The sequence below is a fragment of the Amycolatopsis sp. cmx-11-51 genome, from assembly GCF_047608665.1.
Taxonomy (GTDB): Bacteria; Actinomycetota; Actinomycetes; order Mycobacteriales; family Pseudonocardiaceae; genus Amycolatopsis.
Map to the genome: position 1 here is coordinate 281,698 of NZ_JADNQO010000005.1, position 56,518 is coordinate 338,215.

Annotated in this window: 51 protein-coding genes and 1 pseudogene (2 of these 52 running past the window's edge); 23 read left to right on the plus strand and 29 right to left on the minus strand. The window is 68.1% G+C overall.

The features are described 5' to 3' along the window. On the plus strand, positions 1-262 hold the 3' portion of the coding sequence (gene pqqB / locus ACM6LU_RS20925; RefSeq protein WP_414939400.1) for a pyrroloquinoline quinone biosynthesis protein PqqB. Its footprint begins 602 nt before the window's first position; the window shows 262 of its 864 coding nt (coding positions 603-864); its start codon lies beyond the left edge, outside the window; it ends in the stop codon at positions 260-262. On the opposite strand, the gene ACM6LU_RS20930 is transcribed toward pqqB, so the two are convergent. Next, the gene (locus ACM6LU_RS20930; protein WP_414939559.1) at positions 252-671 is read right to left on the minus strand and encodes an aldo/keto reductase; all 420 of its coding nucleotides are present in this window, start codon (positions 669-671) and stop codon (positions 252-254) included. The genes pqqB and ACM6LU_RS20930 overlap by 11 nt on opposite strands. Further along, complete coding sequence (locus ACM6LU_RS20935; protein WP_414939401.1) at positions 569-1,132, minus strand: aldo/keto reductase; 564 nt, start codon at positions 1,130-1,132, stop codon at positions 569-571. Before ACM6LU_RS20935 ends, ACM6LU_RS20930 begins: the two co-directional genes overlap by 103 nt. Positions 1,133-1,200: 68 nt before the next feature. Here ACM6LU_RS20935 and ACM6LU_RS20940 point away from each other — a divergent pair, with 68 nt between their 5' ends. Together ACM6LU_RS20940 and ACM6LU_RS20945 are read left to right on the plus strand one after the other, a co-directional pair. Beyond that, complete coding sequence (locus ACM6LU_RS20940) at positions 1,201-1,719, plus strand: helix-turn-helix domain-containing protein (protein ID WP_414939402.1); 519 nt, start codon at positions 1,201-1,203, stop codon at positions 1,717-1,719. Next, complete coding sequence (locus ACM6LU_RS20945) at positions 1,716-2,936, plus strand: MFS transporter (RefSeq protein ID WP_414939403.1); 1,221 nt, start codon at positions 1,716-1,718, stop codon at positions 2,934-2,936. The genes ACM6LU_RS20940 and ACM6LU_RS20945 overlap by 4 nt, the downstream gene beginning before the upstream one ends. A gap of 61 nt (positions 2,937-2,997) precedes the next feature. On the opposite strand, the gene ACM6LU_RS20950 is transcribed toward ACM6LU_RS20945, so the two are convergent. Together ACM6LU_RS20950 and ACM6LU_RS20955 are read right to left on the minus strand one after the other, a co-directional pair. Continuing rightward, a complete protein-coding gene (locus ACM6LU_RS20950; RefSeq protein WP_414939404.1) occupies positions 2,998-4,374 on the minus strand; it encodes an amidase in 1,377 nt (458 codons plus the stop codon). A gap of 7 nt (positions 4,375-4,381) precedes the next feature. After that, a complete protein-coding gene (locus ACM6LU_RS20955; protein WP_414939405.1) occupies positions 4,382-5,371 on the minus strand; it encodes a D-2-hydroxyacid dehydrogenase in 990 nt (329 codons plus the stop codon). Between the two features lie 100 nt (positions 5,372-5,471). Here ACM6LU_RS20955 and ACM6LU_RS20960 point away from each other — a divergent pair, with 100 nt between their 5' ends. Genes ACM6LU_RS20960 through ACM6LU_RS20970 form a run of 3 tightly spaced genes read left to right on the plus strand, consistent with a single transcriptional unit; the run spans position 5,472 to position 7,723 of the window. Beyond that, on the plus strand, positions 5,472-6,212 hold the full coding sequence (locus tag ACM6LU_RS20960) for an Asp/Glu/hydantoin racemase (protein WP_414939406.1): 741 nt from the start codon (positions 5,472-5,474) through the stop codon (positions 6,210-6,212). A gap of 44 nt (positions 6,213-6,256) precedes the next feature. After that, positions 6,257-7,027 (plus strand): maleate cis-trans isomerase, encoded by a 771-nt coding sequence (locus ACM6LU_RS20965; protein WP_414939407.1) that lies wholly within the window; start codon positions 6,257-6,259, stop codon positions 7,025-7,027. A 3-nt stretch (positions 7,028-7,030) separates the two neighbouring features. Continuing rightward, positions 7,031-7,723 carry a GntR family transcriptional regulator gene (locus ACM6LU_RS20970; protein WP_414939408.1) on the plus strand — a complete coding sequence of 231 codons (693 nt, stop codon included), beginning with the start codon at positions 7,031-7,033 and terminating at the stop codon, positions 7,721-7,723. A 4-nt stretch (positions 7,724-7,727) separates the two neighbouring features. Here the strand turns inward: ACM6LU_RS20970 and ACM6LU_RS20975 are convergent, their stop codons facing one another. From ACM6LU_RS20975 to ACM6LU_RS20985, 3 genes are all read right to left on the minus strand, one after another. Next, entirely contained in the window at positions 7,728-8,204 is a 477-nt protein-coding gene (locus ACM6LU_RS20975; protein WP_414939409.1) for a DUF4262 domain-containing protein, read from the minus strand. 898 nt (positions 8,205-9,102) lie between these two features. Further along, the gene (locus ACM6LU_RS20980) at positions 9,103-10,176 is read right to left on the minus strand and encodes a tartrate dehydrogenase (RefSeq protein WP_414939410.1); all 1,074 of its coding nucleotides are present in this window, start codon (positions 10,174-10,176) and stop codon (positions 9,103-9,105) included. 41 nt (positions 10,177-10,217) lie between these two features. Then, positions 10,218-11,681, minus strand: coding sequence for an NAD-dependent succinate-semialdehyde dehydrogenase (locus ACM6LU_RS20985; protein ID WP_414939411.1), 1,464 nt, complete (start codon positions 11,679-11,681; stop codon positions 10,218-10,220). 88 nt (positions 11,682-11,769) lie between these two features. Between ACM6LU_RS20985 and ACM6LU_RS20990 the strand changes: the two genes are divergently transcribed. Both ACM6LU_RS20990 and ACM6LU_RS20995 read left to right on the plus strand, forming a co-directional pair. Beyond that, positions 11,770-13,020 (plus strand): aspartate aminotransferase family protein, encoded by a 1,251-nt coding sequence (locus tag ACM6LU_RS20990; protein ID WP_414939412.1) that lies wholly within the window; start codon positions 11,770-11,772, stop codon positions 13,018-13,020. Further along, positions 13,020-13,517, plus strand: coding sequence for a DUF3830 family protein (locus ACM6LU_RS20995; protein WP_414939413.1), 498 nt, complete (start codon positions 13,020-13,022; stop codon positions 13,515-13,517). The genes ACM6LU_RS20990 and ACM6LU_RS20995 overlap by 1 nt, the downstream gene beginning before the upstream one ends. 61 nt (positions 13,518-13,578) lie before the next feature. On the opposite strand, the gene ACM6LU_RS21000 is transcribed toward ACM6LU_RS20995, so the two are convergent. Beyond that, positions 13,579-14,562 (minus strand): hypothetical protein, encoded by a 984-nt coding sequence (locus tag ACM6LU_RS21000; RefSeq protein WP_414939414.1) that lies wholly within the window; start codon positions 14,560-14,562, stop codon positions 13,579-13,581. 173 nt (positions 14,563-14,735) lie between these two features. Between ACM6LU_RS21000 and ACM6LU_RS21005 the strand changes: the two genes are divergently transcribed. Further along, complete coding sequence (locus ACM6LU_RS21005; RefSeq protein WP_414939560.1) at positions 14,736-17,699, plus strand: BTAD domain-containing putative transcriptional regulator; 2,964 nt, start codon at positions 14,736-14,738, stop codon at positions 17,697-17,699. Here ACM6LU_RS21005 and ACM6LU_RS21010 read toward each other — a convergent pair. Further along, on the minus strand, positions 17,683-18,471 hold the full coding sequence (locus tag ACM6LU_RS21010; RefSeq protein ID WP_414939415.1) for a Calx-beta domain-containing protein: 789 nt from the start codon (positions 18,469-18,471) through the stop codon (positions 17,683-17,685). The two genes, ACM6LU_RS21005 and ACM6LU_RS21010, sit on opposite strands and share 17 nt — an antisense overlap. A 198-nt stretch (positions 18,472-18,669) precedes the next feature. On the opposite strand from ACM6LU_RS21010, the gene ACM6LU_RS21015 reads away from it, so the two are divergent. Then, the gene (locus ACM6LU_RS21015; RefSeq protein WP_414939416.1) at positions 18,670-20,052 is read left to right on the plus strand and encodes an FAD-binding oxidoreductase; all 1,383 of its coding nucleotides are present in this window, start codon (positions 18,670-18,672) and stop codon (positions 20,050-20,052) included. A gap of 11 nt (positions 20,053-20,063) precedes the next feature. Further along, entirely contained in the window at positions 20,064-21,617 is a 1,554-nt protein-coding gene (locus ACM6LU_RS21020) for an acetolactate synthase large subunit (protein ID WP_414939561.1), read from the plus strand. A 65-nt stretch (positions 21,618-21,682) separates the two neighbouring features. On the opposite strand, the gene ACM6LU_RS21025 is transcribed toward ACM6LU_RS21020, so the two are convergent. From ACM6LU_RS21025 to ACM6LU_RS21045, 5 genes are all read right to left on the minus strand, one after another. Beyond that, positions 21,683-23,104 carry an MFS transporter gene (locus tag ACM6LU_RS21025; RefSeq protein ID WP_414939418.1) on the minus strand — a complete coding sequence of 474 codons (1,422 nt, stop codon included), beginning with the start codon at positions 23,102-23,104 and terminating at the stop codon, positions 21,683-21,685. A gap of 63 nt (positions 23,105-23,167) precedes the next feature. Then, positions 23,168-23,656, minus strand: coding sequence for a DUF3761 domain-containing protein (locus ACM6LU_RS21030; protein WP_414939419.1), 489 nt, complete (start codon positions 23,654-23,656; stop codon positions 23,168-23,170). A 250-nt stretch (positions 23,657-23,906) separates the two neighbouring features. Further along, on the minus strand, positions 23,907-24,659 hold the full coding sequence (locus ACM6LU_RS21035; protein WP_414939420.1) for an SDR family NAD(P)-dependent oxidoreductase: 753 nt from the start codon (positions 24,657-24,659) through the stop codon (positions 23,907-23,909). Between the two features lie 9 nt (positions 24,660-24,668). Continuing rightward, complete coding sequence (locus ACM6LU_RS21040; protein ID WP_414939421.1) at positions 24,669-25,556, minus strand: SRPBCC domain-containing protein; 888 nt, start codon at positions 25,554-25,556, stop codon at positions 24,669-24,671. Next, positions 25,549-26,106 carry an ArsR/SmtB family transcription factor gene (locus tag ACM6LU_RS21045; RefSeq protein WP_414939562.1) on the minus strand — a complete coding sequence of 186 codons (558 nt, stop codon included), beginning with the start codon at positions 26,104-26,106 and terminating at the stop codon, positions 25,549-25,551. The genes ACM6LU_RS21040 and ACM6LU_RS21045 overlap by 8 nt, the downstream gene beginning before the upstream one ends. Before the next feature lie 66 nt (positions 26,107-26,172). Between ACM6LU_RS21045 and ACM6LU_RS21050 the strand changes: the two are divergent. Further along, positions 26,173-27,563 (plus strand): annotated as a pseudogene (locus ACM6LU_RS21050) (MMPL family transporter); the annotation flags it as partial. A gap of 68 nt (positions 27,564-27,631) precedes the next feature. Here ACM6LU_RS21050 and ACM6LU_RS21055 read toward each other — a convergent pair. Both ACM6LU_RS21055 and ACM6LU_RS21060 read right to left on the minus strand, forming a co-directional pair. Next, complete coding sequence (locus tag ACM6LU_RS21055) at positions 27,632-29,803, minus strand: 3-hydroxyacyl-CoA dehydrogenase NAD-binding domain-containing protein (protein WP_414939422.1); 2,172 nt, start codon at positions 29,801-29,803, stop codon at positions 27,632-27,634. A gap of 10 nt (positions 29,804-29,813) precedes the next feature. After that, positions 29,814-31,025, minus strand: a complete 1,212-nt coding sequence (locus ACM6LU_RS21060) for an acetyl-CoA C-acetyltransferase (protein WP_414939423.1) — start codon at positions 31,023-31,025, stop codon at positions 29,814-29,816. Between the two features lie 156 nt (positions 31,026-31,181). On the opposite strand from ACM6LU_RS21060, the gene ACM6LU_RS21065 reads away from it, so the two are divergent. The 4 genes from ACM6LU_RS21065 to ACM6LU_RS21080 all read left to right on the plus strand — a co-directional run bounded on the left by ACM6LU_RS21065 (position 31,182) and on the right by ACM6LU_RS21080 (position 36,558). After that, positions 31,182-32,366 carry a TetR/AcrR family transcriptional regulator gene (locus tag ACM6LU_RS21065; RefSeq protein ID WP_414939424.1) on the plus strand — a complete coding sequence of 395 codons (1,185 nt, stop codon included), beginning with the start codon at positions 31,182-31,184 and terminating at the stop codon, positions 32,364-32,366. Positions 32,367-32,818: 452 nt separating this feature from the next. Then, positions 32,819-34,114 carry an acyl-CoA dehydrogenase family protein gene (locus tag ACM6LU_RS21070; RefSeq protein ID WP_414939563.1) on the plus strand — a complete coding sequence of 432 codons (1,296 nt, stop codon included), beginning with the start codon at positions 32,819-32,821 and terminating at the stop codon, positions 34,112-34,114. An 82-nt stretch (positions 34,115-34,196) separates the two neighbouring features. Beyond that, positions 34,197-35,405: an acyl-CoA dehydrogenase family protein gene (locus ACM6LU_RS21075; protein WP_414939425.1), complete on the plus strand. Its 1,209-nt coding sequence runs from the start codon at positions 34,197-34,199 to the stop codon at positions 35,403-35,405. Between the two features lie 160 nt (positions 35,406-35,565). Beyond that, positions 35,566-36,558 carry an MASE1 domain-containing protein gene (locus ACM6LU_RS21080; RefSeq protein ID WP_414939426.1) on the plus strand — a complete coding sequence of 331 codons (993 nt, stop codon included), beginning with the start codon at positions 35,566-35,568 and terminating at the stop codon, positions 36,556-36,558. Positions 36,559-36,561: 3 nt separating this feature from the next. Here the strand turns inward: ACM6LU_RS21080 and ACM6LU_RS21085 are convergent, their stop codons facing one another. The 8 genes from ACM6LU_RS21085 to ACM6LU_RS21120 all read right to left on the minus strand — a co-directional run bounded on the left by ACM6LU_RS21085 (position 36,562) and on the right by ACM6LU_RS21120 (position 45,738). After that, complete coding sequence (locus tag ACM6LU_RS21085) at positions 36,562-37,617, minus strand: alpha/beta fold hydrolase (RefSeq protein WP_414939427.1); 1,056 nt, start codon at positions 37,615-37,617, stop codon at positions 36,562-36,564. A gap of 117 nt (positions 37,618-37,734) precedes the next feature. After that, positions 37,735-38,601, minus strand: a complete 867-nt coding sequence (locus ACM6LU_RS21090) for an SDR family oxidoreductase (protein ID WP_414939428.1) — start codon at positions 38,599-38,601, stop codon at positions 37,735-37,737. An 86-nt stretch (positions 38,602-38,687) separates the two neighbouring features. Further along, a complete protein-coding gene (locus ACM6LU_RS21095; protein WP_414939429.1) occupies positions 38,688-39,194 on the minus strand; it encodes a GNAT family N-acetyltransferase in 507 nt (168 codons plus the stop codon). Positions 39,195-39,203: 9 nt separating this feature from the next. Continuing rightward, the gene (gene map / locus ACM6LU_RS21100) at positions 39,204-39,971 is read right to left on the minus strand and encodes a type I methionyl aminopeptidase (RefSeq protein WP_414939430.1); all 768 of its coding nucleotides are present in this window, start codon (positions 39,969-39,971) and stop codon (positions 39,204-39,206) included. 53 nt (positions 39,972-40,024) lie between these two features. Next, positions 40,025-41,179, minus strand: a complete 1,155-nt coding sequence (locus ACM6LU_RS21105; RefSeq protein WP_414939431.1) for an acyl-CoA dehydrogenase family protein — start codon at positions 41,177-41,179, stop codon at positions 40,025-40,027. After that, the gene (locus ACM6LU_RS21110) at positions 41,176-43,161 is read right to left on the minus strand and encodes a biotin carboxylase N-terminal domain-containing protein (RefSeq protein ID WP_414939432.1); all 1,986 of its coding nucleotides are present in this window, start codon (positions 43,159-43,161) and stop codon (positions 41,176-41,178) included. The genes ACM6LU_RS21105 and ACM6LU_RS21110 overlap by 4 nt, the downstream gene beginning before the upstream one ends. 2 nt (positions 43,162-43,163) lie before the next feature. After that, entirely contained in the window at positions 43,164-44,777 is a 1,614-nt protein-coding gene (locus tag ACM6LU_RS21115) for a carboxyl transferase domain-containing protein (protein WP_414939433.1), read from the minus strand. Between the two features lie 151 nt (positions 44,778-44,928). Continuing rightward, on the minus strand, positions 44,929-45,738 hold the full coding sequence (locus tag ACM6LU_RS21120; protein WP_414939434.1) for an SGNH/GDSL hydrolase family protein: 810 nt from the start codon (positions 45,736-45,738) through the stop codon (positions 44,929-44,931). Between the two features lie 151 nt (positions 45,739-45,889). On the opposite strand from ACM6LU_RS21120, the gene ACM6LU_RS21125 reads away from it, so the two are divergent. Beyond that, a complete protein-coding gene (locus ACM6LU_RS21125; RefSeq protein WP_414939435.1) occupies positions 45,890-46,480 on the plus strand; it encodes a TetR/AcrR family transcriptional regulator in 591 nt (196 codons plus the stop codon). Positions 46,481-46,537: 57 nt separating this feature from the next. After that, positions 46,538-47,035 carry a hypothetical protein gene (locus ACM6LU_RS21130; protein WP_414939436.1) on the plus strand — a complete coding sequence of 166 codons (498 nt, stop codon included), beginning with the start codon at positions 46,538-46,540 and terminating at the stop codon, positions 47,033-47,035. 255 nt (positions 47,036-47,290) lie between these two features. Here the strand turns inward: ACM6LU_RS21130 and metX are convergent, their stop codons facing one another. The 3 genes from metX to ACM6LU_RS21145 all read right to left on the minus strand — a co-directional run bounded on the left by metX (position 47,291) and on the right by ACM6LU_RS21145 (position 50,187). Beyond that, entirely contained in the window at positions 47,291-48,412 is a 1,122-nt protein-coding gene (metX, locus tag ACM6LU_RS21135; RefSeq protein ID WP_414939437.1) for a homoserine O-acetyltransferase MetX, read from the minus strand. Beyond that, entirely contained in the window at positions 48,409-49,710 is a 1,302-nt protein-coding gene (locus ACM6LU_RS21140) for a bifunctional o-acetylhomoserine/o-acetylserine sulfhydrylase (protein ID WP_414939438.1), read from the minus strand. The genes metX and ACM6LU_RS21140 overlap by 4 nt, the downstream gene beginning before the upstream one ends. Before the next feature lie 78 nt (positions 49,711-49,788). Beyond that, complete coding sequence (locus ACM6LU_RS21145) at positions 49,789-50,187, minus strand: VOC family protein (protein WP_414939439.1); 399 nt, start codon at positions 50,185-50,187, stop codon at positions 49,789-49,791. A gap of 57 nt (positions 50,188-50,244) precedes the next feature. Here ACM6LU_RS21145 and ACM6LU_RS21150 point away from each other — a divergent pair, with 57 nt between their 5' ends. From ACM6LU_RS21150 to ACM6LU_RS21160, 3 genes are all read left to right on the plus strand, one after another. Next, on the plus strand, positions 50,245-50,604 hold the full coding sequence (locus ACM6LU_RS21150) for a PadR family transcriptional regulator (protein ID WP_414939440.1): 360 nt from the start codon (positions 50,245-50,247) through the stop codon (positions 50,602-50,604). After that, on the plus strand, positions 50,601-51,038 hold the full coding sequence (locus ACM6LU_RS21155) for a VOC family protein (RefSeq protein WP_414939441.1): 438 nt from the start codon (positions 50,601-50,603) through the stop codon (positions 51,036-51,038). Before ACM6LU_RS21150 ends, ACM6LU_RS21155 begins: the two co-directional genes overlap by 4 nt. Before the next feature lie 191 nt (positions 51,039-51,229). Continuing rightward, the gene (locus tag ACM6LU_RS21160) at positions 51,230-52,783 is read left to right on the plus strand and encodes a PucR family transcriptional regulator (RefSeq protein WP_414939442.1); all 1,554 of its coding nucleotides are present in this window, start codon (positions 51,230-51,232) and stop codon (positions 52,781-52,783) included. 143 nt (positions 52,784-52,926) lie between these two features. Here ACM6LU_RS21160 and ACM6LU_RS21165 read toward each other — a convergent pair whose 3' ends face one another. Further along, on the minus strand, positions 52,927-53,154 hold the full coding sequence (locus ACM6LU_RS21165) for a hypothetical protein (RefSeq protein WP_007033850.1): 228 nt from the start codon (positions 53,152-53,154) through the stop codon (positions 52,927-52,929). 213 nt (positions 53,155-53,367) lie between these two features. After that, on the minus strand, positions 53,368-54,309 hold the full coding sequence (locus ACM6LU_RS21170; protein WP_414939443.1) for a zinc-binding dehydrogenase: 942 nt from the start codon (positions 54,307-54,309) through the stop codon (positions 53,368-53,370). A 164-nt stretch (positions 54,310-54,473) separates the two neighbouring features. Between ACM6LU_RS21170 and ald the strand changes: the two genes are divergently transcribed. Then, positions 54,474-55,589 carry an alanine dehydrogenase gene (gene ald / locus ACM6LU_RS21175; RefSeq protein WP_414939444.1) on the plus strand — a complete coding sequence of 372 codons (1,116 nt, stop codon included), beginning with the start codon at positions 54,474-54,476 and terminating at the stop codon, positions 55,587-55,589. A 730-nt stretch (positions 55,590-56,319) separates the two neighbouring features. Next, positions 56,320-56,518 carry the beginning of an ABC transporter ATP-binding protein gene (locus ACM6LU_RS21180; protein ID WP_414939445.1) on the plus strand. Its footprint extends 995 nt past the window's final position, so 199 of the gene's 1,194 nt are visible here — the first part of the coding sequence; the start codon lies at positions 56,320-56,322; its stop codon lies off the right edge, out of view.

A 56,518-nucleotide genomic window follows, 5' to 3' on the forward strand; every position in this document is an offset into this window, starting at 1 on the left:
TCTGGTACTGCTGGATGGAACCTTCTACGCGCCGGACGAGATGTCAGGCGCCACCGCGGCCGAGGTCGGCGACGGCGCCCAGCTGGCGATGGGGCATCTGCCGATCACCGGCAGTCTTGCGAAGCTCCGGCCTGGCCCGCGTTGGGCCTACACGCATCTGAACAACACGAACCCTGTCGTAGACCCGTCCTCGCCGGAGCACGCCGCAGTGCTGGACGGTGGCGCCTCGCTTCCCTCGGACGGTACTGAATTCAAGCTCTAGCGATGCCTTCGGGGCTCGCACCCGACACGGGAACGGCGTCGGCGGTGAGGCGATCGATCTCCGCGAAATCGTCCGTGGTCAGGTCGACATCGGCCGTGGGCGCGCCCACGATCGCGACGTGCACACCCGGCTGGGCGAGTGTCCACGCGATCGCGAGCCGACTGACCGAGGTTCCCTCGTCCGCGGCGAAATCCTCGTGCTTGTCGACGATGGCGAGGTTGTGCCGGAAGGTCTCTCCCGTGAACCCCGACGAGCGCGAGCGCCAGTCGGTCTTCTCGAACGTCGTCTCCGGTATGAAAGAACCGGTCAGCAGGCCACTGCCCAGTGGGCTGTACACGAGCACAACGATGTCGTTCTCCCGTGCGTACGGCAGGGGATCGGTTTCGATGTCGCGACGGAACAGGGTGATACGGCGGCTGGAGGGTTTCCACCGGACGGGTCTTGTCGAAGTCGGCCAGTCGCGCGGCGTCGTAGTTCGAAACGCCGATGTGCCGGATCTTCCCGGGCGTCGACGAACTCCTGCGGGATCCCCGCGGTCTCTTCGGCCGGGGCGTCGGAATCGGGCCGGTGGACTTGGTAGAGGTCGATGTGGTCGACGTCGAGGAAGCGGAGACTGTTTTCGATTCCTTGCGTCAGCCACTCGCGCCGGGAGTCGCGCGGCCGTTCGGAACGCGGTTCGATGCCGCCCTTCGTCGCGACGACGAGGTTGTCGCGGTCACGCTTGAGTTCCTCGCGCAACGCCTTCCCGAGCATCGCCTCGGCAGCCCCCGCCGAGCTGCCAGGTGCCGAAGGCGATCCTCGAGACCGCTCCTGCCCAATGTCGTCGTACGCGTACCTCAGCAGAACACACATCGGATCATTGCACCGCATCGCCCGACCAACGAAACCCCCAAATAACTGTTTGACGGTCGACGTCCCGGCAGTCGATACTCGGCCCCGTGACCGAGTCCTCCAGCCTTGACGAGTTGCGTGCCCTCGCCCATCCCGTGCGACTGCGCATTCTGTCTCTTTTGACCGGTGCCGCGATGAGTGCGGCCGAAGCCGCGCGCGAACTCGGTGAGACACAAGCGAATGTCAGCTATCATCTCCGACGGCTGCACGAAGCGGGACTACTCGACGTCGCCGAGGAGGTCCGGATCCGGGGCGGTCTGGCGAAGCGTTACCGGCACGACCCGGAGTCCGGCGGGCGGTTCACCGCGGCGAATCCGCAGGAGGAGCAGCTTCTCATCGCGGCGATGACTGAAGAACTGAAGCGCCGCAGCGAATTCCGTGTCCCCGGCGAGCGGGGCGCGACGACCGACGCGGAGATGTGGGTCGACCGCGAGACCTGGGAACAGGCGCTCGAACACGCCCGCGAACTGGGCAGGATCCTGCACTCGGCAGCCCGGCCGCCACGCACCCGGGGCACGATCCCGGTCAGCGCGACGGTTTCGCTGTTCGAAATGACACGATCGTGACGTCACTGCGCGAACCCCTGCGCCACCACAACTTCCGCTGGCTGATCGGCGGCCGCACGTTCGGGGAGTTCGGCAATGCCGTCGCCCCGCTCGCGCTGGCGTTCGCGGTGATCGACCTGACCGGTTCGGCCGTCGACATCGGCATCGTCGTGGGTGCGCGGTCGGTGGCGAGCGTGGTGTTGCTGCTGTTCGGCGGGGTACTGGCGGATCGGCTGCCCCGCTCGGTGATCCTGCAGGGCACCGAAATCGCCGCGACACTGACCCAGGCGACCATCGCGGCGAGCGTCCTTTGTGGATTCTCGTCGATCCCCCTGCTGGTCGGGCTGAGCGTGGTCAACGGGGCGGTGACCGCGATCTCCGCGCCCGCCTCGGCGTCACTCACCCCGCTGACGGTGCCCGCCGCCCTGCTGGCGCAGGCCAACGCGCTGGGCCGATTGCTCTCGAATTCCGGCCGGATCGGCGGCGCCGGGCTGGGCGGCATCCTGGTCACCGCGGCCGGTCCCGGCTGGGCGCTCGGCGGGAACGCGCTGTTGTTCCTGGGCTCCGCCCTGTCCTATCGGCGCCTCCGCCTCAGCCGCCGGGAACGAATCCCCGGCAGCCGCCCGCTGGCGGAACTCGCCGAAGGCTGGCGCGAGTTCCGGTCACGGACCTGGGTGTGGGTCGTGGTCGTGCAGTTCATGGTGGTGAACGCCGTCATCGCGGGCGGGATCGCCGTGCTGGGACCCGTCGTCGCCGACAGCACCTTCGGCCGCTCCGGCTGGGGATTCGCCCTCGCGGCGCAGACGGTCGGCTCACTCGTCGGCGGGGTCCTCGTGGCTCGGTGGCAGCCGCGGCGCGCGTTGTTCATCGGGGTCGCGGTGATCCTTTTCGAAGCACCACCGTTGATCCTGCTCGGCCAGGCGCCTTTGCTGCCCCTGCTGCTGGCGGTCATGTTCCTCTCGGGCGTGGCGCTCGAGCAGTTCGTGGTGGCGTGGGACGTCTCGCTGCAGGAGAACGTGCCCGAGGAAAAGCTCGCACGCGTCTACTCCTACGACATGCTCGGCTCCTACATCGCCCTGCCGCTCGGCCAGATGGCGGCGGGGCCGGCCGCACAGCACTTCGGGACCGACACGACCTTGCTCGCGTGCGCCGGGCTGGTCGTGGTCGCCACCTTTTTCGCCCTGTGCAGCGGCCAGGTGCGCGGCCTGGTCAGGAAGACCCACGCCGCCCGATCCTGACCTCCCGGACCTCGCGACCCCGCCGGGCGATAGCAAAGGTCCCTTGCTCCCTTTCCCCGGGTCACGGCCAGGGACGGACCTCCTCGAGGAGTTTCGCGACCGCGAGCACCAGGTCGTCGGAGTGCCGAGGACCGACGATCTGCAGGCCGACCGGGAGGCCGCTGGAGGTGCGGCCCGCCGGGACGCTGATGGCGGGTTGCTGGGTCATGTTGAACGGGTAGGTGAACGGCGTCCAGTCCGGCCAGCCGCTCAGCCCGCTGCCCGGTGGCACCTCGTGCCCGGCTTCGAAGGCGGGGATCGGGAGGGTCGGCGTGATCAGCACGTCGTAGCGCGTGTGGAACTCCCCCATCAGGATGCCCAGCGCGGCCCGCTCGGCGTTGGCGCCGAGGTATTCGCTCGCCGAGAAGGTCTTGCCGAATTCCCACACCTTCCGAAGGCCGGGATCGACCTTGGTATCCGATCCGGCGGGAAAGGTGTCCAGCCACTTGGCCGCACCCGTCGACCACAGGATGTCGAAGGCGGGCTTGGGGTCGGCGAAGCCGGGATCGGTCTCTTCGATGTGCAGGCCCGCGTCGCCCAGCGACTGGACCGCCGATTTGACGATCGCCGCGACTTCCGGATCGACATCGACGTAGCCGAGTGTCGGCGAGTAGGCGGCGATCAGCCCGCGTACGTCCCTGCGGACGGCTTCGCGGAAGGTCGAGACAGGCGGAGCGAGCGCGGCCGGGTCACGGTAGTCGGGCATCGCGAGGACGTCGAGGAGCAGTGCCGTGTCGTCCACCGAACGCGCCATCGGTCCGGCATGCGAAAGCGGGCCGAACGGACTCGCCGGGAACAGCGGGATCCGGCCGTGTGTCGGCTTGAGACCGACGATTCCACAGAACGAAGCCGGAATCCGGATCGAGCCACCGCCGTCGGTGCCGACGGAAAGCTCGCCCATCCCGGCCGCGACGGCCGCGGCGCTCCCACCGCTGGATCCTCCCGCCGTCGTCGACGGGTCGTGCGGGTTACGGGTGACCCCGGTCAGTGTGTTGTCCGTGACGCCCTTCCACGCGAGTTCCGGCGTCGTGGTCTTTCCCAGCAGCACCAAGCCGTTTTCGCGTAGGCGGGCGGTGACGGGACTGTCGACGTCCCACGGCTGGTCGGGGTCGATGCACCGCGAACCGCGCAGCGTCGGCCAGCCCTGCGTCAGGAACATGTCCTTGATCGAGGCGGGGACACCGTCGAGCCAGCCGATCGGATTACCGTCGCGCCAGCGGATCTCGGACGCTTTCGCCTGTTCGAGTGCGCCATCGGCGTCGACCAGGCAGTAGGCGTTGGTCTCGCCGTCGCGTTCTTCGATGACGCGTAAAGCGTTCTGGGTGGCCTCGACCGGTGACAGTTCTCCGGTGGCATACGCGGCGACCAGCTCGCTCGCGGTCAACTTGGTGTCGTTCATCCGGCCCCTAACCTTGGCGAAGCGTCTCCGACGGCACGTATCCGAGTTGCTTGTCCACGACGTTGCGCAGCGGCTCCCCCGCGCGCCAGCGACGGAAGTTGTCCGCGAACACCTCTACCAGAGTATTCCGCCAGCCGACGAAGTCACCCGACATATGCGGCGAGATCAGCACGTTTTCCATGGTCCACAAAGGACTCTCGGACGGGAGCGGCTCGGTGTCGAAGACGTCGAGCGCCGCCCCTCCGAGAGGCCCGTCCCGGAGGGCGCCGACCAGGTCGGAGGGGACGACAAGCTCACCGCGGCCGACGTTGACGAACCGCGCGCCGGGTTTCATCGCGGCGAAGGTCCGGGCGTCGAACATTCCCTTCGTCTGCTCCGTCAGTGGCGCGACCGCGACGACGTAGTCCGCCTCGGGGAGATGGCGTGTCAGCTCCGCGGACACGTGCACGTCCCCGAAGTCGGGATCGCCCGTGCGGGCACGTCGCCCGACGCCGGCCACCGACATCCCGGCCGCCCGCAACAGCCGCGCGATCGCCCGGCCGATCGGCCCGGTACCGACCACGAGGACCCGGCGACCGGAGACGCGTTCGCTCTCCCGGTGCTTCCACTGCTTCTGCCGCTGCAGGTCCCACGAACGGACGAAGTCCTTGGCGAACGTGAGGACGACCCCGAGGACGTACTCGGCGATCGCGCCGTCGAACACGCCGCGCGAGTTGGTGAGCACGACGTCGCTCTCCTGCAGCCCGGGGAACAGCACGGGATCGACGCCCGCGCTGGCGATGTGCAGCCAGCGAAGCCGGTCGGCCGCGTGCCAGGCACCCGGAACGGCGGTCGACAGGAAATCGTAGACGAAGAGCGCATCCGCTCCGGACAACGCGTCAGCCAACCCGGCCTCGTCGGTGTAACGAACCACCGTTTCGGCTTCGATGACGCGCATATCCGGTGGGCGAGTGTCTCCGCAGAGCACCGCCAGAACAGGGGTCTCCGAAGCGATCACGTTGACACCGTAAAAGTGGCTCGTATGATTGTCAACAATCCGAGGAACGACCCCCGGAGCACCGGACCTGTGGCAGCAGAAGTTCTCCGGAGGCTGAGACTTGGATTTCGACTTATTGGAGTTCGAAGGGCCCTTGGCGCAGCGCGGCATCGGCGTGATCGCTCCGTTCGACCTTGCCCTGGAACGAGAGCTGTGGCGCTGGGTGCCCATGGAGGTCTCCCTCCATCTGGCACGGACGCCGTACGAACCCGTGCCCGTCAGCATGGAGATGGCCCAGCTCGTCAGCGACAGCAGGCATCTCGCCGCCGCCACGAGAGACGTACTCCATGTGGAGCCCGAAGTCGTCGCCTATCTGTGCACCTCCGGCAGTTTCGTCAACGGTGTGGACTACGAGCGCTCCTTGACCAAGGCGATCTGCGACGCCGGAGCGTCGGACGCCGTCACCACCTCCGGGGCGCTGGCCGAGGTCCTGCACCAGCTCGACCTCCACCAGGTCTCGGTGCTGACGCCCTACGACGGTGACCTGACCGGGAAGCTGCACGACTTCCTGGCCGAACTCGACGTGCGCACCGTCTCGAGCGACCACCTCGGCCTGGGCGGCGGCATCTGGAAGGTCAGTTACCGGACCATCGCCGAACGCATCCTCGCCGCCGACCACGCCGACGCGGACGCCATCTTCGTCAGCTGCACCAACCTCCCCACCTACGATCTGATCGAGCCACTCGAAAGCGCGCTCGGCAAACCCGTCCTCACCGCGAACCAGCTCACGATGTGGGCCTGCCTCCGGCGGATGAACCTGCCGATCGTCGGGCCCGGCAAGTGGCTCCGCGAGGTCGATTGACCTCTTCCCCTACGATTGTCGACAATCTGCCCTCCGGAGGTCTCGTGCCCATCACGCCGCTCATTCCGCCTGAGCCCCCGTCCGAGACGACCACGATCGGGTTCATCTACCCCGACCACGCGGCCGAAGACGACTACCCGCTCGCGGAGCAGCTCCTCGGCGGGGACATGGCCGGGATCAAGCTGCCGGTCGAGCACATCTACGGGACCGATCTGCACGCCGTACCCGAACTCCTGGACCTCGGCAGCGAAAGCCGTCTCGCCGACGGTGCCGCGCTGCTGGCCAAGCATGAACCGGACGCGGTGGTGTGGGCATGCACCAGCGGTAGCTTCGTCTACGGCTGGGAAGGCGCTCGCGACCAGGCCGACCGGCTGGCCGCCGTCGCCGGCGTCCCGGCGTCGAGCACCTCCTTCGCCTTCGTCCACGCCGCTCAGGCACTCGGCGTCCGGCGGGTCGCGGTCGCCGCCAGCTACCCGGACGACGTCGCCAGATTGTTCGTCGAGTTCCTCGGCGCGGGTGGGATCGAAGTGGTCTCGATGGGCAGCGCGGACATCGACACCGCCGCCGAGGTCGGCGAACTCAGCCCGGAAGCCGTCTTCGAACTCGCGGTGAGCCGCGACCATCCGGCCGCCGACGCGCTGCTCGTCCCCGACACCGCCATGCGGACGCTCGGCGAGATCAACACGCTCGAGACCCGGCTCGGCAAGCCGGTGCTGACCGCCAATCAGGTCACCGTCTGGGAAGGCCTCCGGCTCACCGGCAAGGCTCCGCTCGTCCGAACACTGGGCGCACTGTTCGGCAAGAGAGGCAACTGAACCATGTCCTTGCCGGATATCGAGCCGGTCAGCCGGGAATCGACCGCCGGGATCATCGCGCGCCAGTTGCGGGACGCGATCATGACCGGCGCCCTTCCTCCCGGCACCCAACTCGGTGAAACCGACCTGGCCTCCCGGTTCCAAGTCTCGCGGGGACCGCTGCGAGAGGCGATGCAGCACCTCGTCTCCGAAGGGCTCCTGCGCAGCGAGCGTCACCGCGGCCTGTTCGTGATCGACCTCGAACCCGGCGACGTCTACGACATCTACTCGGCACGCTCGGCCATCGAGCGTGCCGCGATGCTGCGAGCCCTGCGCGGCGACCGGGAGAAGGTCGCCACCGAACTCGAACAGGCCGTGGGAGCCATGGCCGTCGCCGCCGACGACGACGATCCGACCGCCCTGTCGTGGGCGGACCTCCGGTTCCACGAGGCACTGATCGCCGCTTCCGGCAGCAAGCGGCTCGTGCGCATGGCGCGAACCCTGCTGATCGAGACCCGGATGTGCCTCACCGCACTGCAGGGGACCTACCAGCAGGTCGAAGAACGGGTCACCGAGCACACCCGGATCATCGAGGCCCTGCGGGCGGGCGACGAAGAGACCGCGCTGTCGTTGCTGGAAGCCCACATGGAGGACGCGGTCCAGCGGCTGGCCCCGGGGACCAGTCTGCGGGAGGGCGAAGCACCCGCGGTGCCTTGAGAATTCAGCCACGGCCCCGCGCCCCCAGAACCGGTTGCCCGCCGGTCCCGCCGCGAAACTCCCTGTCCCACGGCCAGTTTCCGTGCTCGTCCTCGTAGACCATTTGCAGAGCACGGAAATCGTCGCCGTACAGAAGGACGGCAGTGAGCATGTGCGCCGACGGTGAACTGAGCGGAACGATCTCGAACGCCGGCCATCCCACCGCCGCGGGCAGCACCTCGCCGGATTCCGGCGGCCCCGACCGGACCACCTGCTGAGCGAAATAGTTCAGCAGCTGCCCGGATCTTCGCTCCCTCAGGCCGGTGACGACGAGCTCCGGCAGCCCGGCATCAGTGAGCCCGACCGTGTAGGCGAAACCGGGTTGGACGGCTCCGCGCTCGACTGTCTGCACCATCCAGCCGTACTTCCGGATCAGCGGGCGGACCTCCTCGATGAGGTAGTCGTCGCGAGTCTTCCCAAGGTTGTCACAATGCCAGCACATCAGCACTCCTCCAGTCGTCGAATTCGATGATCGACACTGTGCACCGAGGCACCGACAAAAACTCACGGCTCGAGTGAGCGCTCGTGCGACACAGAGGCCTTTTATCCGCGTTTTCCTTTGCAGGGCAGGGAATTTCACGAATTTTGGCGTGTTGGCCCACCGGAATTCGGGTGGCCGGACCGGGTGGGTCGTGAGCGGTGTCCGAGGGTGACGATGAAGGATTCGGGACTCCTTCATCGTCTCGTGGCAGCTCCGGCCTCGGACTTGCTCAAGGCTTCGGCGGCGGACTCGGTCGCCGAAACCAACGGGTAGGCAAAGCCAGACCACCAAAACCAATCACGACAACCCAGTCCGTGAAGGCCTCCTTCCCCACTCTCAAGGTCAGGGTCCCGGCGAAGTCGAGGTCTTGCAGGTCAGGCGGTTAGTCGTCGCTGCGTAAGGCTGACGATGAAGGAATCGGGACGTTGAGTGTCCCCATTCCTCCATCGTCGCGGGTTCGCACCGGTCGCGGAGCTTGAGCTACAGAGCTTCAGGGACATGCCCCCTCCGGCACACGCCCGAGCGGGGAACATTCGGACGTTCACCGTCCCAAATCCCCCCGCTCGACCCTGGCAGGCACCAGAAATGTCAAGCTCGGACTACCACCAGCCGCGCTGACCAGCAGCCCTGCGACTTTGCCGGGACCCTGACTCTCAAGGTAGGGAAGGAGGCCTTCACGGACTTTCGACCGGCATCGCGGAAACAATGTGAAGTACATGAAGCCCCTTCCTTTCGCCTGGCGCAAGGAAGGGGCTTCATGTACTTCACGCGTCACTTTGGCGACCGGCTCGCCCCACCCGAAGTCATGAACGGACCATTCATGACATCCCGGGACTTGACACGCCTCTATGCGGATGGTTCAAGATAGAGCGGCGACCACCGCGGACCCGAGTTCGGCGGTGGTGGACTTCCCCCCGAGGTCAGGGGTCTGCACGGTCCCTTCCTCGAGCACCTTCTCCACCGCGGCGTGAACGTCTTGTGCCGCAGCGGTTTCCCCGAGATGATCGAGCAGCATCGCACCCGCCAGGATCTGCGCCACCGGATTCGCGATGCCCTGTCCGGCGATGTCGGGAGCGCTGCCGTGCACCGCTTCGAACATGGAAGGAAACTCGCCAGATGGATTGATGTTGCCCGAAGGCGCCATTCCGAGCCCGCCCGTCACGGCCGCCGCCAGGTCGCTCAGGATGTCGCCGAAAAGATTGGAAGCGACCACGACGTCGAGCCGTTCCGGTGCCTGCACCATCCGCGCGGCGAGGGCGTCGACATGGCACTGTTCAGCGTGTACGTCCGAATATTCCGAAGCGATGTCGAAGAAGATCTCGTCCCAGAACGGCATCGAGTGAATGAGCCCGTTGGACTTCGTCGCCGAGCAAACGCGTCCAGTCCGTGTCTTCGCCAGCTCGAAGGCGTAACGGATGATCCGCTCCACCCCGACCCGCGTGAACACGGATTCCTGTAAGACGAACTCGTTCCCCTGACCGCGATTGTGCCTGCCGCCGATCTCCGAGTATTCGCCCTCGGAGTTCTCTCGGACGATCACCATCTCCAGTTCTTCGGCGCTTCGGCCGGCCAGTGCCGACGTCGTCCCCGGCAACAAACGGACCGGCCGGAGATTGACGAACTGGGTGAACGCGCGCCGCACCGGAATGAGGAGACCCCACAACGAGACATGGTCCGGCACACCGGGAAATCCGACGGCACCGAGGAGGATCCCGTCGAACCGGGAAAGCTGCTCGATACCGTCGTCCGGCATCATCGAGCCGGTTTTGGTGTACCGCTCACAGCTCCAGTCGAATTCCTTCCAGGACAAGGAGAAGCCATGTGACGCCGCAGCACGGTCCAGCACCTTGCGGGCCTCGACCGTGACATCGACGCCGATCCCGTCGCCGGGAATGCTGGCGATGCGATAAGAGGTCCCGGCTTGAGAAGTCACTGCTTGAGAGGTCACTGCTTGAGAGGTCACTGCTTGAGAAATCACAGAGCCACCGCGATGTACTTGGTCTCGAGGAACTCGTCGATGCCGACGGTGCCGCCTTCACGACCGAGCCCCGACTGCTTGATCCCGCCGAACGGCGCCGCCGGGTTCGAGACCAGCCCCTGGTTGAGGCCGATCATGCCGGCCTCCAGTCGTTCCGAAACCCGCAGCGCCCGTTTGAGATCGGAGGTGTACACGTAGGACACGAGACCGAATTCGGTGTCGTTCGCCGCAGCGATGGCCTCGTCCTCGCTGTCGAACGGAGTGATCGGGGCGACCGGCCCGAAGATCTCCTCTGAGGCGAGCCTGGCGTCCTTGGGCACGTCAGTGAGCACCGTGGCCTGATAGAAGTTGCCCGGACCGTCCACAGTAGACCCACCGGTGAGGACGCGTGCCCCTCGCTCGGTGGCGTCCGCGACGAGGCCGCTCACCTTCTCGACCGCGGCTTCGTCGATGAGCGGGCCGACGACGACACCTTCCTCGGTGCCGCGGCCCATCGGCAGGGCCTCCATGCGCTCGGTGAGGCGCCGGGAGAACTCGTCGACGATGCCTCGCTGGACATAGAAGCGGTTCGCGGCCGTGCAGGCCTCGCCGATGTTGCGCATCTTCGCGGTCATCGCGCCTTCGACCGCCGCGTCGAGGTCGGCGTCTTCGAAGACCAGGAAAGGAGCGTTGCCGCCGAGTTCCATCGAGGTGCGGAGCACCTTGTCCGCACACTGTTCCAACAGCTTCCGCCCGACGCCGGTCGAGCCGGTGAAGGACAGCTTCCGGGCACGGCCGTCCCGGATGAGGGGCTCCATCACACCGCCGGAGTCCGACGTCGTGAGCACGTTCAGCACACCTTCGGGCAGTCCTGCCTCGGCGAGGATCGCCGCGAGGGCCAGTATAGAAAGGGGGGTTTGAGCGGCGGGCTTGATGATCATCGTGCAGCCTGCCGCGACCGCGGGCCCGATCTTGCGGGTGCCCATCGCCATGGGGAAGTTCCACGGCGTGATCAGCAGACACGGTCCGACGGGCTGCTTCGTCACCAGGAAGCGGCCGGCGCCGTTGGGCGAGACGGCGAAGCCACCGTCGATCCGGACGGCCTCTTCCGCGAACCAGCGGAAGAACTCGGCCGCGTAGGTGATCTCGCCCTTCGACTCCGCGAGGGGCTTGCCCATCTCGAGGGTCATCAGCAGCGCGAGTTCGTCCGCGCGCTTGATGAGCAGCTCGTAGGCGCGGCGCAGGATCTCGCCGCGTTCGCGTGGGGCGACGTTCGCCCAGTCGGCCTGTGCGGCGACGGCGGCGTCGAGTGCGCTGACACCGTCCGCCGGTGACGCGTCGGCCACCTCGCACAGGGCTTCACCTGTCGAGGGGTCGAGAACGGGGAAGGTCTTCCCGCTCGTGGCGGGCACCCACGTGCCGCCGATGAACAGTTCCTTGTCGACCGCCGCGACTACGCCGGCCTCACTGATCGAGCTCATCCCAACGCTCCTCCATGTTGTCCCGGACGCCATGCTATGGATATTGTCAACAATCGACAACAGCTCAGCCGACCTAGGAGCGCAGCCCATGGCCCAGCTATCACCGCTGCTCAAGCAGGCAACGCCGGTCGTGGTCGACCACGGTGAAGGGGTTTACCTCTACGGCACCGATGGCAAACGTCACCTGGACTTCACCGCCGGTATCGGCGTGACCAGCACCGGCCACTGCCACCCGCACGTGGTGAGCGCGGCGCGGGAGCAGATCGGCAAGCTCATCCACGGGCAGTACACGACGGTCATGCACAAGCCGATGCTGGAGCTGACCGAGAAACTGGGCGGCGTCCTGCCCGAGGGCCTGAATTCCCTCTTCTACGCGAACTCGGGCAGTGAGGCGGTCGAAGCGGCACTCCGGCTGTCGCGGCAGGCGACCAAGCGGCCCAACGTCATCGTCTTCCAGGGCGGGTTCCACGGCCGGACCGTCGCGGCGGCGACCATGACGACTTCGGGCACGCGATTCAGCGCCGGGATCTCGCCGCTCATGTCCGGTGTGCACGTCGCGCCCTTCCCCTACGCTTTCCACTACGGCTGGGACGAGGAGACCGCGACGAAGTTCGCCCTGCGCGAGCTGGACTATCTATTCGCGACGGTCTGCGCGCCGAACGAGACAGCCGCGTTCTTCATCGAGCCGGTGCTCGGCGAGGGCGGGTACGTCCCGGCGAACCCCGAGTTCCTCGCCGGGCTGCGGGAACGCGCCGACAAACACGGGATCCTGCTGGTGATGGACGAGATCCAGACCGGCTTCGGCCGGACTGGGAAGTTCTGGGGACACGACCACTTCGGAGTACGGCCGGACATCGTGCTCATCGCGAAGGGACTCGCGAGCGGATTCCCGATCTCGGGCATCGCCGCGTCCGAGGAGTTGATGTCGAAGGCGCTCCCTGGTTCACAGGGCGGCACCTACGGCGGTAACGCGGTGGCCTGCGCGGCGGCGATCGCCACGCTCGAGGTGATCCAGCGGGAGGGGCTGGTCGAGAACGCCGCCGAACGCGGACGCCAGCTGCTCGAAGGTGTGCGGGTGATCGCGGACAAGTCGCCGTCGATCGGCGACGTCCGCGGACTGGGGCTGCTGGTCGGTTCCGAGTTCACCACGCCGGACGGCGAGCCGGACACGGCGAAGGCCCAGGCGGCCCAGAAAGCCGCGTCAGCCAACGGGCTACTACTGCTGACCTGCGGGGCGTACATGAACGTCGTCCGGATGGTGCCGCCGCTGATCGTCGACACCGAGCAGGTCGACGAAGCGCTGCGGATCTGGGGTGACGTCGTGGCGGGGGTCGAGTGATGGCCCGCTACATCACGATCACCCTCGACAAGCGCGGAGTGTCCTGCCGGGCCCGGTTGCTCGACACCGAGGCCCCGCGGACCTGCCGCGCGGTGTGGAACGCGTTGCCACAAAGCGGTTCCGCCTACCACGCGAAGTACGCGCGCAACGAGGTCTACACCCTCGTGCCGCCCTTCGCCGAACCGAAACCGGGACGCGAAAACCCCACGGTGACCCCGATTCCGGGTGATGTCGTGTACTTCGGGTTCGAGGCGTGGGAGATCGGCAACCCGGCGTACGGCTACGACGATGACAGTGCGGCGCACAGCGACCAGGGCGCGACGGATCTCGCGATCTTCTACGGCCGCAACAACCTGCTGATCAACGGCGACGCGGGCTGGGTGCCCGGCAACGTGTTCGCGACGATCGAAGAGGGACTGGCCGAAATGGCGGAGGCCGCGCAGGACCTCTGGCTGCGAGGTGTCGAGGGCGAGACGCTTTCGTTCGCACGCGCGTAAAGCCTGCGGGCGATGAGGGTTCCCCACCCTCACCGCCCACAGGCCGGCACCCCTCCCTGGCTTACTGAACGCCGGTGATCCGGTATTCGACGCCGCCGACTTCGTTGCCGCGCTGGTCGACCTGGGTCACGTGGACGGTGTACTTCCCACCGAGAGCTTCGGCGCCCGCGGTGAAGCTCAGCTGTGCGGGCACCTGCTCACCCGACTTGAACGTCAGCCCGCTGATCCGGGCCTTCTGCGGGTTCACGATGGCCAGTTCGGTCTCGCCGACCCGTTCGATGCCCTCGCCCTTCGCGCCGCCTGCCCGCCAGCGTGCGGCGAGGTCGGGACCGAGGTCGATGGTGATCCGTCCCGGACCGGTGAACGGCTTGCCCGGCTGGGTGAAGACGATGTCGCCGACCGCCGTGGGTTCACGGCCGTCCCAGCCGAACACGATCGGCCGGAACTGCGGGACCTTGATCTTCGCGGGCACCGCGTTCACGTTGTGCCAGGCGATGTTGTTGTTGTTCCGCGTATTCGCGGACGTGCTCAGACCTTCCGTCGGCAGGTCGGTCGGCGAAAGCCACCGGGCCAGCAGGCAGAAGTGCGAGCCGATCGGGACCTGCCACGGGATGACGACCGTCTTGGTGCCGAACGGCACGGCCACGTTGGTCTTCGACCCGATGTAGGTCCACTGGTTCGGCCACTGCGCCACGGTGCCCTGCTTGGTGTACCAGACCTGCAGGTTCCCGTTTTCGAGGTCGTCCCCGTACGGGCCGGGGCGGTTCGCGGTGACGTGGATGTAGGCGGTGGTCCCCTGGACGATCGGGTCGTCGGTGGCGCACAAGACCGTCGCCGAGAAGCACACCCGGACGTCGGGACTGGAGTAGAGCGAGCCGCTCGAGGACTCGAAGCCCACGTCGGACGCGTTGTCCCGGATGAAGACGTCGCTGCGTGCCTCCGGCGCGGCCTGTACCGCCGGCGTGACTCCCGCGAACAACGTCGCGAAGGCCAATGCGGCTGAGGCGATCAAGGTTCGCCGGCGCCGCGGGTTCCTGCTGATCATGTTTCCCTCCTTGGGCGAAACATTCGACCCGCTGACCGTCGGACAGGCTGGTTGTGGCGCGGTTGTCGGAATCTTGTGCCCTAATTGGCCGATTTCGGTGAGTCTTCGCCCGGATACGCTCACCGAGGTCACATGCCGGAGGGAGCAGGGTGCCCGGGCCAGGGGAATTACGGGTGCTGGGCGCGGTCGAAGCGATCGGCCCCACCGGGCGGGCGGAGCTGCACGGCGCCCGCCAGCGAGCCGTGCTCGGCGTTCTCGCCCTGCACGCGGGCTCGGTCGTCCCGATCCCCCGGCTGGTCGACGTCCTCTGGGGCGAGGATCCGCCTCGCACCGCGGTGAAGACCCTGCACAGCCACGTCGCCAGGATCCGGCAGGCACTGGAGGACTGTGGATTCCCACCGGTCTTGCTGACACGCAAACCCGGGTACCTCCTGACGGTCGCGCCATCCTCAGTCGACGCTCTCCGTTTCGAAGAGGAGCTTCGTGCCGCCAAACGGAACAATCCCGGCCAAGCGGTGACCGCCTTGCGCGAAGCGTTGCGGCTTTGGCGCGGCGAAGCCTTCGCGGACGCCGAACTCGACGGCTGGGGGCTCCACGAGGTCGAGCGTCTCCAGGAACTTCGGCTGTCCGCCTGGGAAGAACTGTGGGACGCCGAACTCCGGCTCGGGGGCCACGAAGAGGTCGTCCGGGAATTGCCGCGCCTGCGGGCCGGGCACCCGTACCGTGAGCGACTCGCCGCGCTGCACATGCTCGCCTTGCATCGTTGCGGCAGGCACGCCGAAGCGCTCGAAACCTTCCAGACCGTACGCCGGGGCATGGCGGAGGAGTTCGGCGCCGACCCCGGCCCGGAGCTGGTCGACCTGCATACGGCGATCCTGCGCCGCGCGCCCGAACTCGACACGCCCGCGCGGGGCACGGCGCCGGCGCAGCTTCCCGCCCGTGTCGGGCATTTCACCGGACGGCAGCAGGAACTCGCGTCACTGGACCGGCTGCTCGACGAACCCGAACCGCCGGTCGTGGTCATCTCCGGCGCCGCCGGGATGGGTAAATCCGCGCTCGCCGTGCAGTGGGCGCACAGCATCGCGGACCGCTTCCCCGACGGCCAGCTCTTCCTCGACCTCGCCGGGCACGACCCGCACGAGGCGGTCTCGCCGGGCGACGCGCTCGCCCATCTGTCGCGGGGGCTCGGCCTCCCCGACGATCGGCTGCCCGACGCGACGCCCGAACGCGCGGCGCTCTACCGCTCGCTGCTGCACGGCAGGCGTTGCGTGATCGTCGCCGACAACGCGGGCAGCGTCGACCAGATCCTGCCGCTCGTCCCCGGGACGGCGAAGGCGATGTTGATCGTGACCAGCAGGCAGACCCTGGCCGCGCTCGGCAGCAGGCACGCCGTCCGCGTGCTCGCCCTCGACGCACTGGCCGACCCGGAATCGATGACCCTGCTCACCCGGGTACTGGGCGCCGACCGGGTCGCCCGCGAACCCGGGCAGGCCGCGCGGCTGGCCAGGCTGTGCGACGGGATGCCGCTGGCGTTGCGGATCGCCGCCGCGCGCCTGACCGGGGAACCGGGCCGTCCGATCGCGGAGCTCACCCACGAACTCACCGGCGTCGGACGCTTGGAAACCCTTGCGGTACAAGGAGATTCTCGGACCGTCGAGACCGTTCTCGCGAGCGCCTACCTGCCGTTGGAGCACGCGCCGGCGCACCTGTTCCGGCTGTCCGGGTCGACTCCGGGGACGTCGTTCAGCTCGGCCCTCGGAAGCGCGTTGTGCGGGGTGCCCGCCGAAGCGGGCCGGGCCGCGGTCGCCGCGCTGTCCGCCGCGCATCTGATCACCCCGGCGGGCCATGACCGTTATCGCTTCCACGATCTGATCCGCGAGTTCGCCGTCGCGTGCGCCCGCGCCGACGAAACGACGTCGAGCCGCGCCGAGGCGGCGGACCGGCTGATCGATTGGTACCTGCACGTCGCCGCCGAGGCGAACCGGATCATCGATCCGAACCGCGATCTGGTCACCCCGGCGTTGCGCCACCCCGCGCCCGAGCGGCCGTTCCCGGCGGAAAGGCGTGCGGCATTGGCGTTCCTGGGTGCCGAACGCGCGAATCTGCTGCCCGTGGTGCGATTCGCGCGCGAACACGGCCGCAGCACCGCCGCCTGGCAGCTCACCTATCTGCTCACCAGCTTCTACGACACCACGGGAGGCTGGAACGAGCGGATCGGGCTCTGCCGAGAGGGAGCCGTGGCGGCCGCCGAACTCGACGATCCCTTGGCGGAGGCGGAAATGCTGCGCGCGCTGGGCGCGGCCTACTTCATGACCCGCAGGCTGACCGACGCGCTCGAGACCAACGCCCGCGCGTTGAAGGCCGCCCGCGCCGCGGGAGATCTCGAAGGCGAAGGGCACATCTACAACAACACCGCGAACGCCTATGCCGCGCTGCGCCGGTTCGACGAGGCGATCACCGCGTACCGGCTCGCGGTGGAACGGTGCACCTCGGCGGGTAACCGGCTCGGGCGCGCGCTGTCCCAGCGCAACCTCGGCCACGCCTACATCCGCCGCGGCCAGCCGATGGACGGCCTCAGCCCGCTGACGGACGCGCTGGAGGCGTTCCGCGAACTCGGCAACGCCCGGCTGGAGGCAGCCACTCTGGACACGCTCGGCGAGGCCTACGAGGAACTCGGCGATCACGACGTCGCGCTGGAGCATCTCGGGAAGGCGCTGGCCGCGTCCCGGGCGATCGGCGACCGGTGGCAGGAGTGGGAGTCACTGCTGCACGCCGGTCAGGTCCATCTCTCCCGCCGCGACTTCCGGGCCGCGCGGGACGATTTCGACCAGGCGCTGTCGATCAGCCGGGACGTCGGGAACCGGCACAGCGAAGCCGCCGCGCTCGACCGGCTCGGCCGCGCCCACGTGGGTCTCGGCGACCTGGCGGCGGCCAGGGAAAACCTCGAGCGCGGCCTCGCGGTCCGGGAGAGTGTCCCGGATCCGTACGAGGAGGCTCATCTGCACCGCGACCTCGGCGATCTGGAGACGCGGTGCGGCGACACGGCCGCCGCGGCCGCCCACTGGGCTCGAGCGATCGAGCTGTACCGGCGGGCGAACGCGACGGCCGACGCCGACCTCGTCACCGGGCGGGGCTGATCACCACGGTCGAGGTCGCGTACACGAGCCTGCCCTGCGACGGCCCGAAGAATTCGACCCGCGCCTTTCCTGCTTGATCGGGCAGGTACGTGAATTCGGCGTACCCCCTGGTCTCACCGCGTGGGAAGGTGACGACACCGTCCTTCACCGGCACGTGGCCGGAGCCCTCGGTGCGATAGCGGATCGTGAGCGGCCCGGTCCACGGCCGGGAGAGCACGACGGGCACCCTGCAGGTGCTGCCCGGTGCGAAATTGGGCGGGATCGACCAGCAGATCTCGCCCTCCTGGGTGGTGGCCAGCGGCCCGGTCTTGGCCGCGTCGTCATCGGCCACCCAGGCGACGCCCACACTGTGCCCGATCCGCACGCCCCGCTCCCCGTAAAGCCGGAGAGAGAACATCTCGTCGTTCTCGACGAGGGCGTCGGCGCGGACCTTGACCGCGATGGTCTGCGCGCCCGCGCTCCCGGACCAGGTCAGCGTGCCGCCGGTCGGCAGGTAGTCGACACCCTCCTTCGCGGTGACCGCCGGATCGATCGGCGAGCCGTTGCCTTCGATCGTCCGGTACTCGACCGAACCTTGCGGTGCGCAACCGCCGTCGGCGACGGAAACGGTGAAGAGGAGGGTGGTGTACCCGGCGCTCGTTCCCTCGGCTTGACTGACGCCGCCGGCGTTCACCACGGGCGCCGTGCAGCCCGCCTCGCCGCTTTCGGCCACTGGTACCGCGAGCCCGAACGTGACCGCGAGCGCCGCCCCCAGCGTCGTGATCCGTCTCATCGTTGGTCCCATCGAGCGTCCACCCCTTCCGGCGGGCCGCCGCGACCCGCTGCGACATGGGTAACCGAATGAGGTTGTCGCGAGGTTGTGGCCGATGGCCCGCCGAATACGGTCAAACATGAAAATGATTCATGGCCATCGCCGCCCACGACGTACTACGCTTCGGTAACCAGGCAAAGGCGCGAGGAAGGGCTGTCGATGGGCGATGTTGCGGCACGGTTCGCCGAGATCGTCGGGGACACGAATCTGCTTTCCGGCGAGGCGATCCCTGAGGACTACGCACACGACGAGGCTTTGACCGCTACCCCGCGGCAGCCCGCCTACCTGGCGAAACCGGGAAGCGCCGAGGAGGTCGCGGAGCTGCTCAAGGCAGCTGGCGAAACCGGCGTGCCGGTGACCGCGAGGGGGTCGGGCACCGGGCTTTCGGGCGGCGCGCAGCCACGCGAAGACAGCCTGGTGATCTCGTTCGAGCGAATGAACGCGGTGCTGGAGATCGACACGGAAAACCATGTCGCCGTCGTCCAGCCCGGCGTCACCCTGTCCGAATTGGACGAAAAGACCGCCGAGGCGGGGCTCGGCTACACGGTCTACCCCGGTGAGCTGAGCGCGAGTGTCGGCGGCAACGTCGGGACGAACGCGGGCGGCATGCGCGCGGTCAAGTACGGCGTCACGCGGCACAACGTCGTGGGCCTGCAGGCGGTCCTGCCGACCGGCGAGATCATCCGGACCGGCGGCAAGACCTCGAAGATCTCGACCGGCTACGACCTGACCCAGCTGATCATCGGCTCCGAGGGCACGCTCGCGATCGCGACCGAGGTCATCGTGAAGCTGTACCCGCGCCTGCCGTACGGCGCCACGGTGCTCGCCCCGTTCGAGACCTTCGACGAGGTGATGACCGTCGTCCCGAAAATCATCTCCAGCGGGCTGGCGCCGCACATCGTCGAGTACATCGACAACTTGACACTCGCGGCGATCAGCTACAACGAGAAACTCAGCCTCGGCGTCCCGGACGACATCCGCGACTCCGCCCAGGCGTACTTGGTGGTGGCACTGGAAAACCGCGACAATGACCGGCTGCACGCCGACATCGAGGAACTCGGCGGTCTGCTGGGCGATCTCGGCGCGATGGACGTGTACGTGCTCGAAGGCGGCTCCGCGCGCAAGCTGATCGAAGCGCGCGAGAAGGCGTTCTGGACGGCCAAGGCGGTCGGGGCCGACGACATCATCGACGTGGTGGTCCCGAGGTCCGCGATGCCGGAATTCCTGCGGCGGACCAGGGAAATGGCGCTGTCTCGCGAGACGGGCGCACTCGGCTGCGGACACGCAGGTGACGGCAACGTCCACCTCGCCATCTTCTGCAAGGACCAGGAGAAGCGGAAGCAACTGCTGACCGACATCTTCGCGCTCGGCATGGAACTCGGCGGCGCGATCTCCGGCGAGCACGGCCTCGGGAAAGCCAAAGCCGGCTATTTCCTCGACCTGGAAGACCCGGCGAAGATCGCGTTGATGCGCCGGATCAAGGAGGGCTTCGACCCGGCCGGGATCCTCAACCCCGGTGTTCTTTTCGCTGAGAGGGCTTGAAAGTGAGTGAGATGAACGGCGCCCAGTCCCTGATCCGTACACTGGTCGACAGCGGCGTCGACGTGTGCTTCTCGAATCCGGGCACCTCGGAGATGCATTTCGTGGCGGCGCTCGACACCGTGCCCGAGATGCGTGGCGTGCTCGGCCTGTTCGAAGGCGTCGTCACCGGCGCCGCGGACGGGTACGCGCGCATCGCCGACAAACCGGCGGCCACCCTGCTGCACCTCGGCCCCGGCCTCGGGAACGGGCTGGCGAACCTGCACAACGCGCGTCGCGCGCACACCCCGATCGTCAACGTGATCGGTGATCACGCGACCTACCACAAGCAGTACGACGCCCCGCTCGAATCGGACATCGAAGCCGTCGCCGGTTCCCTCGAAGGCTGGGTCCGCCGCTCCGAGCACACGAAGGACGTCGGCGCCGACGCCGCAGCGGCGGTCGCCGCGGCGCAGGACGCGCCCGGGCGGATCGCGACCCTGATCCTCCCTGCCGACGCGTCGTGGGGCGAGGGTGGCCAGCCCTGCGCGCCGATCCCGCCGAGGATCCCGCAGACCGTCGACGCGACGACGGTGAAGAACATCGCCGAGGTGCTGGCAAGGGGCGAACCGGTCGCGCTGCTCGTCGGCGGCGGCGGCTGCCGCGAAGCCGGGTTGCGCGCGACCAGCCGGATCGCCGCCGCGACCGGGGTGGAGGCGTTCGTCGAGACCTTCCCCTCGCGACTTGAGCGCGGAGAGGGCCTGCCGACGATCGAACGGCTGGGTTACCTCGCCGAGCAGGTCGCGTACCAGCTCGACGGGATCAAGCACGTGATCGTCGCCGGGACGAAGGCGCCCGTGTCGTTCTTCGCCTACCCCGGCAAGGCGAGCAACCTGGTGCCAGAAGGCGCGCAGGTCCACGTGCTGGCCGAGGTCGGGCAGGACGTCCCGCGTGCCCTGAACGACATCGCGGATCTGGTCGCCGCCGAGACCGAGCCGGTGCTGCAGGAGGCCACCCGGCCCGCGCTGCCGTCCGGGCCGCTGACACCGCAGAACTGGGTCGAGGTGATCGGCGCGTTGCTGCCGGAGCGCGCGATCATCGCGGACGAGGCGAACACCTCCGGTCTGCTGCTGCCCGCCGCGACCGCGGGGGCGCCACGACACGACGTACTGACCCTGACCGGCGGCGCGATCGGCTACGGCATGCCCGTCGCGACCGGCGCGGCCGTCGCGGCCCCGGACCGGCCGGTGATCAACCTGCAGTCCGACGGCAGCGCGCTGTACACGATTTCGGCGCTGTGGACGCAGGCGCGGGAGAACCTCAACGTCACCACGGTCCTGCTGAACAACCGCGCGTACGCGATCCTGCGGCTGGAGTTGCAGCGCGTCGGCGCGGACGCCAACGGCCCCAAGGCGAACGAGTTGCTCGACCTCTCGCGGCCGGACATGGACTTCGTCAAGATCGCCGAGGGCTTGGGCGTTCCCGCGACACGGGCGACGACCGCCGAGGAGCTCGCCGGGCAGTTCCAGCGCGCGCTGGCCGAGCCGGGACCGCACCTGATCGACGCGATCGTTCCGACGCTGTTCTGAGTGCGTGAGATGAAAGGCCCCTTCACCGCGAAATTCGCGATGAAGGGGCCTTTCATCTCACGGGGCTAGTGGACCGCGGCCACCAGAGGTTCGGGCTGGCGTTGCTTCGGGACGAGAGCGGTCAGCGCGAGACCCAGGAGCGCCGCACCGGCGGCGACCACGAAACTCATCCGGAAGCCCTCAGCGGAAGGGACCGAAACCCCGCCGACGGTGATCGCCAGCGACGCGAGCATGGTCGCCATCACCGCGCTGGACGTCGACGTGCCGACGGACCGCATCAGTGAGTTCAGCCCGTTCGCGGACGCGGTTTCGGTGACCGGGACCGAGCCCATGATCAGCGCGGGCATCGCCGCGTAGGCGATGCCGACGCCGCCACCGATGATGATCGAGGCCGTGATCAGCTCGAGGGCGTTGTCCATCAACAAGGTCGCGAAGACATAACCGGCCGCGATGGTGGTGGCGCCGACCATCAGCGTCGTGCGCGGTCCGTAGCGCTCGATGAGCCGGGCCGAAACCGGCGACAGCATGAACATGACCACCCCGTTCGGCGCCAGGCAGAGCCCGGCCTGCACCATCGTCAGGCCGAGGCCGTAGCCGGTCGACGCGGGCGCCTGCAGCAACTGCGGGAACGACAGTGCCATCGAGTACAGCGCGAACCCGATCATGATCGACGCCAGGTTGGTGAACAGCACCGGCCGCCGCGCGGAGACCCGCAGGTCCACGAGCGGATCGCGGCGCCGAAGCTGGTAGACGCCCCAGACCAGCAGGATCGCCACCGCGGTCCCGGCGAAGCCGAGCGTGCGACCGCTGCCCCAGCCCCATTCACCGCCCTTGACGATCGGCAGCAGCAGACAGACCAGTCCGGCCGTCAGCCCCACCGCGCCGAGGTAGTCGAACGGCGCGGGTGTCTTCACCGGTGACTCCGGCACCACGAACAGGATCAGCAGGCCGCAGACGAGCCCGAGCCCCGCTGACGCCCAGAAGAGGACGTGCCAGTCGGCGTTCTGCGCGACCAGGGCCGACACGGGAAGCCCGATGGCACCGCCGACCCCCAGCGTCGAACTCATCACCGAGATCGCCGCGCCGACGCGTTCGGGCGCGAGTTCGTCGCGCATGATGCTGATCCCCAACGGGATCGCACCCATCGCGCAGCCCTGCAACCCACGGCCGACGACCATCAGCGCGAGCGAACTGGTCAGCGCGGACACCACCGAACCGGCGACCAGGAACCCCAGGCTGATCAGCAACAACCTGCGCTTACCGTAGAGATCGCCGAGCCTGCCGCTCACCGGCATCACCACGGCCCCGGCGACGAGGGTCACCGTCACCACCCACGACGCGTCGGACGGGGCCGCGTTGAGCAGCCGGGGAAAAGCCGGGATCAGCGGGATGACGAGCGTCTGCATGAACGAGGCCACGAGACCACAGGTGGCGAGTACGACGACGAAGATTCGGGGCGAAGGCGCCCGGCCGACCGGTTTCACCATGCGCGTCCCATGATCCGACCTTACCCAGCACCACCCTTCGAGGTGAATGGTTGACCGACAGGATCACAACCAAGTGCGGACCCCACCGTGTCCGGAACAGGTACCGCGGCGATTCTGGCTGTAGCTATAAGAACCGTCCTTGCAGATAGCGGTCGCGCCGTCTGCCGCCCCGGGTCCGGTCGCCGGGCGGTGGACACAGACACCGTCGGTGTTGCGGTAGTAGTCGCTTCCGCACTCCGCCAGATTCGGCGCCTTCGCCGTGGGCGTCGTCTTGGGCCGTGCTCTCGACGGCGGCGGCGGCTCGACCTGCTTCGGCACCTCGACCGCGGCAGTGGTCGGCGGCACGACCTGCTGGGGCGTCGGTGCCGGAGTGGACGTGGTCGTGGTGGGCGGCGTCCAGCTGCTGATCGGCGTCGACAGCGTCGATGACGTCGACACCGAGCCGCTCTGCGGCGTGACCCGTCCGGTGGGCACGGTCTCCACACCGCAGCCCCCGGCGACCAGAAGCCCGATCGCCAGTGCCACGCCCAGTTTCGTCGTTCTTTTCGGCATAACGGCCTCCCCGGCACGTGGTAGTGCCGCGTAGTCGGGAGATCGTTCGCCGGTGTTACCGCCGGACAGGGGTCAGTCTGTGTCTCTCACAGCGCGCTATCGGATTTTCGTAGCCGGGCCATGGCATCCGCTGGTCACTCACCCAGCTATCTCAGCGGCCCGCCCTCCGCAAACCCGAGTCCTCCGGCCGAAAAGAAACGCGTGCGCGTGTCCTCGCCCAACCTGCCAACCTCAGTTTGGGAGACACGGCCTAATCGACCATCGCGCCGCAACTGATGTTCAGCGCCGTCGCCGTCATGCCGCGCGCGTGGTCGGACGCGGCGAAGGCAGCGACGCGGCCGACGTCTTCCAAGGACGCGGTCCGCTTGAGCATCGTGGAGTCGACCATGTCGCGGATGGCGTCGTCGAGCCCGGCGCCCGCGGGGATCGTCTCCGGGATCCCGGCGGTACGCAGGGTCACCACGCGGATGCCGTGCGGTCCAAGTTCGCACGCCAGCCCTCGCCGCAACGCTTCCATCGCACTGAACGCGACTTGCAGCCCGCCGAGGTGGTATCCAGGCAACGGATCACCGTCGCCGCCGAACATCAGGATCACCCCCGACCACTGCCCGATCATATGCCGGGCGGCCGCCCGCGCGGTCAGGAAGTTCGTCCGTATCGCCGTCCGTACCGGGCTTTCGAAGTCCGCCAAGGACATCTCGACCAGCGGGGTGCCCTGGACGTCATTGTGCGTGATCACGTTCATCGAGATGTCGACGCTGCCCGCCGAAGAAACCACCGAAGCGGCATGCTCGTCGATGGCCACTTCGTCGAGCGCGTCGAACCGCGCGGTCTCGGCTTTCCCTCCCACCGACCGGATTTCTTCGGCCAGCGCGTCGAGTTTCTCAAGCGTACGACCGGCGAGGTGGACCGTCGCGCCCTCTCTGGCGAACCCGCGTGTCACCGCGCCGCCGATCCCTCCCGCCGCACCGTAGACGATCGCGTTTCTGCCTTCGAGCAACATCGGAACCTTCTACTTCCCCTCCAGCGTGATGAGTCCTTCGGGCATTCCGTCCAGATGGACGTCGACCCAGATCGGGAGCCACATGTCGACCTCGTGGAACCGCCGCAGTTCGGCCAAGCCGCTGAGCCAGCCCATCCAGGAGCCATACGGCGGCTTCTCGCCAGCGAATCCACTTTGGACGAAAGTCAGCTTGGTACCACCGCCGGAGTCCTCGAGTTCCCAGGACGTCACGATGCCTTCCTCGTACGCGAGCGTCATCCTTTCGTCGGGCACCAGATCGACGATCTTCGCCGGGTCCGGGTCCATCTCCAGCGAGCCCATCGCCCAGCGTCCGCCGACACGCATCTCGGCTTCGATCCGCGCGCCGAACCAGCGCGTGAACTCGGCGGGATCGGTAATCGAGCGGTAGACCTCCGGTCGCGCCGCGTCGATGCGCACTTCTTCCCGCATCACCGGTGAGGTGAGATCGCAACGGGCGGTGATCGGACGTCCTTCGACGTGGTCGACCAGGTTCGCGACCGCCAGCGCCCAGAACGTGTGCATCATGCCGAGCGGCGAGTCCGTGTCCGCCATCAGCGCGGCAAAGTCCGGCAGACCGGTCTGGCTGTACGACAAAGAGGTCCCGTCTCCGTCCTCCGCCAGCTTGAGTTCGACAACGGTCTCCGTATCGTCGACGGTCCAGGCGAACCGCAGGACGTTGTCCTCGGCCAGCAACAGCCGCTGACGCGGGACTTCGCCGTCCGGGGTGTAGCGGCCCCAGAACTCGTAGCGGGACGGCAAGTCGACTTCCGCGTGTTCGGAAAACCACGTGCGCAGTGCTCCGGGGTCGATCAGTGCGCGCCAGACCTCGTCGATCGGCGCGCACACGCGCACCTGGAAACTCGCCGGCTCAGTCACGGGCATCTCCTTTCGGGTAACAGGCCACGGCCAGCTTGAAGGCGTCGCCTTCCGCGCCGCCGTAGCGGGTGAACAGATCCTGCAAAGTCGTCTTCAGTTCGTCGAGGAACTCCTGGCGCCGCTCCGGCTCCACCCGGATCTCACCGGAGACGCCGATCGACGGCAGTTCCGGTGCGGCCCTGTCGAGCACGGCGACATCCGCCTGGACCTCCTCCATGAGGTCCACCAGATAGCCGAGGCTCAGTTCGTCCCGCACCGCCCGCGGGCCGATCCGGCCGACCACCCCCGGCGACAACCAATACGAACGCGCGCTCGCCTGATACACGCCCTCACCGATGCCGCGCACCTTGCGTTCCGACACCTGCGTGGCGAGACCGGCTTCCACCAGCTTTTTCACGTGGTAATAGACCCGTTGCGGAGTCTGGTCCAGCACCGCCGCCACCTCGGTGCAGGATCGCGGCTCCGCCAGTTGCCGCAGGACGTCCACCCGTCGCGGCTTCAGCAATGCCTCTGCCTGCTCGAGCCGCTCGAGGTACTCCACGTCCTTCACCACGCCACGCCCTTGATCACAAAAACAAGTTTGAACGTAAAAATTCGTTTTGTCAATCACGTAGGATCGCCGCTGATGATGCTGGTCGGGTTCGGCGTCGGCGTGGACTACGCGCTGCTCATCTTTTCCCGCTATGGCAGCGAAATCCTGGGCGGTCTCGACCGTGAACGAGCGGCGCGGCGCGCACTCGACACCGCGGGACGTTCGGTGCTGTTCGCCGGCGGCACGGTGATCATCGCACTGCTGGGGCTGCTCGCGCTCGGTCTCGGCTCGCTGCGCGGTGTCGCCCTCGCGGTGGCGCTCACCGTTCTGGTGACGATGCTCGCGTCGATCACCTGCTGCCCGCGTTGCTCTCCCTCTTCGGCCGTCGTTTGGAGAAGGGCATCCGCGAACACGCCGAGAAGCGGGAACACGGCAAGGCCTGGGGCAAAATCGGCGACGCGGTGCAGCGGCGGCCGCTGGTGCCGCTCGCGGTCGGCCTGCTCGTCCTCATCGGACTCGCACTCCCGGCCCTCGGCATGCGCCTCGGCTTCGCGGACGCCGGCACGGATCCGGAGACGTCGACCACCCGGCAGGCCTACGACCTGATGTCGGAAGGCTTCGGCCCCGGCTTCAGCGAGCCGCTGATCGTGGTCACGGAGAACGGTGACGGCGTTGCGCTGCAACGGGAACTCGAAGCCACCCCTGGCATCGCCAAAGCGACGCCACCGATGGGACAGGGCGTCATGACCGTCCTCGCCTTCCCCACGTCATCGCCGCAGGACGAGGCGACCGGTGAACTGGTCGAGCGGCCGCGGACCGAGGTGCTGCCGGGCCTGCCCGGTAAGTATCTGGTCGGCGGTTCGGTCGCGGCGGCGGTGGACTTCGCGGACGCCGTCGGCGACCGGTTACCGCTGTTCGTCCTGGTGGTCGTCGGGTTGTCGGCTTTGCTGCTGATGGTGGTGTTCCGCTCGATCCTGATCCCGCTCAAGGCGGCCGTGCTGAACCTGCTGAGCATCGGCGCCGCGCTCGGCGTGATGACGGCCGTGTTCGGCGACGGCCTGTTCGAAGTGCGGCCGGGGCCGATCGAGGCGTTCGTGCCGGTGCTGATCATCGCGATCGTGTTCGGGCTTTCCATGGACTACGAGGTGTTCCTGGTGTCCCGGATGCACGAGGAATGGCGGCAAACCGGCGACGCGCGCCACGCCGTCCGAGAAGGGCTCGCCTCCACCGGCGGGGTGATCACGGCCGCGGCGGTGATCATGATCCTGGTGTTCGGGGCCTTCCCGCTCAACCCGGATCGGATGCTGGCGCAGTTCGGCCTCGGGCTCGCGGTGGCGGTCCTGGTGGACGCGTTCGTCATCCGCTGTCTCGTGGTGCCGGCGGTGATGCGGCTGCTCGGGGAACGCGCCTGGTGGCTGTCTCGATGGCTGGACCGGCGGCTGCCGCACGTGGCACTGGAACCGTCGTCGCGCTAGCCCCCGGACGCTATGAACGGTCCGTTACTTGCAAAATTTGCAAGTAACGGACCGTTCATAGCACGGGGTTATTCGTAGATCTCGCCCTTCGCGGCCTTCTCGACCAGCGAAGCGGGCGGGGTGAAGTGGTCGCCGTAGCGGGCGGCCAGTTCGTTGGCGCGGTCGACGAAGCCCTGCAGGCCACCCTGGTACTGGTTGATGTACTGGATGACACCGCCGGTCCACGCCGGGAAGCCGATGCCGAAGATCGAGCCGATGTTGGCGTCGGCGATGGTGGTCAGCACACCCTCGTCGAAGCACTTCACGGTCTCGAGCGCCTCGGCGAACAGCATGCGCTCCTTGAGGTCTTCGAAGGGAACCTCGGCGCTGCCCGACTTGAACGCGTCGCGCAGGCCCGGCCAGAGACCGGTCCGCTTGCCCGCCTCGTCGTAGTCGTAGAAGCCCGAGCCGGTGGAGCGGCCCTTGCGGTCGTACTTGTCGAGCATCGTGTCGATGACGGCCTCGGACGCGTGCGGCGCCCAAGTGCCACCGGAGGCCTCGATCGCTTCGCGCGTCTCCTTGCGGATCTTGCGCGGCAGTGTCAGGGTCAGTTCGTCCATCAGCTGCAGCGGCGGCGCCGGGTAGCCTGCCTGCGAACCGGCCTGCTCGATCGACGCGGGCTCGACACCTTCGCCCAACGCGGCGACGGCCTCGTTGATGAAGGTGCCGATGACACGCGAGGTGAAGAAGCCGCGGCTGTCGCTGACGACGATCGGGGTCTTCTTGATCTGCAGCGTGTAGTCGAAGACCTTCGCCAGCGTGGCGGGCGACGTCTTCTCCCCGCAGATGATCTCGACCAGCGGCATCTTGTCCACCGGCGAGAAGAAGTGGATCCCGATGAAGTCCTCGGTCCGCTGCACGCCCTCGGCCAGCGAGGTGATCGGCAGCGTGGAGGTGTTCGAGCCCAGCACGGCGTCCGGGTTGACGAAGCCCTCGATCTCCTGGAACACCTTGTGCTTCAGCTCGACGCTCTCGAACACGGCCTCGATCACGAAGTCGACGCCGGCGAAGTCCTCCGCCTTGTCGGTCGGCTTGATCTTGGCGAGCAGCGCGTCGGACTTCTCCTGCGTGGTCTTGCCGCGGGAGAGAGCCTTCTCTTCCAGCTTGACCGCGTAGCCCTTGCCCTTTTCGGCGCCTTCGAGCGTGACGTCCTTGAGCACGACATCGATACCGGCCTTCGCCGAGACGTACGCGATCGCGGCGCCCATCATGCCCGCGCCGACGACGCCGACCTTCTTGGCGGTGTACTTCTCGAAGCCGTCCGGCCGCGAGCCGCCGGAGTTGATGCTCTGCAGGTCGAAGAAGAACGCCTTCGTCATGTTCTTCGAGACCTGGCCGGTGGCGAGGCTGATGAAGTAGCGGGTCTCGACGGTGATCGCGGTGTCGAAGTCGACCTGCGAGCCCTCGATCGCCGCGGCCAGGATCGCCCGCGGGGCAGGCATGTTGGCGCCCTTGATCTGCTTGCGCAGGTTCGCCGGGAACGCGGGCAGGTTCGCCGCGAAGCTCGGGTTCGACGGGGTGCCGCCCGGGATCTTGTAGCCCTTGACGTCCCACGGCTGCACGCCGGCCTCGGGGTTGGCCTTGATCCACGCCTTCGCGGCCGGGACCAGTTCCTCGACGGTGCCGACGAGCTCGTGCACGAGGCCGAGTTCCTTCGCCTTCGCCGGGCGGTGCCGCTGACCCTGCAGCAGCACGTTCAGCAGCGCGCTCTGAATGCCCAGCAGACGTACGGTGCGGACCACGCCACCGCCGCCGGGGAGCAGGCCGAGGGTGACCTCGGGGAGGCCGATCTGGCTGCCCTTGACGTCGGCCGCGATGCGGTGGTGCGTCGCGAGCGCGAGTTCGAGGCCACCGCCGAGCGCGGCGCCGTTGATGGCGGCCACGACCGGCTTGCCCAGCTGCTCCAGCCGTCGCATCTGGCCCTTCATCAGGCCGCTGCTCTCGGTGATCTCGGCCGCGTTCTCCGGCTTGGCCTTGATCAGGTCGTTGAGGTCACCACCGGCGAAGAAGGTCTTCTTGGCCGAGGTGAGGACGACACCGGTGATGCTGTCCTTCTCCGCCTCCAGGCGGTCCACGATCACGCCGAGCGACTCGCGGAAGTCGGCGTTCATCGTGTTGGCGGACTGCTTCGGGTCGTCGAGGGTGAGCACGACGATGCCGTCGGCGTCCTGCTCCCAGCGGATGGTCTTCGCTTCAGTCATTGTCTCTTCCTCAGACCCGCTCGATGATGGTCGCGACGCCCATGCCGCCGCCGATGCACAGGGTGACCAGGGCGCGGCGCGCCTGACGACGCTCCAGCTCGTCCACGACGGTGCCGACCAGCATCGCGCCGGTGGCGCCCAGCGGGTGCCCCATCGCGATGGCGCCGCCGTTCACGTTGACCTTCTCCTCGTCGAGGTGCAGGTCCTTGATCCACTTGAGCACGACCGAGGCGAAGGCCTCGTTCAGCTCCCACAGGTCGATGTCGTCCGGGGTGAGACCGGCGAGCTTGAGGACCTTCTCGGTGGCCGGGGTCGGGCCGGTGAGCATGATCGTGGGCTCGGAGCCGACGGTCGCGGTCGCCACGATGCGGGCGCGCGGGGTCAGGCCGAAGTCCTTGCCGATCTGCTCGTTGCCGACCAGGACCACCGCGGCGCCGTCCACGATGCCGGACGAGTTTCCGCCGGTGTGGACGTGGTTGATGCGTTCGACCGAGTGGTACTTCTGCAGCGCGACGGCGTCGAAGCCGCCCAGCTCACCGATACCGGCGAAGGCGGGCTTGAGCTTGCCGAGGCCCTCGACGGTGCTGCCGGGGCGACGGTGCTCGTCGTGGTCGAGGATCGTGACGCCGTTGATGTCCTTCACCGGGACGACGGACTTCGCGAAGTAGCCGCCGGACCAGGCCGCTTCGGCCTTCTCCTGCGAACGCACGGCCCACGCGTCGACGTCTTCGCGGGAGAAGCCCTCGATGGTCGCGATCAAGTCCGCGCCGGTGCCCTGCGGGACGATGTAGTTGTCGTACGCGGTGGCGGGGTCCATGAACAGCGCGCCGCCGTCGGAGCCCATCGGCACGCGCGACATCGACTCGACGCCACCGGCGATGATCAGCTGGTCCCAGCCGGAGCGCACCTTCTGCGCGGCGGTGTTGGTGGCTTCGAGACCGGAGGCGCAGAAGCGGTTCAGCTGCACGCCGGCGACCGTTTCGGGAAGGCCCGCGTTCAGCGCGGCGGTGCGCGCGATCACGGCGCCCTGCTCACCGACCGGGGACACGACGCCGAGGACGATGTCGTCGATCACGGCAGGGTCGAGGTTCGGGTGCCGGACCTTCAGTTCCTCGATGAGGCCGACCACGAGATCGACCGGCTTGGTGCCGTGGAGGGCACCTCCCTTGTTCTTGCCGCGAGGCGTACGGATCGCCTCGTAGATGTAGGCCTCGCTAGTCACAGAAAAACTCCTCCGCGTACGGCGCTGTATCAAGGATGAACACAGCCGGATCGTACCGGCCAGTAGCCATGCTAATGGTCATTAACATAAACCGCGATAACCCCATGGTGTCAATGGGTTGCGATGTACGCAACCGGCGCTATCGTGTGTTCACCTATGGATCACCCGACCGAGCGTTCAGCCCGACCGCGCGACCGCAAGGCCCAGCTGGCGGGCCTCGCCGCGGAGCTGTTCCGCGCCCGCGGGTTCCACGGGGTCGGGATCAACGACATCGCCGCCGCGGCCGGGATCACCGGGCCCGCGCTGTACCGGCATTTCGCGGACAAGCAGGCGGTGCTGTCCTACGTCGTGCTGTCCGGAATCGACGATATGGAAACGGCTACCCTCGAGACGCTCGCCGACCTCGACATGACGGTCCCCGCCCAGGTCAACGCCCTACTCAGGACGCTCGCCGCGCAGGCGGTGGAGCGGCGCGAGGTCGCCGCGTTGTGGCGCTGGGAGGGCAGGCACCTGCCCAGGGAGGGCCGCCGCGAGATCCGCCGCCGGTCGGGCGCGGTGCTCGCCGCGTGGTCCAAGGCACTGCTCGCGCTGCGTCCCGAACTGACCGCCGACGACGCCGAGTTGCTGTGCTGGGCGGGGTTGAGTGTCTTCGGCAGCGTGTCCGTCCATCACACGTCCGTGGCGAAGAAACGTTTCGCGCAGATCCTCGTGCAGCTGGCGGAATCGGTGCTGCATGTCACACTGCCCGAACCTGTCGAGCCGTCCCCCGAGACGCCGTCGATCGCGCTCGGTGAGCCGTCCCGGCGCGAGCAGATCCTCGCCGCCGCGACCGAACTGTTCGGACAACGCGGATTCCGCGCGGTGAGCATGGAGGAGATCGGCGCGGCGGCCGGGATCGCCGGGCCCAGCGTGTACCGGCACTTCCCCAGCAAGGCCGCGCTGATGGTGGCGATCGGGCACCGCGCCGCGGACAGGCTGGCCCTCGCCGCGGAACGCGCACTTCGGACCGACGACGAGCGGGACGCGCTGCGCAGGCTGGCGGCGTCCTATGTGCACACCCTGCTGCACACACCCGAGCTGCTCGTGTCGTTCTCCGGCAGCCCGATGGAGCTGCCGGAACGCGACAAGGCGGACCTGCTTCGAGTCCAGCGGGACTACGTCGCGCGCTGGATCGCACTGGCTTCGGAAGTCCGTCCGGAGCTGAGCCTGCGCGAAGTGAAGATCACCGTGCACGCGGCGCTGACCATCGCGAACGACCTCGCGCGCACCCGGCGGGTGAACGGCCGCCCGAACATCGAGGCGGAGCTGACGACGCTGATGCACGCGGTTCTCGACGTCTGAAAGTCAGCTTCGAGCAACTCGCGTGTACTGCAAAGGCGCCGATCACCTCCCTGAAGTAGCGAAGAAGGCCGTCCGGCACGCAGTCGCGGGACCTGGGGTGAAAGGGACCTTCGCCGAGTGCGACGCGACGAAGGCGCACTTCACCGAGTTCGGTGTTGACGATCTCGGACCACCTCGGAGCCAGGCGCGGTGTCGTTCCGGCAAGGGTGAGGGGAATTTCGAGGGACCCAGAGTCCCTCAAGGAGTCCTTCACGGATCTGCCGGCCGCAGCCCGACGGCGAAAGCTGGTGGCTTGTGAGTAATCCGGGTCGCCCGGACCACTCAAATCACTCACGCGCGTGACGTTCGCCGCCACCCTGGTAGCGCATCCGCCCAAAGGGCGATAACCTACTCACGAGTAGGTAAGCGAGGCAGGGAGACTGACCGTGGGTGCGCCTAGGAAACGAGACGCGATGGGCTTCGGCCTGTCCGCGCTCACCCGGCTGGCCGGGAGCAAGGTCATGGAACGGGCCGGACTTCGGAAGCCCGTGCAGAACCTGGTCAGTGCCGGGACGCGCAACGGCTTCCGGGTCGCGGGCGCGGCGGGACGGACCTTCAAGTCCGCCCAGAAGCTCGGCAAGCCCGCGCGGCTCGCGCCGGCCGGGGACGCGGGACTGTTCGACCTCACCCCGAGTGAGGATCAGCAGCTCATCGTCGAGACCGTGACGGAGTTCGCGGCCGAACAGCTGCGGCCCGCCGCGGCCGACGCCGACGCGAAGCTCAAGGCGCCCGAAGGCCTGCTAAGCCGCGCCGCCGAACTCGGCATCACGCTCGTCGGCATCCCCGAGGAGCTGGGTGGCGTCGGCACCGAACGGTCGGTCGTCACGAACGCGCTGGTCGCCGAGGCCCTCGCGCACGGCGACCTCGGCCTGGCGGTCGCGGTACTCGCGCCGTCCGCGGTCAGCACCGCGCTGGTGGCTTACGGCGACGAGCAGCAGCAGGCGGACTACCTGCCCGCGTTCGTCGGCGAGAACGTCCCGGCCGCGGCACTGGCGCTGCAGGAGCGCACGGCCTTGTTCGACCCGTTCAAGCCAGCCACCAAGGCCCGCCGCACGCCCAAGGGCTACCAGCTCGACGGCGTGAAGTCGCTGGTTCCGAGGGCCGCGGACGCCGAACTGTTCATTGTCTCGGCAGAGCTCGAAGGGCGCGGTCCCGCGCTGTTCCTCGTGGAGTCGTCCAACACGGGCGTCACCATCGAGACCGAGCCGGCGATGGGCCTGCGCGGCGCGGCCACCGGCAAGCTGCACCTGGAGAGGGTCGCCCTGCCAGCCGGTGCACTGCTGGGCGGCGGCAAGGCCGAGGTCTTCACCGAGGTCGTCCGGCTCTCACGGCTCGGCTGGGCCGCGCTGGCCGCCGGCACCGCGAAGGCCGTCCTCGACTACGTGGTGCCTTACGTCAACGAGCGCAAGGCGTTCGGCGAGCCGGTGAGTCACCGGCAGGCCGTCGCGTTCTCGGTGGCCGACATCGCCATCGAGCTGGAAGGACTGCGGCTGGTCGCGTTGCGCGCCGCCGCTCGCGCCGAACAGGGCAAGCCGTACGCCCGTGAGGTCGCGCTGGCCCGGAAACTGGCCGCCGACAAGGGAATGCAGATCGGCAGCGCCGGGGTGCAGCTGCTCGGCGGGCATGGCTTCGTCAAGGAACACCCGGTCGAACGCTGGTACCGCGATCTCCGCGCGATCGGCGTGATGGAAGGCGCAGTCCTGCTCTAGGCCGTGCCACGCAAGTCGTGTTCGCGGTCTTCGCGCCCAGGCGGCCCCTGACGGCACGGCCTAGGACTTTCGAAAGGCAATCATGATCAACCTTGAGGTTCCGAAGAAGGCCGGCGGCCTGATCAACCAGGCGTACCAGGCCGCGGCCGAGGTGTTCCGGCCGATCTCACGCAAGTACGACCGCGCCGAGCACACCTATCCGGCCGAACTCGACATGTTCGCCGCGCTGCTGGACGGGCTGAACTCCTCCGGTGAGGGCGGCGCGGGCGCGGCGGGGGTCCGCCGGTCCGAGAAGAACGAGAAACCGGGCAACCGCAACGGTTCCAACCTCAACATCGTGCTCGGCACGATCGAGATGTGCTGGGGCGACGTCGGTCTGCTGCTGTCGATGCCGCGTCAGGGTCTCGGCAACGCCGCCATCGGTTCGGTCGCGACGGACGAACAGCTCAAGAAGTTCTCCGGGCTGTGGGCCGCGATGGCGATCACCGAACCGGACTGCGGCTCGGACTCGGCCGCGATCACCGCGACCGCGCGCCTCGACGGCGACGAGTACGTGATCAACGGCGAGAAGATCTTCGTGACCGCGGGCGAGCGCGCCGACGCCGTCGTCGTCTGGGCCACTCTGGACAGGACGAAGGGCCGCGCGGCGATCAAGTCGTTCGTCGTCGAGAAGGGCACGCCCGGCTTCGAGGTGGTGCGCGTCGAGCACAAACTCGGCATCCGCGCCTCCGACACCGCCGTGCTGCGTTTCGAGAACGTCCGTGTGCCCAAGGAAAACCTTCTCGGCACGCCGGAGATCGACACCGCCAAGGGTTTCGCCGGGGTCATGCAGACCTTCGACAACACCCGCCCGCTGGTCGCCGCCATGGCCATCGGTGTCGCCCGCGCGGCACTGGAAGAGACCCGGAAGATCCTCACCGACGCCGGGGTGACGATCGACTACGACAAGCCCGTCCACAGCCAGCACGCCGCGGCCGCGACGTTCCTTCAGCTGGAGGCCGACTACGAATCAGCGTACCTGCTGACCATGGAATCGGCGTGGATGGCCGACAACCGCAAGCCGAACTCGCTGCAGGCGTCGATGGCCAAGGCGAAGGCGGGCCGCTCGGTCGTCGAAATCACGCTGAAGTGTGTAGAGCTGGCCGGAACGTGGGGCTACACCGAGGAATCGCTGTTGGAAAAGTGGAGCCGGGACGCGAAGATCCTCGACATTTTCGAGGGGACACAGCAGATCCAGCAGCTGATCGTGGCTCGCCGGATCTTGGGAAAGACGAGCGCGGAGCTCAAGTAGCGTCCGAAGTGTCGTGAAGGGGCCCGTGCAGCTGCACGGGCCCCTTTTCTTGTCTATTCCCCACAAACTCGCCAGCACGACAACACCATCAAGTGAACCACCGCGACGACCGGGCAGAGGTACTCTCGAATCTCCCCTGTCCGCGAGGCCCGGAGTCGCGATGAGGCTCGCCGCTCGACAGCTCTCCCCCGTCGCACGCAGGTGTCTCGTCGTCCTCGCCGTGACGGCCTGCTATTTCGCGACCGGCCAGATCGGTATCCAGTGGGCCATCGTGCGGGAGCAGATCTCGCCGCTGTGGCCGGCGGCCGGGGTCGCGCTGGCGGTGCCGATGCTGCTCGGTCCGCGGTTCTGGCCGGGAATCTTCCTCGGCGCCCTCCTGACGAACATCGCCATCGGGCCTTCACTCGCCACCGTCATGGCGATCTCCGCGGGCAACACGATCGGCCCGATGCTGGCCTACGCGGTGATGCGGCGGCTGGGCTTCCGCAACCGGCTCGACCGGCTTCCCGACGCCGTCCTCCTGGTGACGATCGGGGCGATCGGGGGCACGGCCCTCAGCGCCGTACTGGGCACCGGCGTCCTGGTCCTCGGCGGCGCGCTGGGCGCCGGGGACTTCTGGCCCACGGCACTCGTGTGGTGGACCGGCGATGCGATGGGAGTCCTGACGATCACCCCCCTGTTACTCCTCGCGCCGAAGTTCCGCCTGCCGAAGCGAGTCTCGCCGGCGCGCTGGGGCGAAGCGATCGCGCTGGCCATCGTGGGCACCGGCACGGCGCTTCTCGCGTCCATCACCACGTCCAAGCTGTTCGTGGTCTTCCCAGTACTCGTCTGGGCGGCGCTGCGCTTCCGGCAGGTCGGGGCACTGCTGTGTTCCTTGTGCGTCTGCACCTTCACGATCTTCGCCGCCGTACGAGGGCTCGGCCCCTACGGCTCCTACGAGCTTGTCCCCCGCTTGCTGCACGTACAGGCCTTCGACGCCTCTGTCGGGATGACGGCGCTGGTGCTGTCCACCATCGTCCTGCAACGCGACCGCGCGACCGCGGAGATCACCGAAGCCTGGCTCCAGATCACCGAAATGGTCGACACGATCGCGCCACGCCAGTCGTTGCGCAGTGCCATGACCCAGCGCAAGAGCGACGAACTCGCCGACTGAAGCTCAGGCGACCTGCTCGTCGAGGAAACGGTCGAGGTGGCGCCAGGTGGTGCCGCGCGCCTTCCGTCCGGTGAGGACGCCGAGGTGCCCGCCGGGCGCGGTCTCGAAGGTCACCGACGGCGAGTTGTCCAGCAGACCGGTGAGCCGTTCGACGGCCGCGCGCGGGGCGATCGTGTCGTTCTGCCCGGCGATGACCAGGGTCGGCACCTTGATCCCGGACAGCGCGATGATGCGGCCGTTGAGGTCCACCGTGCCCTCGGCCAGGTCGTTGGCGCGGAAGAACCGGTGGTAGATCTGGCCGAACGTGCGCCCGGGGTAGGCGATCATGTTGTCCATGAAGTGATCGACGGCCTCGATCTGTGCGAGATAGTCCCGGTCATCGAGATTCTTCAGGATGGCCAGCGGTTTGGTGATCTCCTTGCTGATACCGGTCGCGCGGAAGACCCGGCTGACCAAATAGGACGGTGCGCCGCCGAGCACGCGGTAGATCGGGGTCAGCAGGTGGCCGCCGGTGAGATCCACGAGCGGGCGGAACGGGGCGATCAGCGGGATCGCGGTGAAATCGAACGGCGACGCGATGGTCGCGATCGACTCGATCGGCAGCTCGGGCTGGTCGGCGGCGGTCAGCAGGGAGAAGATCCCGCCGAGGCACCAGGCGATGACGTGCACGCCCCGGCCGCCGGAGTCCTCGCTGACCTTGCGGATCGCGCGCGGGAGCACCTCTTCGATCCAGTGCTCGATGCCGAGGCGCCGGTCAGAGAAGGCGACGTTCCCGTAGTCGACCAGGTAGGTGTTGCGGCCGCCGTCGACCAGGTGCTCGGCGAGACTGCAACCGCGGCGCAGGTCGAAGCACAGCGCGGGCGCGGCCAGCGGCGGCACCAGCAGCACCGGCGGGCCGGACACCGGGTCCTTGCCGTTCGTCAGCCGGTACACCGAACGGTTGGGGCCCTGGTCGAGCAGGACCCGCGGCACCGGGCGAAGATCGGCGACACCACCGTGCAGCACCTTCCCGACGACGTTCGACGCGGCGGCGGCGAGCCGTGCCGGGGGTGTTGCCATGAGGTGCCTCCTGAGGAATCAACGCGGTAAGCCGTAATCTTGCCGCGTGCGGGCGCCCGACTCAACACCGTCACCGTCACAGGCCGTCCACTTCGGACAGTGACTGGGCCGTCCGAGTTAACAATCGGCATCCTTTTCCACCGTCGGCGCACTCCGCGCGGCACGCGATTCGTACTCCGCGCGAGCACTGGAATGCGTTGCGGAGGATAGAATCTTGTCGCCGCCCAGTGCGCGAAGGAGTCCTTCGCCGAGGCGCCGCGGGAGCAGCCGTGTGATCCTGCCCATGGCGTCCAGCGACGCGGGAACGAAGACGTCGAATTTGGGACGGCGTAACGCATCGACAATGGCCTGCGCCACATCTTCCGGCTGCACCGACTTGAAGAACTTCGCCTCGCCGAGCCCGCTGGCCAGCTCCGTGCGCACGACGGCGGGCATCACGCACGAGACCAGCACCCCCGTTCCGTGCAGTTCCAGATGCACTGATTCCGACAAACCGACGACGGCGTGTTTCGTGGCGCAGTAGGTGGCGGCACCGGGGAATCCGGCCTTTCCTGCCATCGACGCGATGTTGACGATGTGGCCGGTGCCACGCGGGCGCATCCGCTTCACGGCTTCCCTGGTGCCGTGGATGACCGCGTGCAGGTTGATCTCGAGCAGGCGCCGGGTCGCGGCGTCGTCCTCTTCGTCGAGCGGCGCGAGCGGCATGATGCCCGCGTTGTTGATCAGCACGTCGATCGGGCCGACGCGCCGCTCGACCTCGTCGAGGAACTCGGTGAAGCCCTTGGTGTCAGTGACGTCGAGCGGCAGCGCCTCCGCACCCAGTTCGGCCGCGGTCTTCTCCGCGAGGACCTGGTCCAGGTCGCCGATGACCACCTTGGCGCCGAGCCGGGACAGGGCCGTCGCGGTGCCTGCCCCGATGCCCCGCGCCGCCCCGGTGATCACGACGACCTTGCCTGCTAGGGAACGCGGTTGCTGCCTGGCCATGCTGGGCTCCTCTGCGACTTCGCTGTCCGGGGCACTGTTGGCGATCTGTCAACTATGGTGCACCGGAAGTCACGATGACGCCAGCCCTACGGCCGCTGTACGAGCACCTGCCCGATCCAGCCGTTGACGTCGAAACGCTCGGCCGGGGTGAAACCTTGGCGCTCGTAGTAACGCTGCAGGCCACCGTCGCCGCCGGCCCAGCAATCGACACGGAGCAGGCCGATTCCCCGTTCCCGCACCTCGGCCAGCGCGAACTCGAGGAGCCGCGAGCCGACCCGGTGCCCGGAGAAGCGGCGCGAGGTGAGCAGCAGCCTGATGTAGAGCTCGGGTTCGCCGACCGGCGGCGCGTAGTGCATCGCGTCGCCGAGGATGATCGCCCCGGCCACCTCGCCGCCGACCTCGCCGATGTACAGCCCGTGTTCGCCGGCCATCCCGCGCACCCGCTCGATCCGCTTCGGGACCGTGGACCACGGCTCGGTTCCCCACTGGCCACCGCTACCGCGTTCGACCAGCCACGCGACGGCGTCGTCGAACATGTCCAGCAACGCTTGGAAGTCCCCAGAACCACCCTTACGGATGATGAAATCGCTCATCCTCCCGTTTTACAACATCGTGAGGACGCGCGGGCCTTCCGCCGTGATCGCGACCGTGTGCTCGACGTGCGCGGCCCGGCAACCGTTCACGGTGTGCAGCGTCCAGCCGTCCTCGGCGATCCGGTAGTCGTCGACGCCGTCGGCGATGAGCATCGGCTCGATCGCGAGCACCAGCCCCGGCTTGAGCCGCATGCCGCGGCCCGGCCTGCCCTCGTTCGGCAGATGCGGGTCCTCGTGCATCGCGCGGCCGATGCCGTGGCCGCCGTGGCCGTCGAGGAGGCCGTACCCAGCCTCGCGACCGACGGTGCCGACGGCGTGGGAGATGTCGCCCATCTTGTTGCCCGGTATCGCGGCCGCGATACCGGCGGCCAGCGCGCGTTCGGTGGTCGCGATGAGTTCGAGGTCGGCCGGATCGGCCTCGCCGACGACGTAACTGATCGCCGAGTCCCCGTGCCAGCCGTCGATGTAGGCGCCGGAGTCGATGCTGACCAGATCCCCGTCACGAAGGCGATAGTCCGACGGGATGCCGTGGACCACGGCGTCGTTGACGCTCGCGCAGATCACGGCGGGAAACGGCGTCGGGGCGGAATGGGGCCGGTAGTGCAGGAACGACGGTTTCGCGCCGGCGTCCCGGATCACCTGCGCGGCGATCTCGTCCAGCTCCTTCAAGCTGACGCCGATCGCCGACGCGTCCTTCACCGCTTGCAACGTCCGCGCCACGACACGGCCGGACTCGCGCATGGCGTCCAGCTCGGTGGCGGATTTCAACTCGACCATGCCGATAACTATACCGGTATAGTTATCGTGTGCGTCAAGCCGTAACTCACGGGTCAGGAGACGCCGAGGTGCCGCGCGATCAGCATCCGCTGCACCTCCGAAGTGCCCTCCCCGATCTCCAGGATCTTCGCGTCCCGGTAGAACCGGCTCACCGGGAACTCGTTCATGAAGCCGTACCCGCCGAAGATCTGCGTCGCGTCGCGCGCGTTGTCCATGGCGGCGTTCGACGCGACGAGCTTCGCGATCGACGCCTCCTTCTTGAACGGCTCGCCGCGCAGCATCTTCGAAGCCGCCGCGTAGTACGCCAGCCGGGACGTGTGCGTGCGCACTTCCATGTCGGCGATCTTGAACTGGATCGCCTGGTACTCACCGATCTTGTGCCCGAACGCCTCGCGTTCCTTGACGTACCGCAGGCATTCGTCGACACATCCCTGCGCGAGTCCGACGCTCAACGCGGCGATCGCGACCCGGCCTTCGTCCAAAATGGACAGGAACTGGGCGTAGCCCCGGCCGCGTTCGCCGACGAGGTTCTCCGCCGGGACACGGACGTCGTCGAACGACAGCTCGTGCGTGTCCGAGCAGTTCCAGCCGACCTTGGAGTACTTCGGCGCCACCGCGAAGCCCGGGGTGCCGGACGGGACGATGATCGCCGAGATCTCCTTGCGCCCGTTCTCCTTCACGTCGGTCACGGCGGTGACCGTGACCAGTTTCGTGATGTCGGTACCGGAGTTGGTGATGAACGACTTGCTGCCGTTGATCACCCAGGTGTCACCGTCGAGTTTCGCCCGCGTGCGGGTGGCGCCGGCGTCCGAACCGCCGCCCGGTTCGGTGAGCCCGAAAGCGCCGAGCGCGGTCCCGGCGCACAGTTCCGGGAGCCACTTTTCCTTCTGCTCCTCGGTGCCGAACCGGTAGATCGGCATGGCGCCCAGTGAAACCCCGGCTTCGACGGTGATCGCGACCGACGAGTCGACCCGCGCGAGTTCCTCGAGCGTCAGGCACAGCGCGAAGTAGTCGCCACCCATGCCGCCGTATTGTTCGGGGAAGGGCAGCCCGAACAAGCCCATCTCGGCCATTTTCGCGACGATCTCGTACGGGAACTCCTCCCGCTCGTACAGGTCGCCGATGACCGGGGCGACCTCGGAGCGCGCGAATTCCTCGACCGTCTTGCGCAGCGCCTCGTATTCGTCATCCAGCCGAAAGTCGATCATTGGCCATCCTTTTGGGGTGTCACAACGGCTACCGTTTCGTCCAGCGCGACCTGTTGGCCCGCCCGGACGGGGAGTTCGCTGACCACGCCGTCGATCGGCGCGGTGATCGTGTGCTCCATCTTCATCGCCTCGACGACCACGAGGGGCGTCCCGGCGCTCACGACGTCGCCGGCGGCGGCCTTGACCACGAGCACGGTGCCGGGCATCGGGCTGGTGACCGGTCCCGCGCCGCCCGCGGCACCGGCGGCCGACCGCAGCCGCTCGCGCTCACCGATCGCGAAGCTGTGGCCGTCCCGCGCGAGCCAGACGGTCTTCCCGCGTCCGGCGGCGTGCCGGTAACGGTGGAATCCGCTGGGGTGCCGGACTTCCAGCAGCTCGCCCTCGCGCCGCGCGGAAACCCGCACAGGGACACCGCCGTCGACACTGACGAGCGCGTTCGCCGGGGTGCCCTGCACTCGCACAACGGCTTCGGAGCTTCCGGACTTCAGGGCGAAATCGATCCCGCCGGACGCACCGAGCCGCCAGCCGTCCGGTACGTCCCACGGGTCGATGACCGATCCCTGGGGCTGCAAGGAGAGCAGCCGATCGAGCGCGGCCGCCACGAAGAACTCCGGCGGCACCTCTTCGGAGACCAAAGTGGACAGTCGCCGGTCGACGAGGCCGGTATCGAGCTTGCCGTTCCGGACATCGGTGTCCGCCAGCAGCCCGCGCAGGAACGCGACGTTCGTGCCGAGACCGAGCAACGCGGTGTCGGCGAGCGCCAGATCGAGGCGGTGCAGCGCGGCGGCGCGGTCCGGCCCCCAGGCGATCACCTTGGCCAGCATCGGGTCGTAATTCGAACCGATGACCGCGCCCTCGCTCATCCACGAGTCGACGCGCACGCCTTCACCGGTCGGTTCATGGACGGCGAGCACGGTTCCGCCGGTGGGAATGAAACCGCGCGCGGGATCTTCGGCGTAGACCCGGGCTTCGACGGCGTGACCGTCCAAGCGGACGTCTTCCTGAGACACGGTGAGCACGGCGCCGGCGGCGATCTTGACCTGCCACTCCACGAGATCGAGCCCGGTCACCAGTTCGGTCACCGGATGCTCGACCTGGAGACGAGTGTTCATCTCCATGAAGAAGAACTCGTCCGGCGCGGTGGCCGACACGATGAACTCGACCGTTCCCGCGCCGACGTACCCGACCGACCGGGCGGCCTCGACGGCGGACGCGCCCATTCGCGCGCGCGAGGGACCGTCGAGCAGGACCGACGGCGCCTCTTCGATGATCTTCTGGTGACGCCGCTGCAGACTGCACTCGCGCTCACCGAGATGGATCACGTTGCCGTGCGTGTCGGCGAGCACCTGGATCTCGATATGCCGCGGCGTGGTGACGAACCGCTCGATCAGCAGCGTGTCGTCACCGAAGGAACCCTTGGCCTCACGGCGAGCGGACTCCACGGCGGCGGCCAATTCGGACGTCGCGTTCACCAGCCGCATACCCTTGCCGCCACCACCGGCGGACGGTTTGATCAGCAGTGGATAGCCGACCTTCTCAGCGGCGGCGGTGAAACCACCTTCGGGAATGTCCACATCGGACGCACCGGGCACGACGGGGACACCCGCCTTGGACACCGTCGCCTTGGCGCGGATCTTGTCGCCCATGGCGTCGATCGCCTCGACCGGCGGGCCGATGAAGACCAACCCCGCCTCGGCACAGGCGCGGGCGAATTCCGCGTTCTCCGCGAGGAAACCGTAGCCCGGGTGGACCGCCTGCGCGCCCGTGTCGAGCGCCGCTTGGACGATCGCCGGAATGGACAGATAGCTTTTCGCCGCCTCGGCGGGGCCGATGCGGACCGCCGTATGCGCCTCGCGGACGTGCCGGGCGTCGGCGTCCGCGTCGCTGTACACCGCGACCGAACGAATACCGAGCCCCTGCAGCGAACGGATCACGCGGACGGCGATCTCCCCGCGATTGGCGACCAGAACCGTGTCGAACATGCTCACATCCGGAAAACGCCGTAGTTGACATCGGAAAGGGGCGCGTTGGCCGCCGCGGACAGCGCGAGGCCGAGCACCGTGCGGGTGTCCGCCGGGTCGATCACGCCGTCGTCCCAGAGCCGCGCCGTCGAGTAGTACGGGCCGCCCTGCGCCTCGTACTGCTCGCGGATCGGATCCTTGAAGGTCTCTTCGTCCTCTGTGGACCATTCGCCGCCGCGTGCCTCGATGGCGTCACGGCGGACCGTCGAAAGCACGGACGCCGCCTGCTCGCCGCCCATGACCGAGATCCGCGCGTTCGGCCACATCCACAGGAACCGCGGCGAGTACGCGCGGCCGCACATCGAGTAGTTCCCCGCGCCGAACGAGCCGCCGATGACGACGGTCAGTTTCGGCACACGCGCGCAGGCCACCGCGGTGACCATCTTCGCCCCGTGCTTCGCGATGCCTCCGGCTTCGTAGGCCTTGCCGACCATGAAGCCGGTGATGTTCTGCAGGAACAGCAGCGGGATCGAGCGTTTGTCGCACAGTTCGATGAAGTGCGCGCCCTTCATCGCCGACTCGGCGAACAGCACGCCGTTGTTCGCGACGATCCCGACCGGGTGGCCGTGGATCCGGGCGAACCCGGTGACCAGCGTCGAGCCGTACTCCTTCTTGAACTCGCCGAACCGGCTGCCGTCGACGATCCGGGCGATGACCTCGCGGACGTCGTAGGGCACGCGCGGGTCGGTCGGGACGACGCCGTACAACTCGTTCGGGTCGGCGACCGGCGCCTCGGTCGGAAGGACATCCCACGGGCGCGGGGTACGCGGCCCCAAAGTAGACACGATCGAGCGAACAATGCGGAGCGCGTCGGCGTCGTCCTCGGCCAAGTGGTCGGTGACGCCGGACTGACGCGAGTGGACGTCCCCGCCGCCGAGTTCCTCGGCCGTGACGACCTCGCCGGTCGCGGCCTTCACCAGCGGCGGGCCGCCGAGGAAGATGGTGCCCTGATTGCGCACGATGACCGCTTCGTCGCTCATCGCCGGGACGTACGCGCCGCCGGCGGTGCAGGAACCGAGCACCGCGGCGATCTGCGGGATACCGCGCGCCGACATCGTCGCCTGGTTGAAGAAGATCCGGCCGAAGTGTTCACGATCCGGGAAGACCTCGTCCTGCCTCGGCAGGAACGCGCCACCGGAGTCCACCAGGTAGACGCACGGCAGATTGTTGTGCAGCGCGACCTCTTGCGCGCGCAGGTGCTTCTTGACGGTCATCGGGTAGTAGGTGCCGCCCTTGACCGTGGCGTCGTTGGCGACGATCACGCATTCGCGGCCGGAGACCCGCCCGATTCCGGTGATGATCCCAGCCGATGGCGCCTCGTCGTCGTACAGTCCGGTGGCGGCCAGCGGGGACAGCTCCAAGAACGGCGAACCCGGGTCGAGGAGGGTGTCGACCCGGTCGCGCGGCAGGAGTTTGCCCCGCTCGACGTGGCGGGTGCGGGATTTCTCCGGGCCCCCGAGCCGGGCCGCGGCGAGCCGCTCGCGCAGATCCTCGACCAGCTCGACATGGGAGGTGACGCCGCGGGCGTAGTCGTCGCTGCCCGGATCGGCCGAAGTACTCAGTACGGGTGTGTCCATGGCTCCTCGTCGCCAAGTTAGCCGTCGTTAACTCGCCCTCGTAGGTTAACGGCCACTAACCTCGCTTGTCCACCGCACCCCGCAAGTACGTGAAGGCCCCCTTCCTTGCACTTAGCGCAAGGAAGGGGGCCTTCACGTACTCCGGTGAAAATCAGCCGATCGCGGCGACCAGCGGGGCGTAGTAGCCGCCGCGCTGTCCGGCGGCCGTCGGGTGGTAGGAGTTCACGATCGGCCAAGTGAGGCTGTGCAGGTAGTCGTTGGCCGACGAGCAGATGTTGTGCCCGGAGAACGCACTCCGCACATCGACGAACTTCGCGCCGTGGGCGGAGGCCCGCGCCGAGAGCACCGACGCCAGCGTGTCGGAGCCCGAGTTGATCGCGGAGCGCTTGGTGTCACTGAGCCCGACCGAGCACGAACCCGGCACCGTGTAGAAGCGCGGGTAGCCGAGGACGACCAGCTTCGCGGCCGGAGCCTTCGACTTGATCGTGCTGTAGACGTTGTTCAGCAGCCCGGGCAGCGTGTTGTTGACGTAGTTCTTCGCGGTGTTGACCCGGTTGATACAGGTCTGGTCACTGCCGGTGGTACAGGTGGTCATGACGTCGGCGAATCCGGCGTCGTTGCCGCCGACCGACACCGTGACCAGCGTGGTGCTGGAGGTGACGTTCGCGGCCTGGCTCAGTACGTCGCCGGTGCGCGCCCCCGAGCACGCGACGAACTTGAACGTGGTCCCGGCGTGGGCGTTGGCCCACAGCTGGGGATAGGAGTTGGCACTGCGCATGCAGTCGCCCGAGTTCCCGTAGCTGCCGGCACCGACGCCGGACGAGTACGAGTCACCGAGCGCCACGTAGTTGGTCGCCGCTTGAGCGGTGCCGGCGAGACCGAAGGTGGCAAGGACAGCGACCCCCAGGGCCGCGACTGAACGAGTGAAGGAAAACGCTTTGATCCGAGCAGGGACGGCCATGGTCACTCCTTCGTGACAAGTTAACAAGACAAAGCACTACCAGGTGGCAGCTCCACGCAAAAGGGTCATTTCCCCAGGTAACCCGCTTGGCTCAAGCTGGAGGTACGGCCGCGTGTTAGCGCTCGCTAACACACAGCCTTAATATGGCCAGATGCCGGCGAACCCCACCCCACTCGTGAACGGCGAAAAGGCGAACAGGCGCGAACAGATCATGGCCGCCGCCTCCGAACTCTTCGCCCACCACGGTTTCCACGGCGTCGGCATCGATGACATCGGCGCGGCGGTCGGCATCTCCGGTCCGGCGCTGTACCGGCATTTCCGCAGCAAGGACGCCATTCTCGGCGAGATGTTGAACTCGATCAGCCGCTACCTCCTCGACGGCGGGACGGCGAGGGCGAGCCAGCGGGACGAGCCCGGCGAGGTTCTCGAAGCATTGGTGGATTTTCACGTAGAGTTCGCGCTCGCGCATCCCGCGCTGATCACCGTCCAGGAGCGCAACCTCGCCAATCTCACCGACAGTGACCGCAAGCAGGTCCGGGCCCTCCAGCGGCAGTACGTCGAAGTGTGGGTGCGCGCGATCAGTGACGCCGTCCCCGGGATCGGCGAGCGGCAGGCGCGGTCGGCGGCGCACGCGGTCTTCGGGTTGATCAACTCGACGCCGTACAACCGCCATCTCGGTGACAACGAACTCGCCGAAATGCTCTGCCGTCTCGCGCTGGGTGCACTACGCGCCGCGAAGTGACCCCGTCCGGGTTTCGGCCTATCGCCACTCTTCCGTCCTCTGGTGTTTGATAGGCACGTGGAGCCGGACAGGAGCGAGTACGAGCGGAGGCTCGTCGAAAAGGCGCAGCGTGCGCTCGTGGCGATCAGTCTCGGGGAGGACGCCGAGGCGCTCGACGAGCTCACGCCGACCGCCGTCGAGCCGCAGGCCCGCTCCGAAGAGACCAAAGAACTCGTAATGATGCTCTTCGGCGAATGCAGCGTCATGGTGTCGACTTTGGGCGACGGCGGCAGCGCGCCGGTCAAGGTGCAGGTGTTCGACGAGGACGGCGAAGAGGTCTCCATCGATCAGGCGGATCCGCCCGTGCGGACCGCCGTGCGCACGCTCCTGGCCGAGGTGCACGGCAACAGCGAGGCCGCGCAGGAACAGGTCGAGATCGCGCTCGCCAACGCCGCACCCGACGAGGTCGACAGCCTGGTGCTGCAGGCCCTGCGCTGGACGATCCGGCTGTCGACGGAATGCCTCGACCGGGACCTGCCGGTGGCGCCGTGGATCTCGGACGCCGTCGCGGACTAACGTCGGCCAGGTCGCGCACGGACACGGTCCCGCTGCCGAACTCACCGTGTGGATTTCGGGACGTCAGATGACCCAAAATTTACCCAGTCCCGCACGACAGCCCCCATGACCACCGGAACCGGACGGGGCGTGTGGAAACCGGGACACTCAACGTCCCTATATCCACACACCCCTCCGACGCCACCGATGCCCTACCCCTCAAAGAAGCCCAAATCGCCACTCACCACCACCGCAAGACTCGGACACCGTCGCCGACTAGCCGAGAAGCAGTTTCACCAGCCGCGCGATCTGTTCCGTCTCGATCAGGAACGAGTCGTGCCCGTACGGCGAGCCGATGACGGCGAATTCCGCGCCCGTGACGGCGTCCGCGATCGCCTGTGACTGGTACAGCGGGTAGAGCCGGTCACTGTCCACTCCGGCGGCGACCGTCCGCGCGGTGATCCGGCCGAGCGCGTTCGCGACGCCACCCCGGCCGCGGCCGACGTCGTGGGTGTTCATCGTTTCGGTGAGCACCACGTAGCTGCCGGCGTCGAACCGGCGGGACAGCTTCCCGGCGTGATGGTCCAAATAGGACTCGATGGCGAACCGGCCGCCGCGCAGCGGGTCCTCGTCGTCTTGGTACCGGCGGCCGAATCGTTGCGACAGTTCACCTTCGCTGCGATAGGTGATGTGCGCGATCCGGCGCGCGATGCCGAGACCGGCGTCCGGGCCACCGCCGGGGACGTCGTGATAGTCGCCGCCGTGCCAGCCCGGATCGGACCGGATGGCGTGCAGTTGCGGTGCGGCCCAGGCGATCTGGTCGGCCGACGCCTGCGCCGTCGAGGCGAGGACGAGCAGCGACTCGACCCTGCCCGGCTCACTCACCGCCCATTCCAGCGCGCGCATCCCGCCCATCGAACCGCCGAGCACCGCGGCCCAGCTGCCGACGCCCAGCGCGTCGGCGAGGACGACTTCGGCGGCCACCTGGTCCCGCACGGTGACAGCGGGAAACCTGCTGCCCCAAGGGTTTCCATCCGGATGCGAGGACGACGGACCGGTCGAGCCCTGGCAGCCGCCGAGCACGTTCGGGGCCACGACGAAGAACGCGTCCGTGTCGATCGCCTTGCCGGGGCCGATCAGCCCGTCCCACCAGCCAGGGCTGACGTGGCCGTCCTCGGCCGGGCCGACGGCGTGACTGTCACCGGTCAGCGCGTGCTCGACGAGGACAGCGTTGGAGGCACCGGCATTCAGCGTACCCCAAGTCTCGTAGGCGAGCGTGAAAGGCAACTCCTGCCCCGTTTCGAGCACCTGGGCGCCGGTGACGAACCGGCGCCGGCCAGGCGGATCTCCCTCCCGCCACGCACCGGTGGCGGGAGGGAGATCGCGAGCCTCGGTCACAGAGCCGCCTTGGCCGCCCGGAATCCGGCCTCGAGGTCGGCCTTGAGGTCCTCGATCCCTTCCAGTCCGACAGCGAGCCGCACGAGCCCCGGCGTCACACCGCTCGACACCTGCTCCTCCGGTGAAAGCTGGCTGTGCGTCGTCGAAGCGGGGTGCACGATCAGGCTGCGCACGTCGCCGATGTTGACCAGCTGGCTGTGCAACTCCGTACCGTCCACAAAGGCCCGTCCGGCGTCGACACCGCCACGCACGTCGAACGAAAGAACCGCGCCCGCGCCCTTCGGCAGGTACTTCTTCGCGGCCTCATGGAACGGGCTCGACGGCAGCCCGGCGTAATACACCTTCTCGACCTCGTCGCGCTGTTCCAGCCATTCGGCCAGCGCCTGCGCGTTGGACACGTGCCGCTCCAGACGCAGCGACAGCGTCTCGATCCCTTGCAGGATCAGGAAACTGTTCAGCGGTGCGATCGCGGCACCGGTGTCGCGCAGGATCTGGACGCGGGCCTTGGCGGCGTACGCGCCAGGGCCGAGTGCTTCCCAGTACTTGAGACCGTGGTAGCTCGGGTCGGCCTCGGTGAAACCGGGGAAACGCGCGGGGTCCTTGCCGAAGTCGAAGGTGCCGCCGTCGACCAGCACACCGGCGACCGTGGTGCCGTGGCCGCCGAGGTACTTGGTCGCGGAGTGGACCACGACGTCGGCGCCGTGCTCGATCGGGCGAACGAGATACGGGGTCGGCACGGTGTTGTCCACGACCAGCGGGACACCGGATTCGTGCGCGGCGTCGGCGACCGCGCGGATGTCGAGGACGTTGCTACCCGGGTTGGCCAGCGTCTCGGCGAAGAACAGCTTGGTGTTGGGCCGGACCGCGGCCTTCCACTGCTCGATGTCGTCCTGGTCCTCGACGAACGAGACCTCGATGCCGAGCTTCGGCAGCGTGTAGTGGAAGAGGTTGTAGGTGCCGCCGTAGAGCGACGGGCTGGAGACGAAGTGGTCGCCCGCGTTCGCGAGGTTCAGGATGGCCGCCGTCGTGGCCGCGCTCCCGGAGGCGAACGCCAGCGCCGCGACGCCGCCTTCGAGCGCGGCGAGACGCTGCTCCAGCACGTCCTGCGTGGGGTTGTTGATCCGCGTGTAGATGTTGCCCGGCTCGGCGAGGCTGAACAGGTCGGCGCCGTGCTGGCTGTCGCGGAACACGTACGAGGTGGTCTGGTAGATCGGGGTGGCCCGCGCGCCGGTGGCGGTGTCCGGCGCCGCACCCGCGTGGATCTGCTTGGTCTCGAATGACCATCCATCCGCGCTCATCGCGATTCTCCTAGCGGTCAAGGGATACGGCCTGTTGCCACCGAAGCTAGCTCCGCCGTACGGAGCACCCAACTACTCTCAGGGGGTGGGATTCCTCTCCTGAAGGGCGAACCGGTTGCCCTCGGAGTCGACGAACATCGCCCACCAGCCCCAGGGCTGCTTCTCCGGGCGAGCCGGGAACTCGACACCTTTCGCCGAAAGCTCCTCGTACGTCTTTCCGATGTCGTCGGCGTAGAAGAAGAAGTTGGCCGTCGGGATCTCGTCGCGCACCTCGAAGCGTTTGAGGTCCTCCGGCGAAGTACTCAGTACGAGTGCCGTCGCGCCGTCGGCGGTGGTGACCTCGACCCACCGGTTCCCCTGGTCGTCGTAGGGCGCGTCGGTGGTGATCTCGAATCCGACGACCTCCGACCAGAACCGCTTCGCCCGTTCCTGGTCCCGCACCCCGACGACGATTTTGTTGACTCCCTGAATCGCCACGTCCAGCTCCTTTGTATCCATCATGGATATAACGGGACCGGAGCGTATGCTTCCCGAATGGCCGACGGCAACCCCCAGCTCACCCCTGCGGCGTTCCAGACCCTGCTGGCCCTCGCGAGCGGCAAGGGCGGTCGCGCGCACGGATACGCGATCATGGGTTTCGTCGACGAGGTGAGCGGCGGCGCCGACCGGCTCGGGCCGGGCACGCTGTATCGGACACTGGCCAGGCTCGTCGCCGACGGCCTGGTCGAGGAGGCTCCCGAAGCGAGCGAAGACCAGCCGCACGACTCGCGCCGCCGCTACTACCGGCTGACCCGCGCCGGCCGGGACGTCGCCGCGCGCGAGGCTGAGTTCCTGAGCCGGCTGGTCGCCGTGGCCGGTCAAGCGGGGCTGCTGAAGCGGGCAGAGTCGGCGTGAGCCGGGCGCTCGGGCTCGTCCCCCATCTGTTCGTCAAGGACGTGGACACATCACTTTTGTTCTACGGCAAGGCATTCGGGGCCGTGGAGCTGTTCCGCAACGTGCTGCCGAACGGTGTCGTGCTGTTCGTGGAACTCGCCGTCGGCGACGCGCGGCTGCTGGTGAGCCAGGAGATCCCGCAACTGGACGCGCTCGCGCCCGCGACCCTCGGCGGCACGCCGATGCTGCTGACCCTGGAGACCGAGGACCCCGACGACCTCGTGCGACGCGCGGTGTTCGCGGGCGCGCGGGTGGAGGCGCCGGTCGAGGAGATGTTCTTCGGCGAGCGGTATGGCCGGATCGTCGATCCCGACGGGCACCGGTGGGCGCTGACGACCAAACGGGAGCGGTTCACCCCGGAAGACATCGATGCCAGGACGCCACCCGAGGTCTGACGTGTGCCTCAGGTGACCGGCGGACGTCTCCTCGGGTAGCGCGTCAGCGCGACGAGGAGACTTCACCCCGCCCGCTCTCTTTGGGCCGAAGGCCCACGAAAACGCGATGAAGGGGCCCCTCGGCGCTCGACGGGAGCGATCTTCGGGACGGCCCCTGCGGCGCGTTTTCGTCAGCGGGCGCAAAATAAAGCATGGTTTCCGTGCGCAGCGTTGTCGACCGGGTCGGTCCGACGCTGCTGCACGCCCTGCAGGTGCCCGAAGAGTCCCCGGCCGTCGGTGATGTCGTCATCGCCGAACCCGGCACCACCCTCGCCGCGGGTGACCTCGTGCTCGGCGTCGCCATCACCGACACGTCGGACGCCGCGGAACTGGTCAAGCTCGGCGCGGCGAAAGGCGCCGCCGCCGTCCTGCTGAAACCTCCGCTCGCGGCCAAACCGTCAGTGAAGCGAGCGGCGAAGTCGGCGGACATCGCGTTGATCGAAGTGCGCTCGGCGACGTCGTGGGCCCAGCTCGTCTGGCTGCTCAGGACCGTCCTCGACGCGCTCGCCGACGAGTCCGACGCACTGGAGGACGGCGGCGGCCCCGGTTCCGGCGATCTTTTCCGGCTCGCCGACGCGGTCGCCTCGGTCGTCGACGCGCCCGTCACCATCGAGGACACCAACTCGCGGGTGCTCGCCTACTCGGCCCGGCAGGACCTGACCGACTCGGCGCGCGTGTCCACCATCATGGGCCGCCGCATCCCCGACGACGTGCTCGCGCGGTTCCGTTCGCGAGGCGTGTTCCGCGAGCTTTCCCGTGGGCGGCAAACGATCTTCGTGCCCGCGCAGCGCGACGGCACCCTGCCCCGGCTCATCGTGCCGATCCGGATGGGCGGCGAACTGCTCGGTTCGATGTGGGCGGTCGTCGCGGGCCCGGTCTCCGACGAACGCGCGGCCGCGTTCGCCGACGCGGCGCCCGTCGTCGCGCTGCACCTGCTGCGCCGCCGCGCGCACACCGACTCCCAACGCCGCGTCTCGGCCGAACTCCTGCGTGCCGTGCTCGAAGGGAAGGCCAGCCCGCGTAAGGCGATCGCGGAACTCGACCTGTCGGAAGTGCCACACCGCGTCGTCGTCATCGAGGTCTCCGGCGGCGACGGCCGTGACGACGAGGGGTTGCGGCTCGCCCTCCTCGAACGGATCTCCCAAGGCGTCGGCAGGCGGCCGGTGGCCACCGAACTCGGCGGCGTGCTCTACGCCGTCGTTCCGGACGGCGAGGGCTGGGACGAACTCCGGGCCGCGCTCGAAGCCCTGCCGACACCAAGGCGAGGCGGCACCCCGCGGGCGGCCGCGGGTTCCGCCTGCGAGATCGGGGAACTCGCGACGTCACGGGCCCAGGCCGACGAGGCGTTGGGCCTGCTGCGCGCCAAGCTCGTCCCCGGCCGTGTCGTGGTCTTCGACGAGGCATGGACAGCTCTGTCCTTACATCGCGGGGCCACGGCCGCGAGCACCGCGAAGGTGGCCGAACTCGGCCCGCTCGGCCTGCTGCACGCGCACGACGAAGCCCACGAGAGCGGCTACGTCGACACGCTCTACCAATGGCTCCGGCATCCCGGCGACCCACGCGCCGCCGCGGAGGAACTGCGGATCCATCCCAACACCCTGCGGTACCGCATGCGGCGACTGCTCGGCCTCGTGCCGCTGGATCTCGACGATCCCGACGTCCGGCTGGCGTTGATCACGCAACTCGTTTCGCTGCGGTGGAGCTGACACGGGATTCCACTTCGTTCTGTTCAATAACGAACACTTTGTCGTGCGACAAAACCGTGCGCAGACGTCATGAAAGGGTCTTTCAAGACACGCTTTGAATCAGCGCTGCCGTCAGGAAAGACCCTTTCACCACATCCGGCGGGCTAGTGCGCGCTGGCGCGATATCCGTCCTCAATGGTCTGCCGTACCGCGGCGAGCAGATCGGCGCCGGGGTAAAGCGGCAGAAGCACACCGGGGCCACCGTCGACCCGCAGCGCGGCTTCGTAACCGTGCCCCGGAGTTTCGACCAGGCCGACGATGACATCGGCCGGATTGCCTTCGGTGTCGACGGTGCGAACACGCCGCTCCCGCCGCCAGTCCTGATTTGTCATGCGGAACAGAATGGCAGCTTACCGGCCAGTAAGATCAACATCTTGACTCGATCGTGCTGCATTTCCCCATTCGCGGGTCGCACGGCCGCGCTCACCCCCAGCGAACACGGCCGTGCGTCCGGACCCAGACGTCCTTTTCGCCTCGGGATCATCGTGCAGGCAAGAACGAAATCGCGCATCCCATTTGCTCTCACCGGGCCGGGGATTCCGGCATCAGACCTCGAGCAGCGTCTTGCCGATCGCGCCACGCGACTGCATGACCGCGTGCGCGTCCGCCGCGCGTTCGAGAGGGAACCGTTGCCCGATCACGGGTTCCAGCCGCCCGGCGGCGGCCTCGGCGAGCGCGGACTCGGTGAACGCCCGCATCTCCGCCCGCCCGCCGAGGGCCTGGATCACCGTGACCCCGCGGGCGGCGGCGTCCTCGTCGGACACCTCGGTCCACGAGCCGCTCGACAACCCGTAGATCAGCATCCGGCCGCCGGGCCTCAGCAACCCGAACGACGTCGACCCGATCCCGCCGCCGACCCCGTCGAAGACGACGTCGACCGCGCCCGCCTTCGCCGACCAATCCGATTCGCGGTAGTCGACCGCCAGATCGGCGCCGTGCTCCCGGACGTGTCCGACCTTCGCCGGTCCGCCCGCCGCGCCGACGACCTCCGCGCCCGCGGCCTTGGCGAGCTGGACGACCAGCCCACCGACACCGCCCGCCGCGGCCTCGACCAGTACGCGCTCCCCCGGCTGAAGGCGCGCGGCGGCCACCAGCGCCGTCGCCGTCCGGCCGTCGGCGAGGATCGCCACCGCGGCGTCGAGGGCCAGCGCGTCCGGTACCTCGAAGACGGAATCGGCGGCGACCGCGACCCGCTGCGCGTACGCCCCGGATCCGCCGGTGGAGGTCACGACGCGCTTCCCGACCAGGCCGAGATCGACTCCTTCGCCGACCGCGCTGATCACGCCACCGACGCCGTTACCGGGGATCATCGGCAGTTCGGCACGGAACGGCCCACCGCCGCCGGCGCGGAACTGCGTCTCGACGAACGTGATGTTGGCGAACGCCACCTCGATCAGGGCCTGGCCCTCGGCGGGGACCGGATCGGGGGCGTCGCCGGCGACGAGCACTTCGGGCCCGCCGAACTCCTTCAACCACACGGCTCTCATGTGCCACAAGGTGCGAGCTCCAGTTGACTGGAGGTCAAGCGATTGTGCCGGAAAGACCATGATCGGTGCTCAACCTTGTCGTGGGCGCACGATGACACCGCCGTCCAGGTGGCTCACCGTGAGTGGCAGCACCTTTGTCGTAGACCCGCCGCAGGAGGCACTCCGTGCGTATCGCCGTCCCCCGTGAAATCAAGAGGCACGAATACCGGGTGGCGCTCACCCCGGCGGGCGTGCATGAACTGACCGGGCGCGGCCACGACGTCTTCGTCGAAACCGGTGCCGGCCTCGGCTCGTCCATCACCGACGACGAGTACCTCGCCGCGGGCGCGAAGATCCTCGCGACGGCGGAGGAGACCTGGGCCGAGGGCGAACTCGTGCTCAAGGTCAAGGAGCCGATCGCCGAGGAGTACCCGCAGCTGCGCGCCGACCAGGTGCTGTTCACCTATCTGCACATCGCCGCGGACCGGCCGCTGACCGACGCGCTGCTGGCCGCCGGCACCACCGCGATCGCGTACGAGACGGTGCAGACCCCGAACCGCGCGCTGCCGCTGCTCGCGCCGATGTCCGAGGTCGCCGGCAGGCTGGCGCCGCAGGTGGGCGCGTTCTCCCTGATGAAGCCGAGCGGTGGCCGCGGTGTGCTGCCCGGCGGCATCCCCGGTGTCCACCCGGCGCGCGTGGTCGTGATCGGTGGCGGTGTCGCCGGTCTCAACGCCGCGCGGGTCGCGCTCGGCCTCGGCTCGGACGTCGAGATCCTCGACACCAACGTCGACCGCCTCCGTCAGATCGACAACGACTTCGGCGGTCGCATCCGCACGGTGACCTCGAACGCGCTGTCGGTCGAGCAGTCCGTACTGGAGGCCGACATGGTCATCGGCGCGGTGCTCGTGCCCGGCGCGAAGGCGCCGAAGCTGGTCTCGAACGACCTCGTTTCGCGGATGCGTCCGGGCAGCGTGCTGGTGGACATCGCGATCGACCAGGGCGGCTGCTTCGCCGACTCGCGGCCGACCACGCACGACGAGCCGACCTACAAGGTCCACGAGTCGGTGTTCTACTGCGTCGCGAACATGCCGGGCGCTGTCCCGCGTACGTCGACCTACGGCCTGACCAACGTGACGCTGCCGTACGCCGTTCAGTTGGCGGAATTCGGCTGGCAGAAGGCGCTGCAGGCGGACGCTTCGCTCGCGAAGGGCCTCAACACGCACGCCGGCGCCCTCACGAACGCCCCCGTCGCGGCCGCGCACGGCCTGCCCGCCACGGACCTGGCCGCCGTCCTGGCTTGACCCCTAGCCACACTCCCACGCGGGGGACCTTTGCCACCCCAGTGCGAAGGTCCCTCGCTCCTTTTCGCGCCCTTCCGACACCCGAATCCCCACTTTCGCGGCACACTGGTCACTTTCCCGTCGCCGACTCACGACGACAGGGTGGCACCCAACCTTTCCCAAAACCATCCCGCGCCCTTGACACCAGCGCCGAGGACCACTCGCTAGCCCACGCCGCCCCGCGCCTTCGGCCACTCACCAGGCCACGACGCCCCGCGCCGTAGGCCACCCACCCGCCAACCGCAGCTTCACGCACCGTGGGGGTCCGGGGGGGGGCTCGCCCCCCGGGCGATACGACGAAGCCCCACCTTCGGAAAGACGCGCCAGCGTCGACCGAAGTGGGGCAAAGGGGCTGAGGGCGACCCGCTCGACCAGCCTGGGGGTCACTGGGAGCGGGCCGCCTCCTACATCGTAGGTAATAAGTCGCCGTCGCGCTGCATGGGGTTGGCATGTCTTCGGAGTTATTTCTTCACCGACCTCTGTCGCGGTCGGTGATTTTCCGCGCTCTACGCCGGATATGCGGTAGTCAGGGGCCATTCGGTCCAGCGATGGCTGCGCTGAGGGACGGAATCGTCACCGCACTGGACGTGACGAAGGTCGCTTTCGGTGGATTGCCCCCTTCCGCGGGTGCGGACTCACCCGGTGAGGCAGGATGTCGCGTGATCGGCCTTGGCCAACAAAAGGGGACGGTATGCACGACGGCAGTGGCCGCATCGCGGTGCAGAATCTGAGCAAGCAGTTCGGTGCGGTCAACGCGGTCCAGAATCTGAGTTTCACGGTGGAGCCGGGTTCGGTGACCGGGTTCCTCGGGCCCAACGGGGCGGGGAAGACCACGACGCTCCGGATGCTGCTCGGGCTGGTGACGCCCACGAACGGCACGGCGACCATCA

What these genes read in the sequence shown, in the direction of transcription:
- ACM6LU_RS21025 (WP_414939418.1), bottom strand. Translation starts at nt 23,104, where the DNA reads ATGGTGAAACCGGTCGGCCGGGCGCCTTCGCCCCGAATCTTCGTCGTC.
- ACM6LU_RS20995 (WP_414939413.1), top strand. Translation starts at nt 13,020, where the DNA reads ATGGCCCGCTACATCACGATCACCCTCGACAAGCGCGGAGTGTCCTGC.
- ACM6LU_RS21020 (WP_414939561.1), top strand. Translation starts at nt 20,064, where the DNA reads ATGAACGGCGCCCAGTCCCTGATCCGTACACTGGTCGACAGCGGCGTC.
- ACM6LU_RS20970 (WP_414939408.1), top strand. Translation starts at nt 7,031, where the DNA reads ATGTCCTTGCCGGATATCGAGCCGGTCAGCCGGGAATCGACCGCCGGG.
- ACM6LU_RS21070 (WP_414939563.1), top strand. Translation starts at nt 32,819, where the DNA reads ATGGGCTTCGGCCTGTCCGCGCTCACCCGGCTGGCCGGGAGCAAGGTC.
- ACM6LU_RS21115 (WP_414939433.1), bottom strand. Translation starts at nt 44,777, where the DNA reads ATGGACACACCCGTACTGAGTACTTCGGCCGATCCGGGCAGCGACGAC.
- ACM6LU_RS20990 (WP_414939412.1), top strand. Translation starts at nt 11,770, where the DNA reads ATGGCCCAGCTATCACCGCTGCTCAAGCAGGCAACGCCGGTCGTGGTC.
- map (WP_414939430.1), bottom strand. Translation starts at nt 39,971, where the DNA reads ATGGTCGAGTTGAAATCCGCCACCGAGCTGGACGCCATGCGCGAGTCC.
- ACM6LU_RS21080 (WP_414939426.1), top strand. Translation starts at nt 35,566, where the DNA reads ATGAGGCTCGCCGCTCGACAGCTCTCCCCCGTCGCACGCAGGTGTCTC.
- ACM6LU_RS20935 (WP_414939401.1), bottom strand. Translation starts at nt 1,132, where the DNA reads ATGCGGTGCAATGATCCGATGTGTGTTCTGCTGAGGTACGCGTACGAC.
- ACM6LU_RS21015 (WP_414939416.1), top strand. Translation starts at nt 18,670, where the DNA reads ATGGGCGATGTTGCGGCACGGTTCGCCGAGATCGTCGGGGACACGAAT.
- ACM6LU_RS21065 (WP_414939424.1), top strand. Translation starts at nt 31,182, where the DNA reads ATGGATCACCCGACCGAGCGTTCAGCCCGACCGCGCGACCGCAAGGCC.
- ACM6LU_RS21030 (WP_414939419.1), bottom strand. Translation starts at nt 23,656, where the DNA reads ATGCCGAAAAGAACGACGAAACTGGGCGTGGCACTGGCGATCGGGCTT.
- ACM6LU_RS21150 (WP_414939440.1), top strand. Translation starts at nt 50,245, where the DNA reads ATGGCCGACGGCAACCCCCAGCTCACCCCTGCGGCGTTCCAGACCCTG.
- ACM6LU_RS21075 (WP_414939425.1), top strand. Translation starts at nt 34,197, where the DNA reads ATGATCAACCTTGAGGTTCCGAAGAAGGCCGGCGGCCTGATCAACCAG.
- ACM6LU_RS21095 (WP_414939429.1), bottom strand. Translation starts at nt 39,194, where the DNA reads ATGAGCGATTTCATCATCCGTAAGGGTGGTTCTGGGGACTTCCAAGCG.
- ACM6LU_RS20950 (WP_414939404.1), bottom strand. Translation starts at nt 4,374, where the DNA reads ATGAACGACACCAAGTTGACCGCGAGCGAGCTGGTCGCCGCGTATGCC.
- ACM6LU_RS21085 (WP_414939427.1), bottom strand. Translation starts at nt 37,617, where the DNA reads ATGGCAACACCCCCGGCACGGCTCGCCGCCGCCGCGTCGAACGTCGTC.
- ACM6LU_RS21090 (WP_414939428.1), bottom strand. Translation starts at nt 38,601, where the DNA reads ATGGCCAGGCAGCAACCGCGTTCCCTAGCAGGCAAGGTCGTCGTGATC.
- ACM6LU_RS21110 (WP_414939432.1), bottom strand. Translation starts at nt 43,161, where the DNA reads ATGTTCGACACGGTTCTGGTCGCCAATCGCGGGGAGATCGCCGTCCGC.
- ACM6LU_RS21000 (WP_414939414.1), bottom strand. Translation starts at nt 14,562, where the DNA reads ATGATCAGCAGGAACCCGCGGCGCCGGCGAACCTTGATCGCCTCAGCC.
- ACM6LU_RS20975 (WP_414939409.1), bottom strand. Translation starts at nt 8,204, where the DNA reads ATGTGCTGGCATTGTGACAACCTTGGGAAGACTCGCGACGACTACCTC.
- ACM6LU_RS21055 (WP_414939422.1), bottom strand. Translation starts at nt 29,803, where the DNA reads ATGACTGAAGCGAAGACCATCCGCTGGGAGCAGGACGCCGACGGCATC.
- ACM6LU_RS21170 (WP_414939443.1), bottom strand. Translation starts at nt 54,309, where the DNA reads ATGAGAGCCGTGTGGTTGAAGGAGTTCGGCGGGCCCGAAGTGCTCGTC.
- ACM6LU_RS21125 (WP_414939435.1), top strand. Translation starts at nt 45,890, where the DNA reads ATGCCGGCGAACCCCACCCCACTCGTGAACGGCGAAAAGGCGAACAGG.
- ACM6LU_RS21165 (WP_007033850.1), bottom strand. Translation starts at nt 53,154, where the DNA reads ATGACAAATCAGGACTGGCGGCGGGAGCGGCGTGTTCGCACCGTCGAC.
- ACM6LU_RS21035 (WP_414939420.1), bottom strand. Translation starts at nt 24,659, where the DNA reads ATGTTGCTCGAAGGCAGAAACGCGATCGTCTACGGTGCGGCGGGAGGG.
- ACM6LU_RS21140 (WP_414939438.1), bottom strand. Translation starts at nt 49,710, where the DNA reads ATGAGCGCGGATGGATGGTCATTCGAGACCAAGCAGATCCACGCGGGT.
- ACM6LU_RS20985 (WP_414939411.1), bottom strand. Translation starts at nt 11,681, where the DNA reads ATGAGCTCGATCAGTGAGGCCGGCGTAGTCGCGGCGGTCGACAAGGAA.
- ACM6LU_RS21105 (WP_414939431.1), bottom strand. Translation starts at nt 41,179, where the DNA reads ATGATCGACTTTCGGCTGGATGACGAATACGAGGCGCTGCGCAAGACG.
- ACM6LU_RS21160 (WP_414939442.1), top strand. Translation starts at nt 51,230, where the DNA reads ATGGTTTCCGTGCGCAGCGTTGTCGACCGGGTCGGTCCGACGCTGCTG.
- ACM6LU_RS21010 (WP_414939415.1), bottom strand. Translation starts at nt 18,471, where the DNA reads ATGAGACGGATCACGACGCTGGGGGCGGCGCTCGCGGTCACGTTCGGG.
- ACM6LU_RS21120 (WP_414939434.1), bottom strand. Translation starts at nt 45,738, where the DNA reads ATGGCCGTCCCTGCTCGGATCAAAGCGTTTTCCTTCACTCGTTCAGTC.